This is a genomic window from Kribbella sp. NPDC059898 (assembly GCF_042730855.1).
GTDB lineage: Bacteria > Actinomycetota > Actinomycetes > Propionibacteriales > Kribbellaceae > Kribbella.
This window is the reverse complement of the sequence record NZ_JBHWKR010000005.1, coordinates 1-53,711: the sequence shown is the minus strand read 5'-3', so window position 1 is coordinate 53,711 and position 53,711 is coordinate 1. Positions and strand designations below refer to the sequence as shown.

The 53,711-nt window shown below is 69.2% G+C and carries 63 protein-coding genes (1 of these 63 running past the window's edge); 31 read left to right on the top strand and 32 right to left on the bottom strand.

All coding sequences use genetic code 11. The features are described 5' to 3' along the window. Window positions 1-576 carry the 3' portion of a siderophore-interacting protein gene (locus ACFV9C_RS17305; protein ID WP_380194693.1) on the top strand. Its footprint begins 231 nt before the window's first position, so only the last 576 of its 807 coding nucleotides appear in the window; its start codon lies beyond the left edge, outside the window; its stop codon occupies window positions 574-576. Here ACFV9C_RS17305 and ACFV9C_RS17300 read toward each other — a convergent pair. The 3 genes from ACFV9C_RS17300 to ACFV9C_RS17290 all read right to left on the bottom strand — a co-directional run bounded on the left by ACFV9C_RS17300 (window position 573) and on the right by ACFV9C_RS17290 (window position 2,894). Next, entirely contained in the window at window positions 573-1,742 is a 1,170-nt protein-coding gene (locus ACFV9C_RS17300; protein WP_380194691.1) for an alginate lyase family protein, read from the bottom strand. The two genes, ACFV9C_RS17305 and ACFV9C_RS17300, sit on opposite strands and share 4 nt — an antisense overlap. 126 nt (window positions 1,743-1,868) lie before the next feature. After that, window positions 1,869-2,264 (bottom strand): PPOX class F420-dependent oxidoreductase, encoded by a 396-nt coding sequence (locus ACFV9C_RS17295; protein WP_380194690.1) that lies wholly within the window; start codon window positions 2,262-2,264, stop codon window positions 1,869-1,871. Window positions 2,265-2,309: 45 nt separating this feature from the next. Then, entirely contained in the window at window positions 2,310-2,894 is a 585-nt protein-coding gene (locus ACFV9C_RS17290) for a TetR/AcrR family transcriptional regulator (protein ID WP_380194688.1), read from the bottom strand. Window positions 2,895-2,982: 88 nt separating this feature from the next. Between ACFV9C_RS17290 and ACFV9C_RS17285 the strand changes: the two genes are divergently transcribed. Then, window positions 2,983-3,684, top strand: a complete 702-nt coding sequence (locus ACFV9C_RS17285; protein WP_380194687.1) for an SDR family oxidoreductase — start codon at window positions 2,983-2,985, stop codon at window positions 3,682-3,684. On the opposite strand, the gene ACFV9C_RS17280 is transcribed toward ACFV9C_RS17285, so the two are convergent. After that, window positions 3,673-4,128, bottom strand: a complete 456-nt coding sequence (locus ACFV9C_RS17280) for a DJ-1/PfpI family protein (protein WP_380194685.1) — start codon at window positions 4,126-4,128, stop codon at window positions 3,673-3,675. The two genes, ACFV9C_RS17285 and ACFV9C_RS17280, sit on opposite strands and share 12 nt — an antisense overlap. A 100-nt stretch (window positions 4,129-4,228) precedes the next feature. On the opposite strand from ACFV9C_RS17280, the gene ACFV9C_RS17275 reads away from it, so the two are divergent. Next, entirely contained in the window at window positions 4,229-6,106 is a 1,878-nt protein-coding gene (locus tag ACFV9C_RS17275; protein WP_380194683.1) for a protein kinase, read from the top strand. Window positions 6,107-6,126: 20 nt separating this feature from the next. On the opposite strand, the gene ACFV9C_RS17270 is transcribed toward ACFV9C_RS17275, so the two are convergent. Continuing rightward, a complete protein-coding gene (locus ACFV9C_RS17270) occupies window positions 6,127-7,407 on the bottom strand; it encodes an adenylosuccinate synthase (RefSeq protein WP_380194682.1) in 1,281 nt (426 codons plus the stop codon). A 301-nt stretch (window positions 7,408-7,708) separates the two neighbouring features. Continuing rightward, window positions 7,709-8,194: a VOC family protein gene (locus ACFV9C_RS17265; RefSeq protein ID WP_380194680.1), complete on the bottom strand. Its 486-nt coding sequence runs from the start codon at window positions 8,192-8,194 to the stop codon at window positions 7,709-7,711. 57 nt (window positions 8,195-8,251) lie between these two features. Between ACFV9C_RS17265 and ACFV9C_RS17260 the strand changes: the two genes are divergently transcribed. Next, the gene (locus ACFV9C_RS17260) at window positions 8,252-9,070 is read left to right on the top strand and encodes a DUF6597 domain-containing transcriptional factor (protein WP_380194679.1); all 819 of its coding nucleotides are present in this window, start codon (window positions 8,252-8,254) and stop codon (window positions 9,068-9,070) included. Between the two features lie 27 nt (window positions 9,071-9,097). On the opposite strand, the gene ACFV9C_RS17255 is transcribed toward ACFV9C_RS17260, so the two are convergent. The 5 genes from ACFV9C_RS17255 to ACFV9C_RS17235 all read right to left on the bottom strand — a co-directional run bounded on the left by ACFV9C_RS17255 (window position 9,098) and on the right by ACFV9C_RS17235 (window position 12,751). Continuing rightward, window positions 9,098-9,493, bottom strand: a complete 396-nt coding sequence (locus tag ACFV9C_RS17255) for a hypothetical protein (protein ID WP_380194678.1) — start codon at window positions 9,491-9,493, stop codon at window positions 9,098-9,100. After that, window positions 9,471-10,109: a DUF433 domain-containing protein gene (locus tag ACFV9C_RS17250; protein ID WP_380194677.1), complete on the bottom strand. Its 639-nt coding sequence runs from the start codon at window positions 10,107-10,109 to the stop codon at window positions 9,471-9,473. Before ACFV9C_RS17250 ends, ACFV9C_RS17255 begins: the two co-directional genes overlap by 23 nt. Before the next feature lie 101 nt (window positions 10,110-10,210). Further along, window positions 10,211-11,410, bottom strand: coding sequence for an MFS transporter (locus ACFV9C_RS17245; protein ID WP_380194676.1), 1,200 nt, complete (start codon window positions 11,408-11,410; stop codon window positions 10,211-10,213). A gap of 155 nt (window positions 11,411-11,565) precedes the next feature. Next, on the bottom strand, window positions 11,566-12,300 hold the full coding sequence (locus ACFV9C_RS17240) for a 2-phosphosulfolactate phosphatase (RefSeq protein ID WP_380194675.1): 735 nt from the start codon (window positions 12,298-12,300) through the stop codon (window positions 11,566-11,568). Window positions 12,301-12,343: 43 nt separating this feature from the next. Then, a complete protein-coding gene (locus tag ACFV9C_RS17235) occupies window positions 12,344-12,751 on the bottom strand; it encodes a DUF3151 domain-containing protein (protein WP_325041652.1) in 408 nt (135 codons plus the stop codon). A gap of 145 nt (window positions 12,752-12,896) precedes the next feature. Here ACFV9C_RS17235 and ACFV9C_RS17230 point away from each other — a divergent pair, with 145 nt between their 5' ends. The 3 genes from ACFV9C_RS17230 to ACFV9C_RS17220 are packed head-to-tail and all read left to right on the top strand — an operon-like array spanning window position 12,897 to window position 15,131. Beyond that, window positions 12,897-13,346 carry an HNH endonuclease gene (locus ACFV9C_RS17230; protein WP_355695284.1) on the top strand — a complete coding sequence of 150 codons (450 nt, stop codon included), beginning with the start codon at window positions 12,897-12,899 and terminating at the stop codon, window positions 13,344-13,346. 12 nt (window positions 13,347-13,358) lie between these two features. Further along, a complete protein-coding gene (locus tag ACFV9C_RS17225) occupies window positions 13,359-14,123 on the top strand; it encodes an N-acetyltransferase (protein ID WP_380194673.1) in 765 nt (254 codons plus the stop codon). A gap of 45 nt (window positions 14,124-14,168) precedes the next feature. Further along, window positions 14,169-15,131, top strand: coding sequence for a type IV toxin-antitoxin system AbiEi family antitoxin domain-containing protein (locus tag ACFV9C_RS17220; protein WP_380194672.1), 963 nt, complete (start codon window positions 14,169-14,171; stop codon window positions 15,129-15,131). A 98-nt stretch (window positions 15,132-15,229) separates the two neighbouring features. On the opposite strand, the gene fbaA is transcribed toward ACFV9C_RS17220, so the two are convergent. Together fbaA and ACFV9C_RS17210 are read right to left on the bottom strand one after the other, a co-directional pair. Continuing rightward, a complete protein-coding gene (gene fbaA, locus ACFV9C_RS17215) occupies window positions 15,230-16,255 on the bottom strand; it encodes a class II fructose-bisphosphate aldolase (protein WP_380194670.1) in 1,026 nt (341 codons plus the stop codon). Window positions 16,256-16,462: 207 nt separating this feature from the next. Continuing rightward, window positions 16,463-17,182, bottom strand: coding sequence for a GntR family transcriptional regulator (locus tag ACFV9C_RS17210; protein ID WP_130388014.1), 720 nt, complete (start codon window positions 17,180-17,182; stop codon window positions 16,463-16,465). A gap of 139 nt (window positions 17,183-17,321) precedes the next feature. Here ACFV9C_RS17210 and ACFV9C_RS17205 point away from each other — a divergent pair, with 139 nt between their 5' ends. Beyond that, window positions 17,322-18,341 carry an SIS domain-containing protein gene (locus ACFV9C_RS17205; protein ID WP_380194668.1) on the top strand — a complete coding sequence of 340 codons (1,020 nt, stop codon included), beginning with the start codon at window positions 17,322-17,324 and terminating at the stop codon, window positions 18,339-18,341. An 80-nt stretch (window positions 18,342-18,421) separates the two neighbouring features. Further along, window positions 18,422-18,847 (top strand): VOC family protein, encoded by a 426-nt coding sequence (locus ACFV9C_RS17200; RefSeq protein ID WP_380194666.1) that lies wholly within the window; start codon window positions 18,422-18,424, stop codon window positions 18,845-18,847. On the opposite strand, the gene ACFV9C_RS17195 is transcribed toward ACFV9C_RS17200, so the two are convergent. Continuing rightward, window positions 18,828-20,021 carry a DUF1905 domain-containing protein gene (locus ACFV9C_RS17195; protein ID WP_380194665.1) on the bottom strand — a complete coding sequence of 398 codons (1,194 nt, stop codon included), beginning with the start codon at window positions 20,019-20,021 and terminating at the stop codon, window positions 18,828-18,830. The genes ACFV9C_RS17200 and ACFV9C_RS17195 overlap by 20 nt on opposite strands. 46 nt (window positions 20,022-20,067) lie before the next feature. Next, a complete protein-coding gene (locus ACFV9C_RS17190) occupies window positions 20,068-20,850 on the bottom strand; it encodes an IclR family transcriptional regulator C-terminal domain-containing protein (protein ID WP_380194663.1) in 783 nt (260 codons plus the stop codon). Window positions 20,851-20,914: 64 nt separating this feature from the next. Between ACFV9C_RS17190 and ACFV9C_RS17185 the strand changes: the two genes are divergently transcribed. From ACFV9C_RS17185 to ACFV9C_RS17175, 3 genes are read left to right on the top strand one after another with little or no spacing between them, the layout of a single operon-like run. Next, window positions 20,915-22,054: a maleylacetate reductase gene (locus ACFV9C_RS17185; protein WP_380194662.1), complete on the top strand. Its 1,140-nt coding sequence runs from the start codon at window positions 20,915-20,917 to the stop codon at window positions 22,052-22,054. Between the two features lie 9 nt (window positions 22,055-22,063). Beyond that, window positions 22,064-22,909 (top strand): intradiol ring-cleavage dioxygenase, encoded by an 846-nt coding sequence (locus tag ACFV9C_RS17180; protein WP_380194661.1) that lies wholly within the window; start codon window positions 22,064-22,066, stop codon window positions 22,907-22,909. Beyond that, a complete protein-coding gene (locus ACFV9C_RS17175; protein ID WP_380194660.1) occupies window positions 22,906-24,636 on the top strand; it encodes an FAD-dependent monooxygenase in 1,731 nt (576 codons plus the stop codon). The genes ACFV9C_RS17180 and ACFV9C_RS17175 overlap by 4 nt, the downstream gene beginning before the upstream one ends. Here ACFV9C_RS17175 and ACFV9C_RS17170 read toward each other — a convergent pair. The 3 genes from ACFV9C_RS17170 to ACFV9C_RS17160 form a co-directional block, all read right to left on the bottom strand. Further along, window positions 24,625-24,810: a hypothetical protein gene (locus tag ACFV9C_RS17170; RefSeq protein WP_380194658.1), complete on the bottom strand. Its 186-nt coding sequence runs from the start codon at window positions 24,808-24,810 to the stop codon at window positions 24,625-24,627. The two genes, ACFV9C_RS17175 and ACFV9C_RS17170, sit on opposite strands and share 12 nt — an antisense overlap. Before the next feature lie 92 nt (window positions 24,811-24,902). Further along, window positions 24,903-26,072, bottom strand: coding sequence for an alpha-amylase family protein (locus tag ACFV9C_RS17165; RefSeq protein ID WP_380194657.1), 1,170 nt, complete (start codon window positions 26,070-26,072; stop codon window positions 24,903-24,905). Beyond that, a complete protein-coding gene (locus ACFV9C_RS17160) occupies window positions 26,062-26,727 on the bottom strand; it encodes an FUSC family protein (RefSeq protein WP_380194655.1) in 666 nt (221 codons plus the stop codon). The genes ACFV9C_RS17165 and ACFV9C_RS17160 overlap by 11 nt, the downstream gene beginning before the upstream one ends. A 217-nt stretch (window positions 26,728-26,944) precedes the next feature. Between ACFV9C_RS17160 and ACFV9C_RS17155 the strand changes: the two genes are divergently transcribed. Continuing rightward, window positions 26,945-27,367, top strand: coding sequence for a MarR family winged helix-turn-helix transcriptional regulator (locus ACFV9C_RS17155; protein WP_380194654.1), 423 nt, complete (start codon window positions 26,945-26,947; stop codon window positions 27,365-27,367). On the opposite strand, the gene ACFV9C_RS17150 is transcribed toward ACFV9C_RS17155, so the two are convergent. Then, window positions 27,349-27,975 carry a TrmH family RNA methyltransferase gene (locus tag ACFV9C_RS17150; protein ID WP_380194653.1) on the bottom strand — a complete coding sequence of 209 codons (627 nt, stop codon included), beginning with the start codon at window positions 27,973-27,975 and terminating at the stop codon, window positions 27,349-27,351. The two genes, ACFV9C_RS17155 and ACFV9C_RS17150, sit on opposite strands and share 19 nt — an antisense overlap. Window positions 27,976-28,035: 60 nt before the next feature. On the opposite strand from ACFV9C_RS17150, the gene ACFV9C_RS17145 reads away from it, so the two are divergent. After that, the gene (locus ACFV9C_RS17145; protein WP_380194652.1) at window positions 28,036-28,716 is read left to right on the top strand and encodes a DedA family protein; all 681 of its coding nucleotides are present in this window, start codon (window positions 28,036-28,038) and stop codon (window positions 28,714-28,716) included. A 5-nt stretch (window positions 28,717-28,721) separates the two neighbouring features. Here ACFV9C_RS17145 and ACFV9C_RS17140 read toward each other — a convergent pair whose 3' ends face one another. The 6 genes from ACFV9C_RS17140 to ACFV9C_RS17115 form a co-directional block, all read right to left on the bottom strand. Beyond that, the gene (locus ACFV9C_RS17140) at window positions 28,722-29,132 is read right to left on the bottom strand and encodes a hypothetical protein (protein WP_380194651.1); all 411 of its coding nucleotides are present in this window, start codon (window positions 29,130-29,132) and stop codon (window positions 28,722-28,724) included. 89 nt (window positions 29,133-29,221) lie between these two features. Next, window positions 29,222-32,203, bottom strand: a complete 2,982-nt coding sequence (locus ACFV9C_RS17135; protein ID WP_380194650.1) for a BTAD domain-containing putative transcriptional regulator — start codon at window positions 32,201-32,203, stop codon at window positions 29,222-29,224. Window positions 32,204-32,420: 217 nt separating this feature from the next. Next, entirely contained in the window at window positions 32,421-33,293 is an 873-nt protein-coding gene (locus ACFV9C_RS17130) for a LemA family protein (protein WP_380194649.1), read from the bottom strand. Between the two features lie 39 nt (window positions 33,294-33,332). Next, window positions 33,333-34,061 carry a hypothetical protein gene (locus ACFV9C_RS17125; RefSeq protein WP_380194648.1) on the bottom strand — a complete coding sequence of 243 codons (729 nt, stop codon included), beginning with the start codon at window positions 34,059-34,061 and terminating at the stop codon, window positions 33,333-33,335. Continuing rightward, window positions 34,061-34,606: an orotate phosphoribosyltransferase gene (gene pyrE, locus ACFV9C_RS17120; protein WP_380194647.1), complete on the bottom strand. Its 546-nt coding sequence runs from the start codon at window positions 34,604-34,606 to the stop codon at window positions 34,061-34,063. Before pyrE ends, ACFV9C_RS17125 begins: the two co-directional genes overlap by 1 nt. Before the next feature lie 30 nt (window positions 34,607-34,636). After that, window positions 34,637-35,254 carry a class E sortase gene (locus ACFV9C_RS17115; protein WP_380194646.1) on the bottom strand — a complete coding sequence of 206 codons (618 nt, stop codon included), beginning with the start codon at window positions 35,252-35,254 and terminating at the stop codon, window positions 34,637-34,639. A gap of 84 nt (window positions 35,255-35,338) precedes the next feature. On the opposite strand from ACFV9C_RS17115, the gene tdh reads away from it, so the two are divergent. The 8 genes from tdh (at window position 35,339) to ACFV9C_RS17075 (ending at window position 40,945) form a co-directional block, all read left to right on the top strand. Next, window positions 35,339-36,388 carry an L-threonine 3-dehydrogenase gene (tdh, locus tag ACFV9C_RS17110; RefSeq protein WP_380194645.1) on the top strand — a complete coding sequence of 350 codons (1,050 nt, stop codon included), beginning with the start codon at window positions 35,339-35,341 and terminating at the stop codon, window positions 36,386-36,388. Continuing rightward, complete coding sequence (locus tag ACFV9C_RS17105; protein ID WP_380194643.1) at window positions 36,388-37,572, top strand: glycine C-acetyltransferase; 1,185 nt, start codon at window positions 36,388-36,390, stop codon at window positions 37,570-37,572. Before tdh ends, ACFV9C_RS17105 begins: the two co-directional genes overlap by 1 nt. 50 nt (window positions 37,573-37,622) lie before the next feature. Continuing rightward, window positions 37,623-38,201: a hypothetical protein gene (locus ACFV9C_RS17100; protein ID WP_380194641.1), complete on the top strand. Its 579-nt coding sequence runs from the start codon at window positions 37,623-37,625 to the stop codon at window positions 38,199-38,201. A 42-nt stretch (window positions 38,202-38,243) separates the two neighbouring features. Further along, complete coding sequence (locus ACFV9C_RS17095) at window positions 38,244-38,531, top strand: ribbon-helix-helix protein, CopG family (protein ID WP_380194640.1); 288 nt, start codon at window positions 38,244-38,246, stop codon at window positions 38,529-38,531. Next, window positions 38,531-38,941, top strand: a complete 411-nt coding sequence (locus ACFV9C_RS17090; protein ID WP_380194639.1) for a type II toxin-antitoxin system VapC family toxin — start codon at window positions 38,531-38,533, stop codon at window positions 38,939-38,941. The genes ACFV9C_RS17095 and ACFV9C_RS17090 overlap by 1 nt, the downstream gene beginning before the upstream one ends. A 31-nt stretch (window positions 38,942-38,972) precedes the next feature. Next, window positions 38,973-39,902, top strand: a complete 930-nt coding sequence (locus ACFV9C_RS17085; RefSeq protein WP_380194637.1) for a winged helix DNA-binding domain-containing protein — start codon at window positions 38,973-38,975, stop codon at window positions 39,900-39,902. 21 nt (window positions 39,903-39,923) lie between these two features. Next, on the top strand, window positions 39,924-40,058 hold the full coding sequence (locus tag ACFV9C_RS17080; protein WP_380194636.1) for a hypothetical protein: 135 nt from the start codon (window positions 39,924-39,926) through the stop codon (window positions 40,056-40,058). A gap of 62 nt (window positions 40,059-40,120) precedes the next feature. Then, complete coding sequence (locus ACFV9C_RS17075) at window positions 40,121-40,945, top strand: aldo/keto reductase (RefSeq protein ID WP_380194634.1); 825 nt, start codon at window positions 40,121-40,123, stop codon at window positions 40,943-40,945. A 13-nt stretch (window positions 40,946-40,958) separates the two neighbouring features. Here the strand turns inward: ACFV9C_RS17075 and ACFV9C_RS17070 are convergent, their stop codons facing one another. After that, window positions 40,959-41,852: a LysR family transcriptional regulator gene (locus ACFV9C_RS17070; protein WP_380194632.1), complete on the bottom strand. Its 894-nt coding sequence runs from the start codon at window positions 41,850-41,852 to the stop codon at window positions 40,959-40,961. An 84-nt stretch (window positions 41,853-41,936) separates the two neighbouring features. On the opposite strand from ACFV9C_RS17070, the gene ACFV9C_RS17065 reads away from it, so the two are divergent. After that, complete coding sequence (locus tag ACFV9C_RS17065) at window positions 41,937-42,164, top strand: hypothetical protein (protein WP_380194630.1); 228 nt, start codon at window positions 41,937-41,939, stop codon at window positions 42,162-42,164. Then, a complete protein-coding gene (locus tag ACFV9C_RS17060; RefSeq protein WP_380194628.1) occupies window positions 42,121-43,023 on the top strand; it encodes a LysR family transcriptional regulator in 903 nt (300 codons plus the stop codon). The genes ACFV9C_RS17065 and ACFV9C_RS17060 overlap by 44 nt, the downstream gene beginning before the upstream one ends. On the opposite strand, the gene ACFV9C_RS17055 is transcribed toward ACFV9C_RS17060, so the two are convergent. Beyond that, window positions 43,020-43,598, bottom strand: coding sequence for an NAD(P)-dependent oxidoreductase (locus tag ACFV9C_RS17055; protein ID WP_380194627.1), 579 nt, complete (start codon window positions 43,596-43,598; stop codon window positions 43,020-43,022). The two genes, ACFV9C_RS17060 and ACFV9C_RS17055, sit on opposite strands and share 4 nt — an antisense overlap. 12 nt (window positions 43,599-43,610) lie before the next feature. Here ACFV9C_RS17055 and ACFV9C_RS17050 point away from each other — a divergent pair, with 12 nt between their 5' ends. Continuing rightward, window positions 43,611-44,201: a TetR/AcrR family transcriptional regulator gene (locus ACFV9C_RS17050; protein ID WP_380194625.1), complete on the top strand. Its 591-nt coding sequence runs from the start codon at window positions 43,611-43,613 to the stop codon at window positions 44,199-44,201. On the opposite strand, the gene ACFV9C_RS17045 is transcribed toward ACFV9C_RS17050, so the two are convergent. Further along, a complete protein-coding gene (locus ACFV9C_RS17045; RefSeq protein WP_380194624.1) occupies window positions 44,166-44,933 on the bottom strand; it encodes an SDR family NAD(P)-dependent oxidoreductase in 768 nt (255 codons plus the stop codon). The two genes, ACFV9C_RS17050 and ACFV9C_RS17045, sit on opposite strands and share 36 nt — an antisense overlap. Before the next feature lie 51 nt (window positions 44,934-44,984). Between ACFV9C_RS17045 and ACFV9C_RS17040 the strand changes: the two genes are divergently transcribed. The 4 genes from ACFV9C_RS17040 (at window position 44,985) to ACFV9C_RS17025 (ending at window position 48,864) form a co-directional block, all read left to right on the top strand. Then, entirely contained in the window at window positions 44,985-45,623 is a 639-nt protein-coding gene (locus ACFV9C_RS17040; protein ID WP_380194622.1) for a pyrimidine 5'-nucleotidase, read from the top strand. A 94-nt stretch (window positions 45,624-45,717) separates the two neighbouring features. Further along, window positions 45,718-46,410: a FadR/GntR family transcriptional regulator gene (locus ACFV9C_RS17035; RefSeq protein WP_380194620.1), complete on the top strand. Its 693-nt coding sequence runs from the start codon at window positions 45,718-45,720 to the stop codon at window positions 46,408-46,410. A 33-nt stretch (window positions 46,411-46,443) separates the two neighbouring features. Beyond that, window positions 46,444-46,887, top strand: coding sequence for a GNAT family N-acetyltransferase (locus ACFV9C_RS17030; protein ID WP_380194618.1), 444 nt, complete (start codon window positions 46,444-46,446; stop codon window positions 46,885-46,887). A 51-nt stretch (window positions 46,888-46,938) separates the two neighbouring features. Continuing rightward, window positions 46,939-48,864, top strand: coding sequence for a glycosyl hydrolase family 28-related protein (locus ACFV9C_RS17025; protein ID WP_380194616.1), 1,926 nt, complete (start codon window positions 46,939-46,941; stop codon window positions 48,862-48,864). A gap of 18 nt (window positions 48,865-48,882) precedes the next feature. Here ACFV9C_RS17025 and ACFV9C_RS17020 read toward each other — a convergent pair whose 3' ends face one another. Continuing rightward, window positions 48,883-50,442 (bottom strand): MFS transporter, encoded by a 1,560-nt coding sequence (locus ACFV9C_RS17020; RefSeq protein ID WP_380194615.1) that lies wholly within the window; start codon window positions 50,440-50,442, stop codon window positions 48,883-48,885. Window positions 50,443-50,535: 93 nt separating this feature from the next. Between ACFV9C_RS17020 and ACFV9C_RS17015 the strand changes: the two genes are divergently transcribed. Further along, a complete protein-coding gene (locus ACFV9C_RS17015; protein ID WP_380194613.1) occupies window positions 50,536-50,967 on the top strand; it encodes a MarR family winged helix-turn-helix transcriptional regulator in 432 nt (143 codons plus the stop codon). Between the two features lie 3 nt (window positions 50,968-50,970). After that, window positions 50,971-52,119: a pyridoxal phosphate-dependent aminotransferase gene (locus ACFV9C_RS17010; RefSeq protein ID WP_380194611.1), complete on the top strand. Its 1,149-nt coding sequence runs from the start codon at window positions 50,971-50,973 to the stop codon at window positions 52,117-52,119. Here ACFV9C_RS17010 and ACFV9C_RS17005 read toward each other — a convergent pair. From ACFV9C_RS17005 to ACFV9C_RS16995, 3 genes are read right to left on the bottom strand one after another with little or no spacing between them, the layout of a single operon-like run. Further along, window positions 52,116-52,466 (bottom strand): ArsC/Spx/MgsR family protein, encoded by a 351-nt coding sequence (locus ACFV9C_RS17005; RefSeq protein WP_380194609.1) that lies wholly within the window; start codon window positions 52,464-52,466, stop codon window positions 52,116-52,118. The genes ACFV9C_RS17010 and ACFV9C_RS17005 overlap by 4 nt on opposite strands. A 17-nt stretch (window positions 52,467-52,483) precedes the next feature. Continuing rightward, on the bottom strand, window positions 52,484-52,936 hold the full coding sequence (locus tag ACFV9C_RS17000; RefSeq protein ID WP_380194607.1) for a hypothetical protein: 453 nt from the start codon (window positions 52,934-52,936) through the stop codon (window positions 52,484-52,486). Continuing rightward, on the bottom strand, window positions 52,917-53,564 hold the full coding sequence (locus ACFV9C_RS16995; RefSeq protein ID WP_380194606.1) for a hypothetical protein: 648 nt from the start codon (window positions 53,562-53,564) through the stop codon (window positions 52,917-52,919). The genes ACFV9C_RS17000 and ACFV9C_RS16995 overlap by 20 nt, the downstream gene beginning before the upstream one ends. Between the last annotated feature and the right edge of the window lie 147 nt (window positions 53,565-53,711).

Genomic DNA, 53,711 nt, shown 5'->3' with positions numbered 1-53,711 from the left:
CCCGTCGACGAGCGTTTCATCATGCGGACGTACACCGTGCGCGCACTGCGTCCCGAGGTGGCCGAGCTGGACGTGGAGTTCGTTCTGCACGGTGTGAACGGCCCTGCCTCGGCCTGGGTCAGCTCCGCGCAGCTAGGGGACCAGGTGGGGCTGCTGGTGCCGTTCGCGGTCGACACGACCAGTCCGAAGGGCCTACTGCACTCCGGCGTCGACTACATCCCACCGGCGACCAGTGTCCGTCGGGTGCTTGTAGCGGACGAGACCGCGCTCCCGGCTCTCGCCGGAATCCTCGAGGAGCTTCCGGCCGGCGTACATGCCTCCGTTTTCGTCGCCGTACCTTCCAAGGCCGACGTACGGCCATTGGCAGGTGCTGCTGACGTCACGTGGGTCACTGAGGGATCCCTGGTGGACGCAGTGAAGTCAGCAGCGCTGCCGTTCGACCTGGACTACGCATGGGTCGCCGGTGAGTCGTCGATGATCAAACAGGTACGCCGTCACCTCGTGAACGCTGTCGGGATGCCGAAGTCGGCCATCTCGTTCCAGGGCTACTGGAAGCGCGGCGAAGCGCACTGCTAGGACGGGTTCTCCGCATGGGTGAGGGTCTCCCAGGCAACGAACAGGTTGTTGGAACCAGCCGGACGACGTGACTCGGTCAGGGCCTGCGTGTTCGTCATCGCAATGCCCAGGCGTGTGTGCAATGCGTTGTAGCCCACCTCGGTGATCGGACCGAGGCCCCTGTTGAGCGTGCCATTGCAGAGCCAGGACGGCACGGGCTCCAGGTTGCGTTCCCACTTGGACTGGAAACCGAGCGCCTGCCGCAACCGCTCACCGAACTCGGGGTACATGTCGACGCCCTGGATGCGGGCCGTCTCCAGCACGTGCGAGATCGAGGAGATGCCGTAGCCGGTGTGCGTGAAGTCGCGGCACGTCTCCTGCGTCAGCCCGGTGACGAACGTTCCCTGGCCCTGCCAGTAGCTGACGATCTTGTCGCGGGTGTTGAGGTTCTGACTCGGTACGGTCTTCGGCAGCGCACCGTCCGACTCCAGATACACGTACGCCGGCACCCGCAGCCGGTAGAGCGCGATCGCCTTGTCGTAGATCGCCTTGTCCTCCAGGAACACGCCAATACCCTGCAGGGCCTCGGTCATGCTCAACTCCCAGTTCCCGTTGGAGTTCGAGCCGTTGATGATCTTCGGTACGTAGACGTTCCTGAGCATGGTGGCGAAGCGTCCCGCGTTCGGCCAGTTGCCGTACTCGTACTTGATGATCTCCGCGGCCTTCGGCCACGACGACGCGGCCCAGGCGGTCTGCAACGGTGCATTGCTGTTCGTGTGGTCCTGGATGGTCGCCGACCACGCGTCCATCAACTGGATCGACTTCTGCGCGTAACGGTCGTCCCTGGTGAGGTACCAGAGCAGGGCGTCGGTGTACGCCGCGATCGCGTCCTCACGCTCGTCGGTGCAGCCGTAGTTCGGGTTGGAGTACGGACCGCACTCCACGACCGCGCGCGGTTTCGGCGTACGCGAGAGGGACGCGTAGGAGCTGCTCTTGGCCTGGTTGAAGGCGTCGGTCCACGGTTGGGCGCCGGTCTGCACCTTGGCGCGGACAAAGTCGAGCTGGGCCTGGCTGACGCCGACACCGGGATGGGTGAACGTCGCGGGTGCGTCCGCGGCCTGTGCGGCCGGACTGGTGAGGGTCCCGGCCAGCAACGCTGCGGCCAGGACGAGGGAGAGCTTTCGCATGGGCGGTGTCCTGTCTTCGGGGGCGGTAGGACAGCGGTTTCCACGGCAGTTTCACGACGTACGACGACCAGGGTCAAGACCCCGCCGGTACCGGAACTCACTGGAACAAAAGGCGGTTTTGTCCCATCAGTGCCCGCGCTGGCTGGTGATCCGCTCGACGATCACGCTGGTCGCGTACCGCGTCGTGCCCGGCGGCTCGACGTCGGTCCACTCGCCGACGTACTTCCGGGCGACGGCCTGCTCCAGGGCCAGCTCGGGATCCGCCACCAGGTCGTCGATCCGGCCGCGCAGCTCGAGGTAGTACGTCGGCCTGGCCGGGTCGACGACCACCACCGAGATCGCCGGATTGCGCCGCAGGTTGCGGAGCTTCTGCCGCCCCTCGACCAGGCTGAAGCGCACCCGCTCGCCGTCCCACAGGAACCACAACGGCGTCACCTGCGGCTCGCCACGCCTGCCGATCGTCCCCACCATCGCGACCGCCGTCGAAGACAACAGGTCATGGAAGTCACCCGGAATCTCCACGCCGCCAGACCTTAGCCCCATCCAGGACCAGCCCGCCGCATGGGATCAGTGCAGGGCGAGTTCTGGGGTGCGGATGCCGGCGGCGTCCAGGAGGGCGGCGGCGGTCGCGGCGCCGATGCCGCCGAGTGGCTGCGCCCGGACGACCGCGCGGGCGCTCGCGCCGTCGAAGATCATCGTCAGCTGGATCGCCAGCGTGGCCGGATCCTCAGCACCGGCCTTCGCCAGCTCGCGGTGGAAGAAGTCGGTGAGCTGCTGCTTGAAGTACCGCGCGACCACGGACCCCGGGTGCTCCGGGTTCTTCAGCTCCACCGCCGTACTCACGTACGGACAGCCAAGGTAGTTGCCCTCAGCCACCATCGCGTCCTGGCGCTCGAACACGGTGAGGATCCGCTCCCGCGGCGACCGCTCGTCCTCCGCCCCCGGACGCACCATCGTCTGATACCCCGGCCCCCGGCTCGCCAGGCTCTCCGCGATCAGCTCGTCCTTCGACCGGAACAGCTGGTACATCGACTTCTTCGACACCCCGGCCGCCTTGCAGAGCGCGTCCACTCCGATGTTGACGCCGTCGCGGTAGAAGAGTTCGCCCGCGGCGTCCAGCAGCCGTTCACGGGGAGTCGCGGAAGTGCTCATGCCTTCGAGGGTACCGGCTGGATTTGAAATCAGAAACCGATCGGTTTACGGTAGCGGAAACAGATCAGTTTCCTCTGAGGAGTTCCCGATGACATCACTCGAAGGCGCCGTCGTCCTGGTCACCGGCGGGCAGCGCGGGATCGGCCGCGCGATCGTCGACGACCTGCTGACCCGCGGCGTCGCGAAGGTGTACGCGACCGCCCGCGACCCGAAGCCGAGCAGCGACCCACGGGTCGTCCCGCTGTCGCTCGAGGTCACCGACCAGGCGTCGATCGACGCGCTCGCCGCGGCTGCGCCGGACGTCACGGTGCTGATCAACAACGCCGGCGCCAGTTCGCCGGACAGCTACCTGGACAGCTCGATCGACGAAGTCCGCGCGGTCTTCGACGCGAACTTCTTCGGCCCGCTGCAGCTCACCCGCGCGTTCGTCCCGATCATCGAGCGGAACGGCGGCGGCCACATCCTGAACGCGCACTCGGCACTGTCCTGGGTCGCCCGGCACGGCGCGTACTCCGCCACCAAGGCCGCGTTCTGGCTGCAGACCAACGCCATCCGCCTGGAGCTGCTGGACCGCAACATCGGTGTCACCGGCCTGCACATGGGGTACGTCGACACCGAGATGGTGACGGCCGTGACCGCCCCGAAGTCCCGCCCACAGGACATCGCGAAGGCCGCCCTGGACGGCATCGAGAGCGGCGCGTACGAGGTCCTCGCCGACGACACCGCCCGCACCGCGAAGGCCGCGATCTCCGGCGACCTGACGGCCGTCTATCCGGAGCTAGTTCGCTGACACGTAGACGTCCCGGTCGCGGGTGTACTCCATGGCACCCGCGATCCCGTCGGCGATGTCGGCGCCAAGTTCGCGCTCCACGACGTACAGCGCCATGTCGATCCCGGATGTCACGCCACCCGCGGTGATCAGCGTGCCGTCGTCGACGACGCGATTGGTCTTCAGCTCGGCACCGAACTCCTCCAGCTCCGCCCACGCACCGCGGTTTGTCGTGGCCGGCCTGCCTTTCACGAGGCCGGCCTCGGCGAGCAGCATCGACCCGGTACACACCGAGCCGATCCAGCGCAACGACGGCGCCAGCGCCGCGATCCGCGCCGTCATCACCCCACGCCGCGCCTCGGCCCAACTGCCCTTCTCCGCACGATTCATCCACCCACCACCAGGAACGAACAACGCATCCGGCTCCCCCAGCCCCTCCGGCGCCTTGAACTGCAGCCCAATCACCTCACCCGGCCCGTCCACCTTCGGGCACAGACTGGAGCCGGGCGGTTACCTCTGCGGTCATCAGGACTGTCTGGTCTGCCGGGGACGTACCGTAGATGCCATGTCAGTCTCAGGGGGACCGCCTTCCACCCGTGAAGAGGAGGTGGAGGAGCGGGTCGGGCCGTACCGGCTGATCCGGCGGCTCGGACAGGGCGGCATGGGCGTCGTGTACCTGGCCGAGGGGCCGGAGCGCCAAGAGGTGGCGCTGAAGGTGCTACGGCCGCACGTGGCGCACGACCCGATCGCACGGGCCCGGTTGCAGCGTGAAGCGACCACACTGCAGAAGGTCAACCACCCTGGCGTGGCTGGCATCCTCGATCACGACCTCGAGGGTGAACAGCCCTACCTGGTGACCCGCTTCGTGCCTGGGCGTCCGTTGGACGAGCAGGTGGACGACCGTGGCCCGCTGACACCGCGTAAGTGGCTCCCGCTCGCCGGTTGTCTGGCTGAGTCGCTACAGGCGATCCACGCGGCCGGTGTGATCCACCGCGACCTCAAGCCCGGCAACGTGATGATGTGCAACGGCAAGCCGGTGATGATCGACTTCGGCATCGCCCAGGCCGCCGACGACCTGCGGCTCACCCAGACGGGTCTTGTGATCGGTACGCCGGGTTACCTGGCGCCTGAGCTCATCGAGGGTGAGATGGTGTCGCAGTCCGCCGACTGGTGGGGCTGGGCGGCCACCGTGGCGTTCGCCGCTACCGGACGTCGTCCGTTCGGCAAGGGCCCGTTCGAGGCCGTGCTGGCGCGCGTGCACTCCGGACAGGCCGACCTGGATGGCCTGGACCCGCGGTTGAAGTCCCTGCTCGCTGCAGCACTCTGCCCCGACAAGGCCGACCGTCCGACGCAGGACGAGATCATGACAGGCCTCAGCCGGTACGCCGAGGGCCGCGACGCGCTCCCGCCCCGGGTGGAGGGCGATGCCGATCCGACCGTGGCCGCCGTACCGCCGACCAGGCTGGTCACGAAACTCATGCCGACCGTGGCGCCACCGGCCGAGGAGCCAACGCCGACGCAGGTGGCCGAGCTGGTGCCGTCGGTGATACCGCCGCTGTCGGCGTTCGCCCCGCTCCGGGACAAGCTGTCCTCCAAGCCTCCGGTGGCCGAGCCGGCACCGTACGCGGCCGCGCCGTACGCCCAACAGCCTTACGGGCCTTACGGTCCTGGGCCCTACGCGCCCGCGCCGTACCAGAGCGGTCCGCCGGTCCCGTACCAGCAGCCGTCTCAGCCCATGCCCGTGCAGCCGTCGCAGCCGGCGCCGATGCAGCCCGAGAAGCCGGTCAAGTCGCCGCCAACGGGTCGCCGTACGGCGGTCATCATCGGCTTCATGGTCGCGCTGAGCGGGCTGATCGCGTTGACGCCCGGCTTCGGCGCGGCCGTCGCGATCATCCTGCTGGTGCTGGCGCGAACCGTCGACCGGTCGAGTACCGCGCTCATGCGACGCCGTCAGGTCCGCGGCCGGTCCGGCAAGTCCGACGGTGTCGTCGCGGCCGCGGCCAGCCCGCTGCAGTTCGCCACCGCCGTACTGATCACACTGCCCTGCCTGATCCTGCCGCTGCTGACTGCGGTCGTCGTGGGCGGCATCGTCACCGGCATCGCCGCCTCGGCGCACGGCCTCGACTGGCAGCCGCTGTCCGCGATCGGCTTCGGTACGGCGGCCCTGACCGCGCTGTTCTGCTCCTGGTGGGGCCCCGGCGGCAGCTCGCTGCGCCGCGGCGCGCACATCACAGCGCGCAACACGTTCCGGGCGCACTGGGTCTCCGGGCTGATGGCCGTCGTACTGCTGGCGATCGGCGCGTTCACGTTCTACCAGGCCACGCAGGGCAAGGGCGCCGCGTGGGCACGGAAGCCGATCGAGACCCCGAACATCCAGCGCCCGACGCTCGGCGACCTCCGCAACGCACCGTTCATCCGCGACCTCCCCGTCATCGGCAACTGACAACGGGGAGGCCGGCGGCGTTACAGCTGGACGATCTGGCTGCGCTCCGGGCCGACACCGATCGCGGAGATCCGGGCCCCGCTCAGCGACTCGACCGCGCGCACGTAGGTCTGCGCCTCCTTCGGCAGGTCGTCGAACGAACGGCAGCCGGTGATGTCGTCCGACCAGCCGTCGAACTCCTCGTAGACCGGGACCGCGTGGTGGAACTCGGTCTGGGTCATCGGCATCTCGTCGTGCCGGACGCCGTTCACGTCGTAGGCGACGCAGACCGGGATCCGCCCGCGGCCGGTCAACGTGTCGAGCTTGGTCAGCACGAAGTCCGAGACGCCGTTCACGCGGGCGGCGTACCGGGCGATCACCGAGTCGTACCAGCCGCAGCGCCGCGGGCGGCCGGTGGTGACGCCGAACTCGGCGCCCTGGGTACGCAGCCACTCGCCGTCCGCGTCCAGCAGCTCGGTCGGGAACGGGCCTTCGCCGACGCGCGTGGTGTACGCCTTCACGACCGCCATCACGCGGTCGATCCGGGTCGGCGGGATACCGGTCCCGGTGCAGGCGCCCGCGGAGATCGCGTTCGACGAGGTGACGAACGGGTACGTGCCGTGGTCGACGTCCAGCAGGGTCGCCTGGCCGGCCTCCATCAGCACGGTCTTGCCGTCGTCGAGCGCCTGGTTCAGCAGCAGGCCCGTGTCCGCGACCATCGGCCTCAGGCGGTCCGCATACCCGAGCAACTCGTCGAGGACCTCGCGGATCTCGACCGCGCGCCGGTTGTACACCTTCACCAGCAGCTGGTTCTTCTGCTCCAGCGCACCGGTGACCTTCTGCTCGAGGATCTTCTCGTCGTAGAGGTCCTGGATCCGGATCCCGATCCGGTTCATCTTGTCGGCGTACGTCGGGCCGATCCCGCGCCCCGTCGTACCGATCTTGCGGCTGCCGAGGAACCGCTCGGTGACCTTGTCGAGGGTCCGGTTGTACGGCGGGATCACGTGCGCGCTCGCGCTGACCAGCAGCCGTGACGTGTCCACCCCGCGCGCCTGCAGCGCGTCGAGCTCCTCGAACAGCACGCTGAGGTCGACCACGACCCCGTTGCCGATCACCGGCGTGACGCCCGGTGTGAGGATGCCGCTCGGGAGCAGGTGCAGCGCGTACTTCTCGGACCCGATCACGACCGTGTGGCCGGCGTTGTTGCCGCCGTTGAACTTCACCACGTAGTCGATGACCTCGCCCGTGTTGCCGAGCAGATCGGTCGCCTTGCCTTTGCCCTCATCGCCCCACTGGGCGCCGACGAGCACGATTGCGGGCATCTCAGCCCTCCTCATCACGCACCAGCCTCACACCCCGTGGCGGCCGGTACTGGAAACGGTGAAGCCCGGAGACGTTCACCGGACGTTCATCCGGCAACGCATCCAGGCTCTTGCGACCAAAGCCTACCGGAACGGGGCTGCTGGGTTTCGGGCCTGTCCACAACCTCCGAACTCATTGTTCACTCAGCTGATGGGTTGCCAATTTCCGTGATCACGTGCACACTCTTAGTCAGCGGCCCGCCGAAACTGCCGCAGGGGACGGTTCCGGCGGGCCGCTTCCTCGTTCTCGAGGAAGACAGGCTCATTCGCTGAGCTCTTCGGGGTTACTGGCGAGCCACTCCTTCACCCGCCGGTCGGCTTCCTCGGGTGTGACGTCCTCCACCTTCGTGAGGATCGCCCAGCGGTGCCCGAACGGGTCGATCACCGTCCCGAACCGGTCCCCGGTCATGAACGTCTGCACCTCGGCCACCGACGTCGCCCCGGCCTCGATCGCCTTCGCGTACGTGGCGTCCACGTCCGGCACGTAGTGCACCAGCGACGAGTGCACCCACTCGCCGTTCGGCGCCCGCAGCCCGATCTGCGGCATCTCGTCGCTGAGCTGCAGCATCGAGTCGCCGAACCGCAGCTCGGCCTGCCCGACCCGCCCGTCCGGCATGTCCTGCCGGCTGACCACCTCGGCGCCGAACACCTGCTGGTAGAACTCGATCGCCTTCGCACCGTCCGCGACCGCCAGGTACGGGGCCAGCGAGTGATAACCGTCGGGGATGGGGTTTACCGTGTTCGTCATGCCCCCAGTCAACAAGCTGGGTGCCTTGCCGGTCTTGTAAGAAAGCGACAGGGAGCCTTGACCCACCCAGCCGACAGTGAGAAGGGCATCCTGCACCCCCGCGAGCAGGCTCGGCATCGTTCACTCAGCAGGCTCGCACCAGGGCCGGACGCCGGGCGGTTCGTGGAGTGGTACTGGATCGTCGAATGGGACCTGGATGCGCCTTACACGGCTGAGGTGCTGCCGTTCCCGGCCGTGAACGTGACGTTCGAGCAGCCGGGCGGGGCGTTCGTGAACGGGGTCTGCACGCGGAAGTTCGAGCGTGAGCTGTCCGGGCGCGGGCTGGCGTTCGGGGTGAAGTTCTGGGCCGGCGGGTTCGGGGCGATCACCGGGCTGGACGTGGGCTCGTTCCGCGACGAGGTGCTGCCGTTGACCGCGGTCTTCCCGGACGGCGACCGGCTCGCGGACCTGGTGTTCGAGGCCGAGTCCGACGTACGGCGGCGCGCGGTGTTCGAGGCGTTCCTGCGCGACCACCTGGCTCCGCCGGATCCGTCGTACGAGCTGGTCCGGGAGATCGTGTCGGCGATGGCCGCCGACCGCTCGGTGGCCCGCGTGGACGAGATCACCGAGCGCTTCGACGTACCGATCCGCACCCTGCAACGGCTGTTCCGGCGGTACGTCGGCGTCGGCCCCAAGTGGGTGCTCCGCCGGTACCGGCTGCACGACGGCGCGGAACTGCTGGCCAAGGGCGAGGTCGCCGAGCTGGCGGACCTGTCCGCGTCACTCGGCTACTTCGACCAGGCGCACTTCTCCAAGGAGTTCAAGCAGCAGATCGGCCTCACCCCAGCAGAGTACGCGGCCCGAGCCGCCGCCGAACGCCAGGTCACCTACCGCTGAGCTTCACGGTCTCCTTGACTGAAGCGGTCACGGCCACATCTTTGTAATCCGACCTCCGGCGTGCACATGCCAGAAGCCGACGGAAACGCGGCGTGTCGCAGCGAGCATCGCGCGCTCCGCATCGACAAAGCGTTGGGCCATCTCATCCAGACCCGAGTTCCCCGAAGCCAAGCAGAAAAGGTGGCCGGCATCCAGGGCGCTCAGCTCGTGCTCTCGGTAGCGGATCCGTTTGTCTTTCGTGAGTAGCAGCCAGCCGCGCGAACAGCCCTCTGCGATCCACTCCTCGTCGGGGATCCGCGTCGCGTCGTCCTGATAGAAGTCCGCGATCAGGTGAATAGTCCAGCCCCGCTCGCGGAGCCGCGCGGCGGACGCTTTCCCAAGGCTGCGATCGAAGAAGAACTCAGGCTGCTTGGCGGAGCACATCTTCGACTACATCCGCAGGAAGGTCATACTCCTCCGCAACGACGCTGATAGGTTCCCCGGTCCGCCACAGAGAGACCAGCGCCTCGACCGGAACCTTGCTCTTCGCAAGCACGGGCGCACCCCAGCCGAAACTCGGGTCGATGACCACTTCAGCCCCGGCGGGGTACTGAGGCAGTCGCAGACGCGCGGGGTTCCCCTCCGCGTCCCAACTGATGTATGTCAGGTACTCGGCGATGACCTCGGGGAACGCGATTTGATCGTCCCGGGCGTGGATGACTGACTGATCGGCAACCCGAACGAAGAGACCCACACCATCGGTCGCGATCCGCTCACGTGCCAGCGCGTACGGATCCTGGAACTCGGAACGCACCAGATCGGCCGCCCGCCGGATGTCAGGCATCGAGAAACCCAGCTCACGAAGAGTCCGTAGGACGTACGCCTCGACGACGCCCACGAACGGTACGCGTGGCCATCCGCGTCGCTCAGGACGAACGGCATGCACCAGCGACGGCCGCGACCCATCGGCGAGCCATGAGTCCAGAGTCGACTCAGGCATCTTGAGCGTCCTGGCCGCCTCCCTTGCGGTGAGGAGCGGCGCCTCGTAGATATCCGTCATTCACTTTCCCTCCCCGGTGGTTGGCATCACATTTGAGAACGATCTGTGATGAAGTCTCCCAGACCTCACCGACAAAACCGTCGCGGCTCGTCGCAGCGAAGTCATCTACTGCTGAGCTTCACGGTCAGGGCCATGACGAGCGCGGTTGCTGCGGCGGCGAGGGAGACCAGGAACCCGTACTGCGCGCTGTGTCCGTCGACGATCCACCCGGCGAACGCGGACCCGAGGGCGATGCCTGCCGCGCCACCCGAGTTGATCCAGGTGAAGGCCTGCGTGAGGATCGACGGCTCGACCGCCGACTCGGTCAGGACGGCAGACAGGGTCTGGAACGGCGCGATAGCCAGGCCCGGCAGAGCCAACGCGAGCGCGGTGGCCAGTGGCGTGTGCACTGTCAGCAAGGGCACGCAGCTGATCGCAAGCCAGACGAACGCAAGCACGAACTGCGTCTCCGGAGCAGTGCGCCAACGCCTTGCGCCGTAGGCGAGTCCGGCGACCAGACTGACCAGGCTGGTGATGCTGTAGAGAGGTCCTGCTAGCCCGGGCACTCCTCGAGAAACCGCGAAGGCCGTCACCGACACCTGCATGCTGCCGAAGAACAGGCCGATGCCGATATTCGTACCGACCAACCCGACGAACCGCTTGTGCAGCAGGCGCTTCGGGCCTTCGTGCTGACCTGCCACGGTCGGCGGCGGCGCCGTGCCTCGTTGCATCGCCAGCAGGAAGCCACCGGCCAGCAGGAGGCCCGTGGCGAGCATTGAACCGGCGGCCGGCGTTGTCGACGAGCTCACGATGCCGACGAGCCCGGGGCCGACCATGAACGCCACACCGACGCCCAACGCTTCCAGCGCGAATGCCGACGACAGCAATGGCGTCTCGCGCAGCGCATAGGCCCAGCGGGCGCCCGTCTGCGCGCTCACCTGCGGCAACGATCCGCCGGCGAGGACGCCTGTCAGGACCAGCGACCACAAGGGCGCGCCGGTGGCTGTGAGGGTGATGAGCAGCGCCATCATCGTCGCGTGCGCGAGGAGGGTGAACGGCAGCATCCGGGTCTGACCGAACCGGTCGATCAGCCGGGCGACCTGCGGTCCGGCGACCGCCTCGGCGACGGCGAAGCCGCCGGTGACGCTGCCGGCCGCGGCGTACGAGCCGGTCGATCCGTGCACCAGCCAGACGATGCCGAGGCCTGTCATCGCGATCCCGATCCGGGCCGGGGCCGCCGCGAAATAGAACTTCCAGGCGCCAGGAGTACGCAGTACCGCCGCGTAAGTGGGCGCGCCGATCCGTCCGGTGAGAGCCGGCACGGTGTGACCTTCCGCTGCCCGATGGGGCGGGGACCCGACCGTGGGCGTCCAGCTTCGCCGGTCTGTCCGTCCGCCTAGAACCGTCCATGTTCGGCAAGAAGCGGGGACGCTCGCCGCCTGCCGGCACTGTCAACGGGCAGAAAACCTCGAGTGGTTCAGGTTGACCGGAACAGTCTACCGTCCACGAGCACCGGCACGACATCGCTCGTGTCGACCTCGGCCGCGACTGCGACGTCCGCTGCGAAGCCGTACTGCATGAGCTCCCGCCCGCCGGCGCACTCGTGCAGGCTCTTGGGCAGCTCGTCCTTCGTCGCCTCGTAGGCCGCCACGGCCGCCCTCGCCTCCGGGGACAGGTCGTCGCTGCCCAGCGCGCTGAGGAACCCGCCGGCGCCCCACAGATCCTCGACAGCCGGCCGCAGCGAACCGTCCCGCCACCGCTCCCCCGCAGCGATTGCGACTACCTTGCCCTTCGGCTGCTGTCTGGCCCACTGAGCGGCAGCCATCCCGTTACGCAGCGACACCGCGATCACCGTCGCGCCGCTCTCGCTCAACTGCTTCGCGATCGTCGACCCGTTCGGCGACGGCAGGACCAGCTTGGTGATTCCGGTCACTCGCCGGATCGATGCCGGCGACAGACTCACCTCGCCCGGTCCGGCCGCGGAACGTCCGACCGCGAGCGTCGCGCCGTACTGCTCGGCGTACGCGACGGCGGTGTCGTCGCGCCACTGGTACGGGTACACGTCGATGCCGCGTTCGACCGCGACCGTCACCGCGGTCGTGAACGACAGCACGTCGACGACCGCGACGATGTCACCGGCAACGACCTCGGCGCCGACCGGCCCCCAGTCGAACCCGGCAGCGAATCCGTCCTGCGCGTAAGGGCTGGTCACCCGGCAGATCATCCCGCCGGGAAACCAACCCCACAAGCAGGTTTCAGCTCAGCTCGTCGGCGGCCGTCGGCGACGAGTCGCGCAGGAACGTGACGCACCGCTCGGCCTCGTCCTTCTCGTCGATCAGCGCCGCCGCCTTGCCCAGCGCCGCCAGCGCGCGGAGGAAGCCGCGGTTCGGCTCGTGCTCCCACGGGACCGGGCCGTGGCCCTTCCAGCCGTTCCGCCGGAGCAGGTCCAGCGCCCGGTGGTAGCCGGTCCGCGCGTACGCGTACCCCTCGATGGTCCGGCCGTCGGCGAGCGCGCCCTCGGCGAGCACCGCCCAGGCCAGGGAGGACGTAGGGTGCTTGGCGGCGACGTCCGCCGGAGCGGCCCCGTCGGCGAGTTCCGCCGCGGCCGGGTCGACCGGTAGTAGTGTCTCGGGTGGACCGGACAGCAGATTGTTCAATTCCATAAGCACATCTTCGCCGATCACGCAGCCGTACCGGCACGTGACCGTCTGACGAAATCCGTTGACCGTTCACCCGACGGCCACGGATGCTTGAGACCCTCGCGTCAAACCGCCGTGGTTCCCAGCTACGGCCGGAAGGAGGCACCGGATGAGCGTCATAGTCCTGAACGCGTCGTACGAACCGCTGCACACCGTCTCGATCCAGCACGCCATCCGGATGCTGGTTCGCGAGGTCGCTGTGGTCGAAGAGGCGCACGGAGAGCGAACTATCGGCCCTTTTCCGGTCCCCCGCGTCCTCCGGCTGGTCCGGTACGTCGTGACGCACTGGCGCTACGCGGCCGGCCGGATGAAGTACAGCAAGCACGGCGTCCTGCGGCGCGACAAGTTCCGCTGCGCGTACTGCGGCCTGGAGAACGCCGACACCATGGACCACGTCCAACCCAGGTCCAGGGGCGGCCGCACCGAGTGGCTGAACGCGGTCGCCGCCCATGCCTCCTGCAACGAGCGCAAGGGCAACCGGACCCCGTCCGAAGCCGGCATGCCCCTCCTCTGGCAACCCTGGGTACCAACCCGCGCCGAGCTCGTCATAGACACATGACGAGCATTTTTTATGCCCATTTCCCTCCCCTCGGGCCGCTCTCTCGAGATCTTCCCGGTCGCTGACCGTCCGGATCTCGCCAACGCCGACATCGACGCCGGCCCCTGGCCTGCCTTCATGCGGCACAACCGCGTGTCCGAGGCGTACTTCCCGCAGACGCTCACCACCTTCCCGTCGACCTGCCTGATCGCGACGTCCGACGGCCGGCCGATCGGTGACGCCCAGGCGGTCCAGCTCTCGACCGCCGGCCGCGATCCGTTCCCGCCCGGTGGTTGGGAGCAAGCCGTCGTGTGGGCGTTCGCCGATGCCCGGAACGACGTTCGTCCGGACGTCGCCTGTGCGTTGAACATCAGCGTCGCCCGCGACTTCCAGGGTGAAGGCGTCGCCGCGCTCCTCCTTGCCGCCCTGCGCTCAGCAGCAGCCGGCCTCGGTCTCCTGGCGTTGGACGCCCCGGTCCGGCCGACCCGCAAGCAGCTCGAGCCCGCCGTCGCGATGCACGAGTACGTCGCCCGCACCCGGCCCGACGGGCTACCGGCCGATCCCTGGCTCCGCACTCACGTTCGCGCCGGCGGCCGGATCGTCGGTGTCGCGCCCGCCTCATGGGTGGTCGCCGGGTCGTTGCGCGAATGGCGTGCCTGGACCGGCCTGCCGTTCGACCGCAGCGGACCGGTCGACGTCGAGGGCGGGCTGGTGCCGGTGGACTGCGATGTGCGGGCCGATCGCGCCGTGTACGTCGAGCCGAACGTGTGGGTCCGGCACGAGTTCTCCACAGCTTGAAAGTCGGCGGTCGGCGAGGGGGTGAAACGCGGCAAGTTCTTGGGCATGAATCCTCAACTTGCCGTGATGGCGTCGATCCGGGGCGGTGTCTTCACCCGGGCGGACGCGCGTGCTTGCGGATATGCCGACACCGACATCGACGCCCTGCTGCGATCCGGCCAGTGGCGGCGGATCCGCCGCGGGACGTATGCCGCCCGACGGTCCCTCATGCTCGTCACCGACGAGATCCTGCACCTCCGCCGTGCCTACCGCGTCCTGCGCGCCAGCGGCCCCGACGTCTTCGCCAGTCACCAGTCGGCCGCAGCCCTGCACGCCTTGCCTGTCTGGGGTCTCGACCTCGCCCGTGTACACGTCACCGCACCTGACGGCTGCTCCGGCCGGCTACGCGGCGTCCACCGCCACATCCGCGACCCCGTCGGCCCCGGCCTCCAACTGTGGAACACACTGCGGATGGTCTCGCCCGCCCGGGCGATCGTCGAGGTCGCTGCGACCGCGCCGGCCCTCCCTGCCGTCGTGCTCGCCGACGCCGCCGTCCACACCGGCATGGTCGATCGCCGCGCGCTGCGCCAGGCGAGCACGTTCCTTGACCATGGCAACAAGCGTGCGCTCAAGGTCCTGGACCAGCTCACCGGTGCCGCCTCGATCGCCGAGTCACGCCTGCGCCACATCCTCGCCGACGCCGGCCTCCCCGCACCCAGCCCGACGCCACCGCCCGACACCGGGCAACCGGACCCCGACGACCCCGCCGCCGAAGCGCTGTGGTTCCCCGACGAACGCACCGTCGTCGAGTTCGAGCCGCGATTCCCCTTCTACAGCGAGGATTCCGGCCCCGAAGACCCACCCACCGAGCCGGCGGACGACGACGGGCCGCAACCCGTCGAGCACTGCTGGATCTCCTGGACCGATCTCGACGATCCCACGACCGTGGCCGACCGCATCCGAACCACGTTCACCCGAGCAGCCCGCCGTACCGGCATCCGGCATTTCGACCTGGCCCGGGTGCGATGACGAGAGGAGTCACCCCCGTGCTGTTCACTCAGATCATGGGACAGGCCCGCCCCGGGAAACTCCCCCGGACGGGCCTGCTCGCAACAACTGCCGGAACGTCAGGCGTTCAGCGACGTACCGGTGGAGCGCAGGTTCTCGCACGCCTCGCCGACGCGCTTCGCCATGCCCTCTTCGGCCGCCTTGCCCCACGCCCGCGGGTCGTAGGCCTTCTTGTTGCCGACCTCGCCGTCGACCTTCAGCACACCGTCGTAGTTCAGGAACATGTGCGCCGCCGCCGGCCGGGTGAACGCGTACTGCGTGTCGGTGTCGACGTTCATCTTGATGACGCCGTTGTCGACCGCGGCCCGGATCTCCTCGAGCGTCGAGCCGGAGCCACCGTGGAACACCAGGTCGAACGGGCGCTCCTTGCCGACCTTGGCGCCGACCTGCTCCTGGATCTCGGCCAGGATCTCCGGGCGCAGCTTGACCGCACCCGGCTTGTAGACGCCGTGCACGTTGCCGAAGGTGAGCGCCGTCAGGTAGCGGCCGTTCTCGCCGGTGCCGAGCGCCTCGACCGTGACCAGGCCGTCCTCGACGGTGGTGTAGAGCTTCTCGTTGATCTCGTTGGCGACACCGTCCTCCTCGCCGCCGACGACACCGACCTCGATCTCCAGGACGATCTTCGCCGCGGCGGCCTTGGCCAGCAGCTCCTTCGCGATCTCCAGGTTCTCGGTCAGCGGCACCGCCGAGCCGTCCCACATATGCGACTGGAACAGCGGGTTCTCACCGCGGGCGACGCGCTCGGCGGAGATCTCCAGCAGCGGCCGGACGAAGCCGTCCAGCTTGTCCTTCGGGCAGTGGTCGGTGTGCAGCGCGATGTTCACCGGGTAGTTCTTGGCGACCTCGTGCGCGTAGGCGGCCAGCGCCACGGAGCCGGACACCATGTTCTTCACGGTCGGGCCGGACAGGTAGTCCGCACCACCGGTGGAGACCTGGATGATGCCGTCCGAGCCCGCCTCGGCGAAACCGCGGATCGCGGCGTTCAGCGTCTGCGAGGAGCTGACATTGATGGCCGGGTAGGCGAAGCGGTTCTGCTTGGCCTTGTCCAGCATCTCGGCGTAGACCTCAGGGGTTGCAATGGGCATGTCTCGCGGTACTCCTCACAACACAGTTCTTGTGGGTTCGGCTCCAGTATTGCTGCCGGGCACTTCGTCGGATCCGGCGGCCCACCTGACGAACCGGCCCGGTGGCCGGGGAGCGATCGGCAGGGATGCAGACCAGTTGGTGAACAGGATCGATCCAGTTCGTTGCGTCCGGATGTCCTCCGGGAGCGGAGGGCGCTCCGGGGCCGGTCAGGCGGACCCGGTTCGCGGGCCGCGCGGGGTCAGGGCCATGTGCAGCCGGTAGCGGTCGGCGCGGTACGCCGACCAGGACAGCTCGACGACCTTGCGGCCGGCGAAGGTGGTGCGCTCGAGGACCAGCAGGGGTGCCCGCCGGGCCACGCCGAGCACCCGGGCGACATGACCGTCGGCGTTGTCCGCCCGGACGGTCTGCTCACCGGAGGTGACGACGACGTCGTACTCGCTCGCGAAGACGTCGTACAGGGTGCCGAGCTCGCGGCCGAGCAAGCCGGGGAAGAGCGCGGACGGGTAGTAACCGACCTCGTACGCCATCGGCGACGCGTCGGCGGTCCGGAGCCGCTCGACCCGGATCACCTTCGTGCCCTTGGCGACCCGCAGGCCCTTCGCGGTCTCGTCGGAGGCCTCGATCTCGCTCGCCGACAGCACCACGGTCCCGGGCTCGAGCCCGCGGGCCCGCATCTCCCGGGAGAACGAGGTGAGGTGCAGCTGGGAGTCGACCTGAGGACCGGTGACGAAGGTCCCCTTGCCGTGCACCCGTTCCAGGGCGCCGGACTCGACCAGGTCGCTGATCGCCTGCCGGACGGTCACCCGGGAGACGTTCAGCTTGTCCACCAGCGCGCGCTCGGAAGGGATCGGGTCCCCGGGATGCAGCTCGACGTCGATCAGCCGTTCCAGCACCGATCGGACCTGGGCCCGCTTGGTCGCCACCATGGAATCTCGATCCTCCAGACCTGGACGGACCTCGGGGGTGCCCCGGGGCGCCGCTCACTGCTATCGTGCGCAGCATACCTGTTAAGACCAGATAGGACCAGTGATCGCAGTGGTGTCTGTCCCCTCCCAGGAAACCCGGATGGCGGCCGAGATCGCCGAACAGCCGGCCGCGCTCGCGGCGACGTTCGAGCATGTTCTCCCGCTGCGGCACGACATCACCCGGCTGGCCGCCGGGCGCCGGAACGTGATCTTCGTGGCCCGCGGCTCCTCGGACAACGCGGGCGTGTACGGCCGCTACCTGACCGAGATCCACGCCGGCCGGCAGGCGTCGCTGGCAGCCCCGTCGGTGGCGACGCTGTACGGCGCGAACCTCGACCTCTCGAACTCGCTGGTCGTCGCGGTCAGCCAGTCGGGCGCGACTCAGGAAATCGTCGACACGGCCGAGTGGGCGAAGCGCAACGGTGCCGCGATCGTCGGCATCACGAACGACGGCAACAGCCCGCTGGCGTCGACGGCCGACGTCGCGCTGATCACCCAGGCCGGCAAGGAACTCGCCGTACCGGCTACCAAGACGTACACGACCCAGCTGGCCGCGATCACCGTCGCCGTGGACGCGCTGGCGCCGCGGCCGGGGATGCTGGACGCGGACATCGCCCGGGTTCCGGACGCGGCGACCAAGATGCTGTCTGGTTCGGTCGAGGCGGCGGCGGACCTGCTGGCGGGTGCACACGACGTGCTCGCGAGCGGGCGCGGGCTGACCTTCGGTACGACGCTCGAGGTGGCGCTGAAGCTCGAGGAGACCTGCCTGCAGCCGGTCCGCGGACTCTCGTACGCCGACCTCAAGCACGGCCCGATCGCGGTCGTCGACTCCGACCTGGTGACGATCCTGGTCGCGGCCGGCGAAGGCCCCGCGCTGCCCGGCATGACCGAGCTGGCCGGCCTGGTCCGCGAGAAGGGCAGCAAGATCCTCGGCATCGGCGGCGACCCGACGTTCGCGTCCCGCTGCGACGTGAACCTGGCGGGCCCGGACCTCCCCGAGACGCTCGCGCCGCTCGCCCTGGTCATCCCGGCCCAGCGCGCCATCGAACTCCTGGCCCGCAAGCTCGGCCTGGACCCGGACGCGCCCCGCGGCCTCCGCAAGGTCACCCAGACCGACTGAACAAAGTGCTCACTGGATGAGCACTTTGGCTGGAATCGTGGTGGTCGTCAACCAGGAAGACCTGCGAGAGGACCACCACGATGTTGCGAGGACTAGCGACCGTCAGCTTCTACGCCGCCGATGTGAAGGCGGCGCGGGACTGGTACGAGAAGCTGCTGGGCGTCGACGCGTACTACGCGGTGCCCAGCGCGGCGGACCCGGCGTACGTGGAGTTCCGGCTCGGGGACCTGCAGGCGGAGCTCGGGATCATCGACGCCAAGTACGCAACGCATCAGGTCGGGGCGGCGGCGGGCGCGATCATGTACTGGCATGTCGACGACCTGGAGGAAACGCTCGCTCGGCTGGTCGAGCTGGGTGCGACCGTCAACGAGGACATCGTTGAGCGAGGCAACAACACCGGGTTCCGGACAGCGTCGGTCGTCGACCCGTTCGGCAACCTGCTCGGCATCATGACCAACCCGCACTACGTCGAGATCCTCGAGGACCTCAGAAGTCGATCCGCATAACGGCGCGCCGGTTGCCGGGCCGGCTCACCTCGACGAACCCGGCGTCGGCAAGCGTGGCGAGACTCCCGACGTATCCGCCGTCCACCAGATCCGGATACCCCTCGATCGCCCGCGCCCCACCCTCGCGAGCAAACCCAACCGCAGCCGCCGCCAGCAGCCGACTGATCCCCCGCCGCCGATACCCAAGCCGAGTCACGAAACAAGTCACCGCCCACACGGACTCATCCGCCCTGTCCTCATCGCGCCCCACCCAAGGAACCCGAAAGTCCCGCACCAGCCGCCCATACCCCGCCCGCGGCCCCACCGCACACCACCCCACCGCACACCACCCCACCGCCACCCCCAAGCCGCCACCACCCGAGCCCACGCCACCCACGCCCACGCGCCCACCACGCAAGTCGGCGCCACGCAAACCCACGCCACCCGCACCAGCCGCACCAGCCGCACCAGCCGCACCAGCTAAGTCCGCGCCACTCGCGCCCACGCCAGCCACGCCCACGCCAGCCGACGAGTCGGTGCCGTGCGACCCCACTCGTGCCAAGTCGGTGCCGTGCGAGGGCGCGCCAGTCGGGCGTGCCTCGGTGAGGTAGGCGATCAGGCCTGTGGTTGTTGTGGTGTTCGGGTTGTCGCAGGCGGTCTGGTCTCGGAGGCGGGCGGCGAGTTCGTCCGGGCCTTCTGAGCCCCACGACTCCTTCGGGAGCATCCGGAAGCGCTGACACCAGCAGCGGGAGGTGTCGCCGGTCTCGCCGAAGACCGCCTGCAGATCGATCCACTTCGCCTGGTTGGCCGGGACGACGACGAGTTGTTCAGGGCGGACAGGTTCGCGCGAGCCCACCGCCCGTACCGCCGGCTTCCGCGTCTGCGTCGGCCGCGGCTGCCTTCGTTTGCGCGGCTCGAAGCTGACGTGGAGATCCACCGTGTCGCCGGCACCCAGACCGGCGGGCTTACGTACTGCGTCCTTCAACGGAAGGAGATACGCACCATCCCTCGACCACAGCGAGGTCGTCCACTCGGCGCCGTCGAGCGAAGCGCGGACCGGGACCGCACCCCACGACGGGCCGTACTCCGCGGCAGCAGCTCGCAAGGCCGCGCCCGTTTCGGGTGGGACGGTCACGAAGTAGTACGGCGCCGGGCCGCGCCATTCGATGATCTCGCCGGCGAACGTGTGGTCCATGGTTCGAACGCTAGACCAGATTCCGGAAGGGTGGCTTCCGGAAACCTCAGAGCTGACCGCGGTGGGTCAGCGCGGTGGTGATCTGATCCGCGGCCTCCCGGAGGTGCGGCAGGAACTCTTCGCAGAGTGAGGTCGCGGTCGAGCGGGACGCGTGTGCGGACACGTTCAGGGCGGCGATGATCCGGCCGCGGGAGTTCCGGATCGGGACGGCGATCGAGAGGAGGCCGAGCTCGAGTTCCTGGTCGACCAGGGCGTACCCGTCAGCGCCCGCCTTCGTGATCGTGGCGCGGAGCTTGTCGGCCGCGGTGACGGTGCGGTCGGTGAGCGACTCCGCGTGCAGGGAGTCGAGGTACGGCGTCAGTTCGTCGTCGGGGAGGCCCGAGAGGAGGACGCGGCCCATCGACGTCGGGTACGCCGGGAGCCGGGCGCCGACGCCCAGCGCGACGGTCATGATCCGGGTGGTGGGGACGCGGGCGACGTACACGATGTCGGGGAGGTCGAGGGTCGCGATCGAGCACGACTCCCGGGTCTTGAGGCTGAGCTCCTCCATGAACGGGCCGGCGAGTTCGCCGAGGTCCAGGGAGGACAGGTACGCCCAGCCGAGGGCGAGGACGCGCGGAGTGAGCGAGAAGCGGCGGTTGTCGCTGCGGACATAGCCGAGATCTTCCAGCGTGAGCAGGATCCGACGCGCGGTCGCGGGGGTGATGCCGACGGCGCGGGCGACTTCGCTGAGGGTCAATGCGGGGGCGGCCGCCGAGAACGCCCGGATCACCGCCAAGCCGCGCTCCAGGCCTTGGAGGAACGTACCTGTAGACGCGTCATCCGGCATCAGCTAGCCTACTTTTCGTTGAAAGAAGAAGTATTCGCTGAGCGAAATCCTAGCGGAGCAGCCGATGCCTCGTCCAGATGAGTTCGTGCCGGGCTCGTTCGTGCACACGTTCTGGCCGGGCCGGGTGGTGTTTGGGCCGGGCACGCTCGCGCGAGTGGGCGACGAGGTGGCGGCTCTCGGCGTGCGCCGGGTCCTCGTCGTCGCCACCAACTCCGCCCGGGCCGCGGCCGACGCCGTCCAACAACAGCTCGGCGATCGCTTCGCCGGCCGGATCGACGGGGTCGCCCAGCACGTCCCCACCCAACTCGCGGACGCCGCCCGCACCACGGCCCGAGACGTGAACGCCGACGCGGCCGTCGCCATCGGCGGCGGCTCAGCCATAGGCCTGGCAAAAGCAGTAGCCCTCACCAGCACCGATGGGGTGGTGGTTGTGGCGGTGCCTACTACCTATGCAGGGTCGGAGATGACGCCGGTGTGGGGGGAGACGGCTGGGGGGAGTAAGGCGACGGGGGTGGATTCTCGGGTTTTGCCGCGGGTGGTGGTTTATGACGCGGAGTTGAGTCGAGGGTTGCCGGTGCAGGTCACGGCGGCGAGTGTGGCCAATGCGATGGCGCACTGTGTGGAGGCGGTGTGGACGCCTAAGGCTGATCCGATCACCGAGGTGATCGCGGTCGAGGGTGTTCGGGCGTTGAGTTCAGGGCTGCGCCAGGTGCTGATGGAGCCTGACGATCTGGAGGGTCGAGGCCGGCTTGTGTACGGGGCTTGTCTGGCGGGTTCGGCGCTGGCGACGGCGGGGACGGGACTGCATCACAAGCTGTGTCATTTGCTTGGTGGGACCTACAACTTGCCGCATGCGGAGACGCACGCCGCTGTTCTTCCACAGGTGGCCCGTATAGAGGCGGCCACGGTCCCCGCCAGCGCTTCGCGCCTGGCAGCCGCGCTGCGCGGGGAGGATGCAGCGGTGGGGGCGAGCACCGCCAGCGGAGGTCGCGCGGACGGCGAGAGCGCGGTGGATGGCGAGAGTACTGCGGCTGAGGGGTTGGCGCGGGGGTTGTTCGACTTGTTTCGGGGGGCGGGGGTGGCGGTGAGTTTGCGGGAGTTGGGGTTGGGGCGGGAGCAGGTTGATGAGGCGGTTGCGGCGTTCGGGGATGACGACTTGGTGCGGGAGATCTTGGTACGGGCTTGGGATGGTGTGCGGCCTTGAGGAGGGTGGATGGATCTGCAGGGTGGTGAGCTGACCGATGCGGTCGTGGGCAGTTTCGCGGGTAGTGGGAGTGAGCGCTACAAGGAGGTGATGGGCGCACTGGTCCGGCACCTGCATGCGTTCGCGCGGGAGGTGGATCTCACCGAGGACGAGTACTTCACGGCGATCGACTTCCTGACCAGAACGGGCCAGATCTCGACCGGTACCAGGCAGGAGTTCGTCCTGCTGGCGGACGTGCTCGGCCTGTCGATGCTCACCGTCGGCCTGGGCGACCGGAAGCCCGAGGAGGCCACGCAATCGACCGTGTTCGGCCCGTTCTTCGTCGAGGGGTCACCTGAGGTGCAACTAGGTGACGACATCTCGAACGGCGCCCCGGGACAGCCGTGCCTGGTGAGCGGGCGGGTCCTGAACACGAAGGGCGAGCCGATCGCGGGCGCACTGGTCGAGACCTGGCAGGCCGACGAGGACGGGTTCTACGACGTACAGAAGGACCTCGACGGTCCGCAGAACCGCGCCCACCTGACAACTGATGCCGACGGCAACTACAAGTTCTGGGCGGTGAAGCCGGTCGCGTACCCGATCCCGGACGACGGCCCGGTCGGCGAGCTGCTGCGGGCCGGCGGCCGCGGTCCGATGCGCCCGGCCCACATCCACTTCATGGTCACCGCCCCCGGCTATGCGCGGCTCATCACCCACGTGTTCGCCAACGGCGACGAGTATCTCGACACGGACGCGGTGTTCGGCGTGAAGCAGTCCCTGATCGCGGACTTCGTCGAGCATCAGGAAGACGGCAAGACCTTCTACACCGTCCATTACGACCTCGTACTCGCGACCATCGAGGAGACTCGGCAATGATCACCACCGATGTGCTGATCGTCGGCAGCGGTCCGGCCGGCGGCGCCGCCTCGCTCTTCCTCTCGACGTACGGCGTCGAGAACATCGTGCTCGCCCGGTACGGCTGGACCGCCAACACGCCCCGCGCCCACATCACCAACCAGCGTACGGTCGAACTGATGCGCGACATGGGCATCGAGGACGAGGTCACCGGCAAGGGCACCGCCCACCATCTGATGGGCCAGACCGCGTTCTGCACCAGCCTCGCGGGCGAGGAGATCGGCCGGATCCGTACCTGGGGCACGCATCCACGCCGGCTCGCCGACTACACCGAAGCGAGTCCGTGCCTGCCGATGGACCTCCCGCAGACCCTGTTCGAGCCGATCCTCGTCAGTACGGCGGCCGCCCGCGGCGCGCGGCTCCGGTTCAACACGGAGTACGAGAAGCTGGAGCAGGACGCGGACGGCGTGACCGCGACGGTGCGCGATCGGCTGAGCGGTACGACGTACCAGATCCGGGCGAAGTACCTGATCGGCGCGGACGGCGGGCGGAGCAAGGTGGCGCAGGATCTCGGGCTGCCGATGGCCGGGGCGATGGACATCGAGGGGTCGATGAACATCGTGTTCGAGGCGGACCTGAGCCGGTACGTCGCGCATCGCCCGAGCGTCCTGTACTGGGTCCTGCAGCCGGGCGCGCAGATCGGCGGTATCGGCGCCGGCCTGGTCCGGATGGTGCGCCCGTGGAACGAGTGGCTGATCGTCTGGGGCTACGACATCACCCAGCCGGCCCCGGTCGTCGACGAGGCGATGGCGACCGAGATCGTTCACAACCTGGTCGGCGACGACACGATCGACGTGAAGCTGAAAGGTACGTCGGTGTGGAGCGTCAACCACATGTACGCCGAGAAGGCCTCCAATGGCCGGGTGTTCTGTATGGGTGACGCGATCCATCGCCATCCGCCGAGCAACGGTCTCGGCTCGAACACCTCGATCCAGGACGCGTACAACCTGGCCTGGAAGCTCGCGCTGGTCGTCAAAGGCCAGGCCTCACCCCAGCTGCTCGAGAGCTACGACGCCGAGCGCGTCCCGATCGCGAAGCAGATCGTTGACCGCGCCAACAAGAGCCGCAGCCAGTTCGGCCAGATCTTCCGGGCGCTCGGTATGACGCCGGACGCCCCGCCCGGGTGGACGATCGAGTCGCGCAAGGACGACACCGCGGACGGCGCCGCGCAGCGCGAAGAGCTACGCAAGGCCATCGAGCTCAAGGACTACGAGTTCAACGCGCACGGTGTCGAGCTCGGGCAGCGTTACCGTTCCTCGGCCGTCATCGCAGACGGCACGCCGGAGCCGTCGTACGCGCGGGATCCCGAGCTGTATTACCACCCGACGACCTGGCCGGGCGCGCGCATCCCGCACTGCTGGCTGACCCGCGGGTCCGAGACCGTCAGCACGCTGGACGTGGTCGGCAAGGGCCGCTTCACGCTGCTCACCGGGATCGGCGGCGACGCCTGGGTGAAAGCGGCCCGGTCTGTGTCCGAGCACCTCGGCGTACCGATCGAACCGCTGGTGATCGGTCCCGGCCGTGAGTTGGACGACCTGTACGGCGACTGGGCCCGCACCAGGGAGATCCCGGACACGGGCTGCCTGCTCGTCCGCCCGGACGCGCACATTGCCTACCGTGCGTTCGACCAGCCGGACGACCCGACCGAAACGCTCAGCCAAGCACTCCACAAACTCCTAGGCCGCTGACGAGGCCTCCGCGTGCAGGATCTTGTCCAGGATCACCGAGATCTCCGCGGTCTCGGCGTCCAACAGCGTGATCAGCGCGACCCGCGACGTCTCGGAGCGCGCCTCCAGGGCGGCCGCGCTCAGCGCGCGCACGGTGCCCAGCTCGTGTATCAGTTCGTCCCACAATGCGTTCATCGACAAAACCCCCATGTTCCCCGTCGCCAACGCAGGGCGACGAGAAGGCCTCACTTCTGTCGTCAATAACAACGGGACGGCGCGGCCGAAGGTTACGAACTCGTCAAGAATTTCCATCCGTTCGCCGGGACCACCGGCGTGTCGGCGAGCGGAAACTGCTGATCCTGGTCCGACACGTTGAGCAGCACCAGCACCCACTCGTCACCGTGCGTACTCCGCAGCGCGATCGTCGTGTTGGTCAGATGGATCACCTCAGGACGGGCCCGCACCAGCCACGGATGACGCCGCCGTACGCCGATCAGCTCCTGATGCAGGCGGTACGTCGGCCACCCGTACGGTGCCAGCTCGTCCGGACCGGCGGGGAACGCCGGCCGGATCGCGTCGTCCCCGCCGGCCCGCTCCTCCTTCACACCGCGGAACGCCTGCTCGTCCCCCGCATACACGCTCGGTACGCCGCCGACCGCGAACAGGATCGCCAACGCATGCCCCAGGTGACGCTCGTCCTCCAGGCGGGAAGCCAGCCGCGTCACATCGTGGTTCCCCACGAACGTCTGCGGCACAAAGGTGTCCAGCAGCGCGTTGTGCCGCCCGAGCGCATACGACAGCTCGTAGAAGTTGCGGTCGTTCAACGAACTCCAGATCGCCTTCCACAGCTCGTACTGCGTGACGGAATCGAGCCCGCTCTTCTCCACGTACGCTGCGTAGTCGCCGTGGATGACCTCGCCGAAGTACCAGACGTCCTTGTCCCGCGGCAGCGCGGAACGCCAGAACTCGGGCGGTACGGCGTACGCCGCGTCCAGGCGCCACGCGTCGACGCCGCGCTCGTTCCAGTACCGGACGACATCGCCGACATAGTCAGCGACCGCCGGGTCGCTGTGGTCCAAGGCCGGCAGATGCTCATGTCCCTCGAAGACGTCACCGCGGAACCACTCCGGATGCGTGAACGACCGCGCCACGTGGTTGAAGACGCCGTCGAGCGCGATCCGGAGACCCCGGGCGTGCGCGGCGGCGACCAGCCGGTCGAAGTCGGCGTCGTCGCCGAGGCGCGGGTCGATCCGGAAGTGGTCGACCGTGTCGTACCCGTGGGTCTCCGAGGCGAAGATCGGCCCCAGGAGGAGCCCCGAGCAGCCGAGGTTGACCGCGTACTCGAGCCAGTTCTCCACCTGGGGCAGGCGATGCACGACGCCGGGCACCGCGGCCGGCTCGGCCCCGGTGAAGCCGAGCGGGTACAGGTGCCACCAGATCGCGTGGTCAGGCCACATAACGCCTCCTCAGCATCAGCGTAGGGATGATCGCGAGCAGGCAGCCGATCACGGTGTCGGCCAGGCGGTACCCGACCGTCGAGAGTTCCGGCGTACGGCCGAGATCCATCAGGAGGACGACCAACGGGGTCATGATCGTCGCGTACGCGGCGTAGTTCCGCTCCTTCAGCAACGGCCGCAGACCGGCGAGTACGCCGACCACGGCGAGCGCGATCCAGTACGACTTCTGCTGGTGCCAGAACACGCCGATCGTCAGCGCGACCGCCAGCGGCGGGACGAGCCGTACGGCGTACTGCCAGCCGTCGAAGGTCCGCAGGTTCCGCCGCCAGCGCCGCCACAACTGTGGGTACGTCGGCGCGCCCGCCTCGGGCGTCCGCGGCTGGACGAGTGACAACACGATCGCCCAGAGGACACCGACCGCGAACCACCGCGTGACCTGCCACGCGTCCGCGCCGCCGAGGCCGGTCGCCATCACGAGGAACGTGAGGAACCGCGCCGCCCCGTCCGCCGTCCCCCGGCTGAACCCACCGCCGACGGCCGCAACCACGGCAAGCCCGCCGACCACCACCACAGCAAGCCAGCCACGCCCGCCGACGAAGGCTCCGAGCGTAGCGGCACCGATCAGCAGCACCCCCAACCGAGACCACTGCACCATGGAGAGCCGACCGGGCGGAACAGCGAGAGCACCTAGAGCGGCAAACGACGCTTGGACGAGCTGGCCGGTGGCAACGCCGTAGCTAACCGGCCCAGCCATGGCGAGGGCGGCGGTGACCAAGCGGACCGGAGGGACAGGTGTCTCTCGCGACCAAGCGTAGACGCTCATAGTAAGCTGAGCTTAGCATTCACCAGCATCCCTACACGGAGAATGATAAGTGGAAGCGTATGAAACGGCAGTCGCCTTAAGGCGTGCCAGCACGCGGTTGGCGCTGCGCCTACGCGCCGAGCGGACCGGCGACGGGCTGGGCAGTACGGGCGTCGCCGTACTCGGCCAACTGCACCGCCACGGCAGCCTGACGGCGAGCGAGATCGCCAAGGCGGAGCGGGTCCAGCCGCAATCGCTGACGCGCGTGCTGACCAGCCTGGAAGAACAGGACCTGATCAACCGCCGGCAGGATCCGCAAGATAGGCGCCGGCAGACGATCGAGCTCACCGCGACCGGACGGGCGTTGCTCAAAGAGCACATGAAGAGCTCGGACGACTGGCTGGCGGACGCGATCGCCGAGCGGCTCAACCCGACGGAACAGGCCGTCCTTCAGCTGGCTACCCGCCTCCTGGATCAGCTGCTCGACGGCTGACCGAAGGTGTGCCGGCGGATCCAGGCGTGCATGGCGATCGCGGCGGCGGCGCTCGCGTTGATGGAGCGGGTCGAGCCGAACTGGGCTATGGAGAGGACGGATGTGCAGATCTGGTGGGCCTCGTCCGTCAGCCCAGGACCCTCCTGGCCGAAGAGCAGGACGCAAGCGGCAGGTAGTTCGTAGGTCTCCAGGGGCACTGAGCCCGGCAGGTTGTCGATGCCGATCACCGGCAACGCCTGCTCCGCGGCAAACCCGGCCAGGTCGGCCAGGGTCGGGTGGTGGCGGACGTGCTGGTAGCGGTCGGTGACCATCGCGCCACGGCGGTTCCACTTGCGGTTGCCGACGATGTGGACCTCGGCGGCCAGGAAGGCGTTCGCGGTCCGGACCACCGAGCCGATGTTCAGGTCGTGCTGCCAGTTCTCGATCGCGACGTGGAACGGGTTCCGCTGCCGGTCCAGGTCGGCGACGATCGCCTCCAGCTTCCAGTAGCGGTACTTGTCCACCACGTTCCGCCGGTCACCGTGCGCGAGCAGCTCGGGATCGAGCCGCGGGTCGTCCGGCAGGTCGCCCGTCCAGGGGCCCACGCCGACCTCGTTCGGGCCCACCATGTCCGCTCCACGTACCTCACTGCTCAGCTCGTGCACAGGTGGGGACGCTACCCTGTCCGCGTGCTTCCTCTTGTCGCGATGCTGATGCCCTCCTGGATGAACCCGGAGTACCTGCTGAACTGGCTGGGTGACTGGGCCCTCTGGGGCACGCTGGTCGTGGTGTTCATCGAATGCGGGGTGCTGTTCCCGATCCTGCCCGGTGACTCGCTGCTGTTCGCGGTCGGCCTGTTCATCGCCCAGGGCTCGATCCACGTGCCGCTCTGGCTGGCCTGCGTCCTGCTCACGGTGGCCGCGTTCCTCGGCAACGTGTCCGGCTACTACATCGGCCGGTTCCTCGGTACGTCGCTGTTCAAGAATCCGGACGCCCGGTTCCTGAAACCGAAGTACATCGAGCAGACGCACGAGTTCTTCGACCGGTACGGCCCGCGGGCGCTGGTGCTGGCCCGGTTCGTACCGATCGTCCGGACGTTCATCACGATCGTCGCCGGCGCCGGGCGGATGGACCCGAAGAAGTTCTTCCTGTGGACCGGGGTTGGCGCGGTGATCTGGGCGCCGGGCATCACGCTGCTCGGGCACGCGCTCGGCAACGTCGAGTTCATCCACAAGAACCTCGAGGCCGCACTGGTGCTGCTGGTGCTGATCTCGCTGATCCCGATGTTCGTCGAGTACTTCCTCGCCCGGCGGCGCAACCGCAACAAGAACGCCACCACCGGCGACGCACCGAAGCACGCCGCCCGCTGACCTGGCTAGTGCCCGAACGGGAAGTGTGGCTCCGACCAGACCCAGTCGGTGCTGAGCAGCCGCAGTTCGGCGATCTCCACCGGTCCGGTCGGTAGCGGGCCGACCACCTGACCGGAGCCGAGCGAACAGGCCACCCGGATCCGGTCAGCCGCCTGGTACCAGACCAGCGCCCCCCGTGGCGCGGCCCCTTCACGGAGCAGGGCGTGGTGGTCGAGCCAACTCACCGCATCGGCCGCGTCGTGCCAGCCGCTGTCGTGCGCGTAGCCGAAGGCCATCCGCTGGAACTTCAGCGTCCAGTCCAGCCACGCCGCCGAACCGACACGTTCGAGCTGCCAGTTCAGCGCCGCCTCGGTGTCCCGCGGGTTCGCCACCCGCGGGACGTTCCGGCGCTCCACGGCAACCTCCCCCCAGGCCATAGGTATCCTCCCCGATCCCCCGTCCTCGGCCGGTCGTGCCGTGGCATGCCACGGATCCTGCCGGGCAGGCATACAGCGGCCGTACATTGCTAGCCGGCCGCGACGCCCGCCTCGGAGCCCACCAGCAGCCGGCGGCAGTCCGCGGCGGCCGCGTCGTTGCCGGCCTGGAGCCACACGCGCGCGGCGCGTTCGAGAGTACGGCGGGCGTTGTCCACGCTGCCGGTCGACAGGTAGAGCTCACCGAGGTACTGCGCCGCTTGGCCTTCCACGCTGCGGTCGCCCAGCCGGTGGCCGACGTCGATCGCGTCCAGCAGCGTCTTCCGGGACGTCGCCACCTCGCCGCGCTCCATCAGCGCCCGCCCGAGCAGCGCCCGGGTGTACGCCGCGCAGTGGTCGTCACCCATCCCGTCGAAGATCGCCAGCGCCTTGCGCAACTGCCGGACCGCCTCGTCGTGCCGCCCCTGGTGGACCCGGAGCGCCGCGATTCGCCGCCGTACCTTGGCCTCCCGGTGCGCGTCCGCGCGCCGTACGGCGATCAGGAACGCCTGCGCCAGGTACATCCGGGCACTGGCAACGTCGCCGCGGGCCAGGTACACGCCGGCGGCCGCGGTCCGCGCCAGCGCCTCGGCGTTCGCGTTGCCGTCCTCGACGAACGCCTCGATCGCCTTCTCGTACTGCGCCAGCCCGGCATCCCGCTCGCCGCGTTCCCGCAGCCAGGTACCGAGGCCGACCGCCGCGACGCCTTCGCCGAGCCGGTCGCCGACCTCGGCGAACGCCTGCGCGGCCGCGTCGAAGTGCCGTCGGGCGGTGTCCCAGTCGTCCTGGTAGACGGCGAGCTGGCCGAGGTTCCGGTGCATGATCGCCTCGCCGTGCCGGTCGCCGCACGCGATCGCGCTCCGCAAACCCTGCTGGTGCGAGCCGTTCCAGTCGTCGAAGCCGGCCCGCAGGTCCAGGTACGGCCCCCAGGCGGCGGCGATCCGCCAGGCGTGCTCGTGCAGCCCGTTCTGCGCCGCGGCCCGGATCGCCGGCACGAACGTGCTGCGCTCACTGTCGAACCAGGCGATCGCATCCGTCTCGGTGAACGGCGAAGGGTCCGGCGCTGTCAGCGGACCGGTGTGCTCGAGGACCCCGAAGTACTCGAATGACAAGGCGTTGTTGGCGCGGCGGATCTTGTTCAGGATCGCGTCGACGACCGTCTCCACGTCCCGGACCGCCTGCGCGCGCTGCTCGTCCGTACCGACCCCGAGCGCGTGCAGCCGCAACAGGTCGTGCACCCGGTAGCGCGCCGTACCGCGGTGGTCGACCGAGCTGATCCGGACCAGGTTGACCTCGATCAGCCGGTCCAGACTGCGCCGTACGGCGGCCGGCGGCGCCACGGCCTCCAGCGCCCGCGCCGAGAAGACACCGACCGCGAAGTGCCCGATCAACCGGTACAACCGCGCTTCCTCAGGGCTCAGCGCGTCGTAACTCAGATCGGCACTCGTCCGTACGGCGAGCTCGCCGATGCTGAGCTCGTCCAGCCGGGACGTCTCGTCCCGCAGCCGCCGCGCCAGCTCCCGGGCGCTCAGATCGGGCCGTTGCGCCAGGCGGCTGCCGACGATCCGGATCGCCAGCGGCAGGTTCGCGCAGGCGGCGAGGATCTCCTCGGCCTCCGGCGACGACGGGTCGATCCGGCCGGCGCCGGCCACCGACGCGAGCAGCCGGGCCGCCTCGCGGTCGTCGAACGTGTCGAGCGGCGTACTGTCCGCTCCCGCCAGGTCCATCAGCCGGTTGCGGCTCGTCACGACCACGGCCGACGCACCGGTACCGGGCATCAGCGGGGTGACCTGGCCGGCGGTGGCCACGTCGTCCAGGATGATCAGCACCCGGCGGCTGGCCAGCTCGGACCGCAGCATCGCCGACCGCCGCTCCGGGTCGGTCGGGATCGCGAAGTCCGGCAGGTTCAGGCTGAGCAGCAGGTCGGTGAGCGCACCGGCGGGGTCGCGCGGGTGGGTCGCGCCGTGCATGTCCAGGTAGATCTGGCCGTCCGGGAAGTACTCCCGGACCAGATGCCCGAGCCGCACGGCCAGCGAGGTCTTGCCGGTGCCAGGTGCACCGGAGATGACAGCTACAGGCGGTCGTACGGGGTCGCGGCCGCACACCAGGTCCCGCAGTTGTTCCAGGAGCTCCTGGCGTCCGCTGAAGTCAGCCAGGTCCAGGGGCAGCTGGCTGGGCGGCCTGACCGGGTCTTTGAGCTCAGGCGCGGCCATGGGTCCTGGCTGCGCCGCCGGGCTCGGACGGTCCGCCGTACGGTCGGCTGGGATGCCCGGGTTGGGCCAGTTGGCCGAGCGACCGTTCTCGGCGCGAGCACCCGCAGCCTCCAGTTCAGGGCCTGGCTTGATGTCCAGCTCGTCGGCAAGCGTCTGCACAGCCTTCGCGTACGCCGCCCGTGCCTCACCCACCCGGCCGGCGGCAACCAGCGCGTCGACCAGGCGCCGCCAGAGCTGCTCGTCGTACGGGTCCTCGGTGAGCCGTGCACTCAGCAGTACGGCGGCACCGCTCGCGTCGCCGTACTCCAGTCGGAGGTCCAGCAGGCTGTCGACGAGGCCGCGGTGCTGCGCCTCCAGGCGGGCGATCGAGCCCTCCCAGGCCGCCGGCATCGGCAGGTCCTCGAGCGGACGGCCGCGCCACAGCGAATACGCCCGGGACAGCACCTGCATCGCCTGGCGGCCGTCACCGGCGTCCCGCAGGTGCCCGCCCTCGGCGAGCAGCGACTCGAACAGGCTGGCGTCGAGCTCGTCGACACCCACCTCGATGCTGTAGCCGGCCGCCGAGGTGTCGATCGGCGCGGGCAGCCCGGCGTCCTGCAGCACTCCGCGGAGCGCCCGGACGTACGTCCGGATGTTGGCCGTGGCCGACCGCGGCGGGGTGTTCTCCCAGAGCGCGTCGGCGATCAGGTCGGTGGAGACGAACCGGTTGGGGTGCAGCAGCAGCGTGGCCAGCAGCTGCCGCGGTTTCGCGGCCTTCAGCGGCTGCCCCTGGGCGTGGACGAGCCGCAGAGGTCCGAGGATCCCGTACCTCAGACTGTCCACACGCTCGACCTCTCCACTCTTGAACCGACCTATCGTGGCATCCCGCCCCGCCCGGCGTGAAGTCCGATGTACGCCGGATGTATGTCAGTGCGACAGGGTTCTCACAGGTACCGGGGGGAGGGCAGGCCCGGCGGTGGCGACTTGACCGCCGTCACACCGGGCCTGGCACTGGGAGCGAGTCCGGGATCGGGGGACCTGGACCACGGGGAACCGGTGCCTACTGGCCACCGGTGAATGGCGGCTGACCGTCCTGTGGCGCGGGGGAACCCGCAGGCGGCCCGCCCACCGGTGGCTCTCCCTGGTACCCCTGCTGCGGCGCCGGGTAGCCGCCCTGCCCCGGCTGGCCCTGGTACGGCGCCTGCTGCGGCTGCTGCTGGTACGGCTGCTGCTGCGGGATCTGCTGCTGTGGGTAGCCCTGCTGGTAGTTGCCCTGGTCACCCGGCATCTGCGGGTGGATCTGGCCTGACGACGGGGCGCCCGGCTGCATCTGCGGCGGCGCCTGCTCGCCCGCGACCGAACCGATCGTGCCGAACGAGACCTGCGGGACGGCGCGCACCGACTCGTCCTTGACCTCGAAGTACCCGGCCTTCTCGAACTTGAAGCCGTTCGCGATCAGGTTCGACGGGAACGCCTCGATCCGGGTGTTGTAGTCGCCCACGTTCGCGTTGTAGAACCGGCGGCCGGCCGCGATCCGGTCCTCGGTGTCGGTCAGCTCGCGCTGCAGACCGAGGAAGTTCTGGTTCGACTGCAGCTGCGGGTACTGCTCGACCGAGATCATCATCTGACGCAGCGCGCCGGACAGCTCACCCTCCGCGGCGGCCCGCTGCTCCGGGTTCGCGCCCTGCGTGTTCACCGCCTGGGTACGCAGCCGCGCGACCTCCTCGAACACGTGCCGCTCGTGCGCGGCGTACGCCCGGACGGTCTCGACCAGGTTCGGGATCAGGTCGTACCGGCGGTGCAGCTCGACGTCGATCTGCCGCCACGACTCCTGGATCAGGTTCCGCTGCTTGACGAACCGGTTGTACGACGTGATCAGCAAGATCGCCACGATGACGACGACCGCGACGATCGCGATGATGACCCATAGCATGACAAGAGCTCCCGAGAGTTGGCAGTGCTGTACGCGACTCTACGGGTAGGTGGGTCCGCCGGGTGGTTGCTGCGCACGGGGGTCGACGCCCGCGTAGTCGCGCCAGACGTACGGCGGGACCTGCTGCACGACCTGCTCCAGCAGCGACAGCCGGTTCAGCACCTCGTTCGGGTCGTGTGCGCCCTTGTCCCAGCCGACCAGCGAGTTGCCCTCGATCCGCCAGCCGATCTCGCCGCGGGCCAGCAGCAGTTCCATCATCCGCGGCGTCACCACCGCGTGCCCGAACCGCTCGTCGTCGGCCTTCACCCGGAACGCCCGGTTGAACTGGTCGCTCTCGAACTGCAGGTCCCGGAACCCGAGCGCGTTCGCCACCGCGCCGCCGAAGATGCCCTCGTGCGTGACCTCCAGGTGCGGCAGCGCCCCCGGCAACTGCAGCACGACCACGCCGAACTTGTGCGTGGTCGTCGTACGGCGGCCCTTCGAGTCGGTCGAATGCGTCTGGTAGCTGTAGTCGAAGGCAACCATCTGGTGCCCGTTGAAAGGCCCGGACAGCACGTTCTTGACGCGCCAGTTGTCGCCGGTCTGGAACGGCGTTCCGCCCCACTGACCGGCCAGCGACGGGTTGGCCTCCACGTACTGCCAGCCGTGCTGGGCGGCGAACCCGGCGAACAACTCGCGGCGCTTCTTCGCGCGGTAGTAGTTGAAGTAGAAGACGCCGCCGCAGACGACGAGCGCGACCAGGAAGATCAGGATCGTGCTCGACTGCATCAGCTCAGCCCCAGGTCCTCGAGGCCGAACACGGAGCGGTACTCCAGCCCTTCCGCCTCGACCCGTTCCTGGGCGCCGGTCGCGCGGTCCACGATCACCGCGACCGCGACCACCTCCGCGCCCGCCTCGCGGAGCGCCTCGACCGCGGTCAGCACCGACCCGCCGGTCGTCGACGTGTCCTCGACGGCGAGCACCCGGCGGCCCTTCACGTCCGGTCCCTCGATCCGCCGCTGCAGGCCATGGGTCTTCTCGGCCTTCCGGACGACGAACGCGTCGAGTGTCCGGCCCTGCTGGGCGGCCGCGTGCAGCATCGACATCGCGACCGGGTCCGCGCCGAGCGTCAGGCCGCCGACCGCGTCGTACTCCAGGTCCTTGGTCAGCTCGAGCATCGCCGGGCCGATCAGCGGCGCCGCGGCCGCGTCGAGCGTGATCCGCCGCAGGTCGACGTAGTAGTCGGCCTCCTTACCGGACGCCAGCGTCACCTTCCCGTGCACGATGGCCTTGCTCTTGACCTGCTCCAGCAGTCCGTCCCGGTCGTAGCTCATGAGCCTTGAGCTTAGATGACGGCCGGTCCGCTACTTCTTGCTGACCTTCACCAGGTGGCCGAAGGCGACCGAGCGGTCCGGGGAGTGGAACAGGTCCTGGCAGGTCGTGAGCGTGATGATCGAGCGGGTCGGGGCGGTACGCCGGCCCGGGACCGGGTCGAGGACCCAGCCGTCGGACGGCTTCACGGTCAGGTCGCGGGGCGAGCCGTCCAGTTCGTACGTGTAGACGGCGCCGGCGGTCTCGACCACGACCTGGTCGCCGCGCCGCAGTTCGAGCAGCTTCCGGAACGGCGACCCGTGCGTGACCCGGTGCCCGGCGATCGCGAAGTTCCCCGGCTGGCCGGGCAGCTGGGTCTGTGGATAGTGCCCGATCCCGCGCGCCAGGTCGTCGGCGCCGACGCCCTCCACGATCGGCTTCTCCCAATCGGCCCCGAACCGCGGGATCCGCAGCAGCGCGAGCGGCTGCCCCGCGTCGGCCGTCACCGGGGCGGACGGCTTCCGCCACTCCTCCCGGAGCGTCTCCTCGGCCTTCCCCATCTGCTGGTTCGCCGCGATCCCGGTCCCGAAGTACTGCCACCCGATCCACCCCAGCAGCCCGAGCCCACCCAGCAGGAACACAATTCCGAGTCCCCTGATCACTCCCCGCACACGGCTAAGTATGCAGCTCTCCTGCAAAGGCTGTGTACGACGTGTCGATGGACGCCGATGGTTGCCCCGGACGACGATGTGGGCATGAAGGCGCTGGTGAAGGCTGAGGCGAAGCCCGGCCTGTGGCTGCAGGACGTTCCCGAGCCGAAGATCGAGGCCGACGAGGTCCTGATCAAGGTCCTCCGCACCGGGTTGTGCGGCACCGACCTGCACATCCAGAACTGGGACCCGTGGGCGCAGAAGAACGTGCCGGTGCCGATGGTGACCGGGCACGAGTTCTGCGGCGAGGTGGTCGAGGTCGGCGTCGGTGTCCGCGACGTCGCGGTCGGTGACCTGGTCAGCGGCGAGGGCCACCTGGTCTGCGGCCGCTGCCGGAACTGCCGCGCGGGCCGCCGGCACCTCTGCATCAAGACCCGCGGCCTCGGCGTCCACGTACCGGGCGCGTTCGCGGAGTACGTCGCACTGCCCGCCACGAACGCGTGGGTCCACAAGGACCCGGTGGACCTCGATGTCGCCGCGGTGTTCGACCCGTTCGGGAACGCCGTACACACCGCACTGTCGTTCCCGCTGGTCGGCGAGGACGTGCTGATCACCGGCGCCGGACCGATCGGCGTGATGGCCGCCGCGGTCGCGCTGCACGCCGGTGCGCGGAACGTGGTGATCACCGACCTGTCGGAGTACCGGCTGGACCTGGCCCGGAAGATCGGCGTCACCCGTGCGGTGAACGTTGCCGAGGAAACGATCGCGCAGGCCCAGCAGAGTCTCGGGATGCGCGAGGGGTTCGACGTCGGGATGGAGATGTCCGGACAGCCGGCCGCGCTCCGGGACATGCTCGCGAACATGACCCACGGCGGCAAGGTCGCGATGCTCGGACTGCCGTCCGACGAGATCGCGATCGACTGGAGCACCGTGGTGCTCAACATGCTGACGATCAAGGGCATCTACGGCCGGGAGATGTTCGAGACCTGGTACTCGATGTCGGTGATGCTGGAACGTGGACTGGACCTGACGCCGGTGATCACCCACCGGTTCGGGTACGGCGACTTCGAGCGCGCGTTCGACGTCGCGCGGCAGGGGCAGTGCGGCAAGGTGATCATGGACTGGACGACGGAATCCCTGGAGGAGAAGCACTGATGCTCGGGCGGATGCGGGACGACCTGACGACCACCATCGGCGAGATCCGGGACGCCGGGCTGTACAAGTCCGAGCGGGTGATCACCTCACCGCAGCAGGCGCTGATCTCGGTTGCCAGCGGCAACGAGGTGCTGAACTTCTGCGCGAACAACTACCTCGGACTGTCCGACCACCCCGACGTCGTCGCGGCGGCGAAGGAAGCCCTTGACCGGTGGGGGTTCGGGCTCTCCTCGGTGCGCTTCATCTGCGGCACGCAGCAGATCCACAAGGACCTGGAAGGTGCCCTGAGCAACTTCCTCGGCACCGAGGACACCATCCTCTACAGCTCGTGCTTCGACGCGAACGGCGGCCTGTTCGAGACCCTGCTGGGCGCCGAGGACGCGATCATCTCCGACGAGCTGAACCACGCCAGCATCATCGACGGCGTCCGGCTCTCGAAGGCTCGTCGTTACCGCTACAAGAACCGGGACATGGCCGATCTGGAGGCGCAGCTCAAGGACGCCGCCGACGCGCGGTACCGGCTGATCGCCACCGACGGCGTGTTCTCGATGGACGGGTACGTCGCCCCGCTGGACGAGATCTGCGACCTGGCCGAGCGGTACGACGCGCTGGTGATGGTCGACGACTCGCACGCGGTCGGCTTCGTCGGCCCGGACGGTGCCGGTACGCCGTCGTTGTTCGGCGTGAAGGACCGCGTCGACATCGTCACCGGCACCCTCGGCAAGGCCCTGGGCGGCGCGTCCGGCGGTTACGTCTCCGCCCGCCGCGAGATCGTCGAGCTGCTCCGCCAGCGTTCCCGCCCGTACCTCTTCTCGAACTCGCTGGCCCCGGCCGTCACGGCCGCGTCGCTGAAGGCCCTCGAACTGATCGGCACCTCCAGCACGCTCCGCGACAAGCTCGCCGCCAACACCGCCCTGTTCCGCACCAAGATGACCGAGGCCGGCTTCGACATCCTGCCCGGCGACCACCCGATCTCCCCGGTGATGATCGGTGACGCCGCGGCCGCCGGACGGCTCGCGGACAAGCTGCTCGACCTCGGGATCTACGTGATCGGCTTCTCGTATCCCGTCGTACCGCAGGGCAAGGCACGCATCCGGGTGCAGCTGTCCGCGGCGCACTCGACCGAGGACGTGGAGCGCGCGATCGCGGCGTTCGTCGAGGCTCGGAATGCGTTAGCCGAATAGGCGTCCAGGCCCGCTAGAGTTGCCCGGTCCGTCCCCGGGTGAGGAGCCTCATGCGCCAGTTGCTGGCCGTTGCCGGAGTAGTCAGTGCAGTGTTCGTCGCGGGATGCGGCGCCGACGAAGGGCCGGCCACCACAGCGCCGTCGCCCGCCATGGCGAGCAGCGCGCCGACGACCAGGCCGCCCGACGAGGCGAGGTACCAGCCGCCGACGCCCGCACCCGTCGTACGGACGGCCCCGACGGCGCCGACCCTCGCCGCCGCGGGAGCGAAGTACCTGCAGATCACCCGGCCGTACAACGTCGCGCTGGAAAGCTTCGAGAAGGCCGCGAACGAGAACATGTCGGTCACCACCCTGCAGAACCGCGCGAAGGCCGTCGCCGCCGCGAGCCTCGCCGAGTCCAGCGCCCTGCTGAAGGTCACTTGGCCGACCTCGGTCTCGAAGCAGATCCGCCTCCTCGCGAACGCCGACGCCGCCGCCCGCCCACACTGGCTCAAGGTCGCCGCCGCCGGCACCAAGTCCGAAATGGCCGCCCACCTGAAGGAAGCCACGGCGGCCGGTAACAAGGCCCCGTCCGCCCAGATCCGCCAACTCCTCCACCTCCCGAAATACAACGAGAAGGACTACAGCTGACATTGGTACCACCTGGCGGTACCAGCGTGGTACCGTTGATGCATGGCCATGAACCTGAGGCTTCCCGACGCGACCGCGGCGGCGCTGCAGGCCGAGGCAGAGCGCACCGGTCAGTCTCAGCAGCAGATCGTCCGGGATGCTGTCGACCGGCGCCTGCACCTGCCGATCGACCATGAAGCAATGGAGGCTCAGATGACCGATCGGCAGCGCGCCTGGAGCACTCTCACGGTGCAGCCCGCGCGAATTCCGTACCGCAAGGTCCGGCCCCGGCTTCGGCTCCGGAAGGGCGAGACCAGCCTCGAACTGCTCGATCGCGACGACCGCTTCTGATGCGGGTGTACTTCGACAGCAGCGCCCTGATCAAGCGGGTCGTCGCCGAACCGGAGTCCGACGTACTGATCGACTATCTCGACACGTGCTACCAAGCGGGCGACGTCCTGGCCTCGTCGTCGTTGGCGTGGGTCGAGGTCTCGCGCGCCGTTCTCGCCCGAGTGAAGTCACCGGCCGATGCCGGCGAGCTGATCGACGACGCGATGTCAGGTATCGACGAACGCCCGATGACCGGCGAGATCGTCAGCGTCGCCCGCCGGATCGAGCCGACGATCCTGCGCAGCCTGGACGCCCTGCACCTGGCGACCGCGGTGGTGATCGACGCCGATCTCGTCGTCACCTACGACGAACGCCTGGCCGACGCCTGTCGCCGCAACGCGCTCGCCGTCGCGGCGCCGGGGATCCGCTGACTTTGTCGGTGGGGCCGGGGAGGATGCGGGCATGGTGGTGATGAGTGGGCGGGCGGTCAACCGGGCGATGTCGGCGCGGCAGTTGTTGCTGGGGCGGGAGGCGGTGCCGGTGGTCGAGGTGGTGGCGCGGCTCGCGGGGATGCAGGGGCAGGAGCCGAAGCATCCGTACGTCGGGTTGTGGTCGCGGATCGACGGGTTCGAGGAGGGCGAGCTCGATCGGGCCGTGGCCGGGCGGGACGTCGTACGGGCGACCTTCCTGCGCGGGACGTTGCACCTGGTGACGGCGGCGGACTACGCGCGGTTCAGGGTGACGGTGGCGCCGGTGCTCGAAGCGGGGTTGCGGATTCTGGGGGATCGCGCGGCGGGGCTGGAGCCGGAGAAAGTTGTCGCGGCGGCGGAGAAGTTGCTGGCGAAGGAGCCGTTGACGTTCACCGAGGTACGGGATGCCTTGCAGCAGCAGTTCCCGGAGGTGAACGAGCGGGCGCTCGGGTTCTGCACGCGGATGCTGGTGCCGCTGGTGATGTATCCGGCCGACGTCCGCTGGTCCTGGACGGCGAACTCGAAGTTCACCCCGGCCGAGGAGTGGATGGGCAGGAAGCTCCACAAGACGGCCGAGCCGGCGGAGCTCGTCACCCGGTACCTCGCCGCGTTCGGCCCGGCGACGCCGGCGGACTTCCAGACCTGGTCCGGCCTGCAGAAGGCCAAGCCGCTGTTCGACGAGCTCGACCTGGAGACCTTCCAGGACGAGAACGGCAAGACGCTGTACGACGTACCGGACGCGCCCCGGCCGGACGCGGACACGCCCGCACCGGTGCGGTTCCTGCCGGAGTTCGACAACGTGCTGCTGTCGCACGCGAAGCGGGAGCGGATCATCGCCGACGAGCACAAGCCGGCCGTGTTCACGAAGAACCTCCGGGTCAAGGCGACGTACACCGTCGACGGCTTCGTCGCCGGGCTGTAGACGAGCGAGCTGAAGCGTGGTGTGGCCACTCTCACGCTCACGCCGTTCGGCAGGACGCTCAAGAAAACCCAGGCCGAGCTGGAGCGTGAGGGCAGCGGGCTGATCCGCTTCCTCGAACCCAACGCCAAGACCTACGCGGTGGTTACTGCCGGTTAATGAGGTTGTTGTCACACGTCAGATGACTGGGCCGGAAACCTTTTGCCGGGTGGAATGGGCAGATGAGTACAGTCCCCTCCATCACTCTGGACAACGGCGTCGAGATCCCGCAGCTGGGCCTGGGGGTCTGGCAGGTCGAGGACTCGATCGTCACCGACGTGGTGACGACGGCCTTCGAGACCGGCTACCGGCACATCGACACCGCCGCGATCTACGGCAACGAGGCCGGCGTCGGCCGGGCGATCGCCGCGTCCGGCATCCCGCGTGACGAACTGTTCATCACCACCAAGGTGTGGAACTCCGACCAGGGCTACGACAGCACGCTGAAGGCCTTCGACAGCAGCCTCGGGAAGCTCGGCCTGGAGACCGTCGACCTGTACCTGATCCACTGGCAGTCGCTGCAGCGGGACCTGTACGTCGACACCTGGAAGGCGCTCGAGCAGCTGTACGCCGACAAGCGCGTCCGCGCGATCGGCGTCTCGAACTTCCACGAGCCGGCGCTCCGGCGGATCTTCGAGGAGACCACGATCCGCCCGGCGGTGAACCAGATCGAGCTGCACCCGGCGCTGCCGCAGGACGAGCTGCGCGCGTTCAACGCCGAGAACGACATCGTCACCGAGGCGTGGAGCCCGCTGGCCTCCGGCGAGCTGCTCGGCAACGCAGGCCTGGCCGCGATCGGGGCGAAGTACGGCAAGTCGCCGGCTCAGGTGATGATCCGCTGGCACCTGCAGCTCGGCAACGTGGTGATCCCGAAGACCGTGACCGCGAGCCGGATCAAGGAGAACTTCGAGGTCTTCGACTTCGCGCTGGACAACGACGACATGGCCGCGATCGCGGACCTGGAGACCGGCGTCCGCACCGGCGGCGACCCGGACGTCTTCGGCTGAGCAGTCCCTTCGCTCACAGCAGTTCGAGGAAGCGCGCCAGTACGGGCGAACGGTTGTCCGGCGACCAGGCTACGGAGAGTTGCCACGGTGGCAGGTCGTCGGACAACTCGCGGTACACCACCGCGTCCGGGTTCGACGGCGGCGTCGGCCCGATCAGCAGCGAGACGCCGAGCCCGGCCGCGACCAGCGACACGATCGTCTGGACATCGGCCGCTTCCTGCTCGATCCGCGGCGTGAACCCGGCCGCGCGGCAGAACCCGACGATCGTGTCGTACACGGCCGGCCCGCTCGTCCGCGTGTAGAACACGAACGGCTCGTCCGCGAGGTCCGCCAGCCGCAGCCGCTTCCGCCGTACCAGCCGATGTTTGGCCGGAAGCGCCACGACGACCCGGTCCTCGGCGACCACCCGCGAGGTCAGCGTCGGCGCGAGCTGTACGACGGCGCTCCCGCCGGCCGGTGTACTCGGCCGCATCAGGCCGACGTCGATCCGCCCGTCGCGCAACGCCTCCGTCTGGCGCAGCGTCGTCCACGCTTCGAGGTCCAGTACGACCTCGGGGTACGCCTGGCGGAACGCGCCGAGCAACCGCGGCAGCACCTCGAACGTCGCCGACTGCACGAACCGCAGCCGCAGCGTCCCGACCGCACCGCGCTGGGTCCGCTGCGCCGCCCGCACAGCCTCGTCCGACCGGCGGAGCAGGTCGCGCGCCTCGGCGAGGAACGTCTCCCCCGCGGCCGTCAGCACGAACCGGCGCTTCACCCGGGCGAACAGCTCGACGCCCAGATCGTGTTCCAGGGCGGCGATCTGCCGACTGAGCGACGGCTGGGTCAGGTGCAGCCGGACGGCCGCGCGCCCGACGTTCATCTCCTCGGCCACCGTCACGAACGACCTGAGCTGACGTAGTTCCATGCGGTACATCATGCATCAGAGGCATCAACTCTGCGCACAACTTTCATTGGACGTATCAACGGTCCGATTCCTACTGTCGAAGACATGCACTACGTACCGTTCACCGTCATCAAGTCGATCCACGAACAGACCCACTCCGCGATGCCGAACGCCCCGCTGCGCCCGCATGTCCCGAAACGCCACCCGATCCGCGACGCCGTCGCCCGCTGGCGCGAACGCCGTACGCCGCCGAAGGTCGAGCTCACACTGGTGTGCCAAGCTGAGGACCGTGATCGAGGTACGACGCCTGAAGGTGTTGCGCGCGCTTGCTGACCACGGCACCGTGACCGCGGCCGCCGAGGTGCTGCACCTGACGCCCTCGGCGGTCTCCCAGCAACTGGCGGCCCTGGAGACCGAGGTCGGCCAGGAACTGCTCGAACGCCGCGGCCGCCGGGTGTCGATCACGTCGGCCGGGCGGCTGCTGCTCGCGCACGCGGACACGATCCTCGCCGAGGTCGAACGCGCCGAGGACGCGATGCGGCTGCACGCGAACGGCGCGAACGGCGAGGTCCGCGTGACGGCGTTCGCGACCGCGATCAGCTTGCTGGTCGCGCCGGCGCTGACCCGGCTGTACGAGACCAGCCCCGGCCTCAGCCTCGTCGTCCGGGACGCCGAAGGCCACCAGGGCATCACCCACCTCCTCGACGGCGACGCCGACCTCGCGATCGCCGTCGAACACCGCGGCTCCCCCCGCCCCGACGACCGCCGCCTGACCCGAATCCCGCTGTACGCCGAACCTTTCGTCGCCGTCCTCCCCCCAGCCCATCCAGCCGCCGCAGGTGGTGGCGCGATCGAACTCGGGGAACTGGCGAACGACGACTGGGTGATGCCGGCGCCGGGTAATCCGATTCGGGATGTGGTGTTGCTCGCCTGCGAACAAGCCGGTTTCCAGCCGCGGATCGTGCACCAGTCCGACGACTTCCGCGCGGTCGCCGCCCTGGTCGCGGCCGGCGGTGGCGTCTCGCTCGTCCCCCGTCTCGCCGTACCCGAGCCGACCCTCGCGCTGATCCGCCCACTCCCCGACCCGGCGCCCACCCGCCGCGTCTACGCCGCCGTCCGCACCAGCCGCGCCGACCACCCACTGATCAAGTCCACCCTCGCAATCCTCACCGAGGTCGCCGAGAAGCTCTAGTTGGAGATCACCACGGTCTTCCGGATGACGGAGCGGTCGTCGATCGCGTTGAGCATGTAGGCGGCGACGTCGGCGCGGGTCATGGTGAAGCCGCCGCGGATGCTGCCATCGGTGTTGCTTCGGAAGGTGCCCTTCGCCGGCTTGTCGGACAGGCGGGGTGGGCAGCAGATCGTCCAGTCGACGGTACTCGCGCCGACCAGCTCCTCCATCCGCCGGGCGTCCGCGAATCCCTCGCGGAGCAGGCGTTGCAGGATCGGCTTCACGACGTACTGCGTGAACGGGTCGTCGTTGCCCCCGTGGATGCCGGCCACGCTGACGACCAGGTACCGGCGTACGTCGCCGAGCGCCTGCAGGACGCCGCTCGCGCCGGTGGTCAGGATGTCGCTCGGGCCCTTCGGGCGTGGGCCGAGGGCGGACAGTACGGCGTCGTGGCCGGCGATCACCGGGGCGATCGACTTCGGGTCCATCACGTCGGCGGTCACTACCTCGGCCCCGCCGCCGGGGGTGCCGGCGCGGGCTGCGACCAGCCGGAGCTCGGGTAGCTCCAGCTGCAGACGCGAGCCCTCGCGGACCACGGCGGTGACCTCGTGCCCGGCCGCGACGCCCTGCGGACGCAGGGGTACGCGCGGGCCACCACCCGCTCGATCGCGCAGGCCGCCGGGTACTCCGAGGCCGCGCTCTACAAGCACTTCGCGGACAAGTCGGCGATCCTGCTCGCGGTCATCCACGAACGGATGCCTGAGCTGCCCGGTTCGCTCAAGGAACTGATCGGCAACCCCGGCAGCGGTACCGTGCGCGGCAACCTGACCCGGCTGGCGCGGATCGCGATCGACTTCTACGTCAAGGGCTTCCCGATCCTGGTGTCGCTGTTCTCGTCCCGCGAGTTGCTGACCGCGCACCGGCTCCGCCTGCAGGAGCTGAACGCCGGTCCGCACCGGGCACAGGAGGGCCTGATCCGCTACCTGCGCGAGGAGCAGAAGCTCGGGCGGATCCGGCGTACCGCCGACGTGACGGCCGCGGCGGCGTTGCTGTTCGGGGCGTGCTTCCAGCGCGGGTTCGAGGTCAACTTCACCGGCGCGTCGCCGTCGGACGCGGAGACCGACAAGTACGCCGCGGCGCTCGGCAAGACGCTCTACGAATCGCTACGACCGGCGGCGCGGGTCCAGGCCGACGGTTGACACCCGGGCGATCAGCGCCCGCGGGGTGAACCGGGCGGCGGCCGCGATCAGCTTGTAGCGGCGGCTCGGGATCGAGATCGCCTTGCCGCGCGCCAGGTCCTTCCAGGCCGCGTCCACCAGGTCGGTCGCGTCCAGCCACAGGAACGACGGGATGACCGACTTGTCCATCTGCATCCGCTCGTGGAACTCGGTGTGCACGAACCCCGGGCACAACGCCATCACCGCGACGCCCTGGGCATGCAGCCCGGTCGCCAGCCCGGCGGAGAAGCTCGTCACCCACGCCTTGTGCGCGCTGTAGATGTTCCGCTGCAGGAACCCGGCGACCGACGACACGTTGACCACCGCACCCGAACCGCGCTCGATCATCGGCTGTACGGCGGCGTGCGTGAGCCGCAGTACGACGCGAACCAGCAGATCGAGCTGCTTCTCCTCGACGTCGACCGGGTTCTCCCAGAACGGCTTCTTCTGCCCGAAGCCGGCGTTGTTCACGAGTACTTCGATCGGCCCGGTCCGGAAGCGTTCCTCGACCCGGGCCAGCTCGTCCCGGTCGGTCAGGTCCGCGGCCAGCACCTCGCACTCGACGCCGTGCCGCCGCGCGATCTCGGCCGCGACGTCCTTCAGCCGCGCCTCGTCCCGGGAAACCAGCACGAGGTCGTACCCCTCGCTCGCCAGCTTCTCCGCGAACGCCCGACCGATCCCGGTCGCCGGCCCGGTCACGAGCGCAGTCGGCATCTTCCAACCCTCCGTCGATGACGCCCCCAGTCTGTCACCTACATTGGCAGGGTGCTGGCGGACATCGACACCTGGGTTCTCGATCTCGACAACACGCTGTACCCGGCCGGATCGGCGCTCGCCGCGCAGCTCACGCACGGCATCCTCTCGACGATCGCCGAGTACTACGACACCGACCTCGCCGGTGCTCGCCGGATCCAGTCCGAGCTGGTCGCGGAGTATGGGACGTCGCTGCGCGGCGCGATGCTCACCGGCACGATCGACCCGCACGAGTTCCTCGGCTTCGAGCGCCGGATGGACTACTCGGTGATCGCGCCGGACCCGGCGTTGGCCGGCGTACTGGAGGAGCTGCCGGGGCGGCGGTACGTGTACACGAACGGGTCGGCGTACCACGCGGAGCAGGTGCTCGCCAGGCTCGGGCTGAGCGAGCACATCGACGGCGTCTTCGACATCCTCGCGGGCGAGCTGGTGCCGAAGCCGTACGCCGAGAGCCTGGACGCGTTCCTCGACCGGTTCGGGATCGACCCGGCGCGGGCGGTGATGTTCGACGACCTCGAGGTGAACCTCGCGTTGCCGCACGAGCGCGGGATGGCGACCGTGTGGGTGGCCGGCGGTACGGCGTCCGAGCGGCTGGGCGAGCGTCGATGGCGGGCTGCGGACGTGGCGGGGTTCCTTCGAGCAAACGTCTGATGAATCGCTCGGAACCGGCGCGCTGGTAGGCGGAGAGTGGGCGGATGTGACCAGGAGTGGTCTGAGGACTTACGCTTCGGGGGGAGGTGAGGGGATGGCTGCTACGGACAAGGCGCTGGCCGGGTTGCGGCAGATGATCGCGTCCGGGGAGCTCGGGCCGGGGGCGAAGTTCCCGCCGGAGCCGGAGTTGTGCGACCACCTGGGCGTGTCCCGGAGCTCGCTGCGCGAGGCGGTCCGGTCGCTCGGCGCGCTCGGGGTGATCGAGTCCCGGCACGGCTCGGGGACGTACGTCTCGGCGCTCGACCCGGCGGCGATCATCAGCCGGTTCTCGCTGTCGGTCGAACTGATCCCGCTCGAGGGCGTGCTCGAACTGCTCGAGGTACGCCGGGTGCTCGAGTCGCACGCCACCGCCGCCGCGGCGGCCCGGCAGGACCCGGAGCTGGCGGCGAAGCTCGGCCAGGTGCTCGACCGGCTGGAGTCGACCACGGACGCGACCGAGATCCAGCACCTGGACGCGGAGTTCCACGGGCTGATCTGCGTCGCCGGCGGGAACCCGACCGTCACCGCGCTTACCGAGGTGATCCGCGGCCGCGGCGGGCACTACCGGATCTTCGAGCCGGGCGCCGACTTCGACGCGATCAAGCAGACCAGCGACCGCGGCCACCGCGCGATCCTGTCCGCCCTCGAAACCCGCGACCCGGCCGCCGCCGCCACCGCCGCCTCCGCCCACATAGCCCAAACCGAGCTCTGGCTCCGAGCCCTCCGCCCCGAACCCCGCCCCGCCTGACCCAACCTCCACCCCGCCACGAATAATGCCGACGTGAACTGGACCCTGCGCCCCGCGACGGCTGCTGATCTCGACGGACTCGTCGAGCTGCGCGCCGTCGTCATGCGCCCCGACCTGGAGCGCCTCGGCCGGTACGACGAGCACCGTGTCCGCCAGCGCCTCCGGGACGCGTACGCCCCGGAGTACACCCGGATCATCGAGGTCGACGGCGCGTTCGCCGGATCCGTCACGCTCCGCCCGGCCGACCGCCTGTGGCTGGAGCACTTCTACCTGGCCCCGGAGTACCAAGGCCGCGGCATCGGCTCCGGCGTACTGCGCTCCGTCCTGGACCGCGACGAAGACATCTGGCTGAACGTCCTCCAAGGCAGCCCAGCTCGCAGCCTCTACGAACGCCACGGCTTCGTCCTGGACAGCGAGGACCCGGTGGACCTCTTCATGGTTCGGAAATTTCCGCAACCTGTCGAGATCTTGCGCTAGTCGCGTCAGCTGCATAACCTCCAGACACTTCGTCCGGGAGGGGATCCGCCGATGTCCCGTTCACACCTGCTCGCGGTCGCACTGACGACCGCACTCGTCGTCGCCACCGCCCAGCCGGCGACCGCCACCCCACCGCCGCGGATCACCCGCGCCGGCCTGGATCCGGCACTCGTCACCGGCCGCGGCGCCGACGTCCCGTTCGTCGAACAGGAGGCGGAGAACGCCGTCTTCACCGGCGAGCGGATCGGCCCCGGGCGGGACGCGTACACGCTTCCGGCCGAGGCCTCCGGGCGCACCGCCGTACGGCTGCAACCCAAGCAGTACGTCGAGTTCACGCTGACCCGCCCCGCGAACGCGTTCACGCTCCGCTACAGCATCCCGGACGCGCCCACCGGCGGCGGCATCACCGCACCGCTCGACGTCACCGTCGACGGGAAGCACAAGCGCACGATGACGCTGACGTCGCAGTACGCCTGGCTGTACGGCATGTATCCGTTCTCCAACGACCCGAACGTCGACCCGATCCCGGGCTGGTGGAAGCCGGAGCCCGACCCGGTCGCGAAGCCGTTCCGCCCGAACCACTTCTACGATGAGCAGCGAGTGCTGCTGGACCGGACGTACCGGGCCGGCGACCGCGTGCGGTTCGCCGTACCGCGCGACACGCCCGCGGCCTGGACGGTCCTCGACGTCGCGGACTTCGAACTGGTGCAGGCACCGCTCCCGCAGCCGAAGCACTCGCTCGACGTCCGGCTGTTCGGCGCCGACCCGACCGGTCGGCGCGACGCGGCCCCGGCCATCGACCGGACGATCGCGGCCGCAAGGCGAATCGGCTGGTCGGTGTTCATCCCGGCCGGGACCTTCCAGGTGAACCGGCACATCGTCGTCGACCAGGTGACGGTCCGCGGCGCCGGCAACTGGTGGACGATCATCAAGGGCAAGGTGCTGCCGCTCGCACAGCCCGCTCCGGACAAGTCCGTCCACAGTGCACCCGGCTTCTACGGCAAGTACACCGGCAGCACCGGCGTCCACCTGTCCGACTTCGCGATCGAGAGCGATGTCCGCGAACGCATCGACACCGACCAGGTGAACGGGATCGGCGGCGCGATCGGCGGTGGCTCGACGATCGAGAACCTGTACCTGCACCACACCAAGGTCGGCATCTGGCTGGACGGCCCGATGGACGGCCTGCTGATCCGGAACAACGTGATCATCGACTCGATTGCCGACGGCATCAACCTGCACAGGGGTGTGTCCAACGTACGAGCGACCAACAACTTCGTCCGGAACACCGGCGACGACGGGTTGGCCATGTGGTCCGAGAACCTGGCGAACCACGACAACGTGTACGACCACAACACCGTGCAGACACCCGTACTCGCCAACGACATCGCCATCTACGGCGGCCGGGACAACGCGGTCACCGACAACCTGGTCGCGGACCCGATCCGCGAGGGCAGCACGTTGCACGCCGGTTCCCGGTTCGACGCGACGCCGTTCGAGGGGACGCTGACATTCGCCCGGAACACCACGGTCCGCGGCGGTCCGCGGGACCTGAACTGGGACATCGGCCTCGGCGCGATCTGGCTGTACGCGTTGCAGTCCTCAATGTCCGGCCGGATCGAGATCACCGACAGCTCGTTCCTGGACTCGACGTACAACGCGATGATGTTCGTCGTCGACTGGCCGGTGAAGGACCAGTACGGGATCACGAACGTTGCCGTCCGCAACATCCACGTCGACGGTACCGGTACGAACGTGGTGAACGCCCGGGTCGGCGGCTGGGCGACGTTCGAGAACGTCGACGCGCGGAACGTCGGGGCGCCGTTCGTGAACAACTGCGGGACGTTCCACTTCGACGGGCCGCCGGAGTTCGAGGTCCGCGACCTGGGCGGCAACGACGGCGGCTGGACCGGCGCGAGCTGGTGCGAGGACCGCCCTGCCGTCGTACCGCCACCGCCGCCGTCGCCCTGGGGGTGAATCCCCAGGCCATCACAATCAGCCGATCTCGGCGCGCTCCCGCTCAGCGCCGCCCGCGACGCCCGATTGTGATGGCCTGGCGATCCGGAACGCGAGCCCCAGCACGATCGCACCGCTGAGCACGAACCCCGCGGCCACCCCGGCCGCGAGGTGCATCGCGTGGACGAACGTGTCGTTCGCGGTCTGCACCAGGTCCGGACGGTGCAGGATCGCGGCCGCGTGCCGGGTCGCCTCGGCCGAGGTCCCGATCGCCTCGCCGTTCGGCAGACCGGCCAGCGACGGGGCGATCCGGTGCTGGTACGTCGACGACACGACGGTCCCCAGTACGGCGACCCCGAGCACGCTGCCGACCTGCCGCAGCGCGTTGTTGACCGCGGAGCCGGCCCCGATCCGATCCATCGGCAGCGTCGCCATCACGGCCGCGGTCGTCGGCGCGACGGTCATCCCGATCGCGAGCCCGGCCAGCCCGCCGATGATGCCGATGACGATCAGCGAGGTGTTCACGTCGTACAGCAGGTTGGCGGCGAAGCACAGCGCGAGGGTGAGGATCGCCGTACCGGAGACCTTCGCGACGCCGAGGCGGCCGGCCAGGCGGGCGCCGAGCGGGGCGCCGACGATCACGCCCATCGCGCCGGGCAGCGACATCAGGCCGGCGTGCAGCGCGCTCATCCCGCGGGCACCCTGGAGGTAGAACGCGAGGTAGAAGCTCTGCCCGGTGATGGTCAGGAAGACCGCGGCGAGCGCGTAGTTCCCGGCCGCGAACCGCCGGTTGCCGAACAGCCGCGGGTCGAAGCTCGGCTCCTGCTCGCGCCACTCGGAGAACAGGAACCCGGCGAGCAGCACGAGCCCCGCGCCGATGCTCGCCCACACCTGCCAGCGATCCCAGCCACCCTGATGGCCGCCTTCGATCAGGCCGTACGAGAGTCCGAGCAGCCCGAGCGTGGACAGCCCGAGGCCGAGCGGATCGAGCCGGCGGCGTCGCGGGCTGCGCGGGTTCGGGAGTACGACGGCCGCGCCGATCAGGCCGAACACCACGATCGGCAGGTTGATGGTGAAGACCGAGCCCCACCAGAAGTGGTCGATCAGCAGGCCGCCGAGCACCGGGCCGACGGCGACGCCGAGGCCCGCCGACGACGACCAGATCGCGATCGCGCCGGCCCGGCGTTCGGGCGGGAACGTCCAGCCGATGATCGCCATCGACGTCGGCATGATCAGCGCGCCGCCGAGCCCCATCGTGGCGCGGGCCAGGATCAGCCCGACGGGGTCGGTCGCCCAGGCGGCCCAGGCGGATGCGGCGCCGAAGACCACCAGGCCGGTCATCAGCACGGTGCGATGCCCGTACCGGTCACCGAGGGCGCCGGCCAGGAAGAGCGCGGTGGCGAACAGCAGCGAGTAGATCCCGACCGCCCACTGGAGCTGGCCGGGTGTGGCGCCGAGCCCGTGGACCGGGTCGGCGAGGCGTTCGAGAGCGATGCCGAGGACGGTCGAGTCGATCCAGATCAGGACGGCCGAGACGACCAGGACGGCGAGGATGCGGCGTTGCCGGCGTGGATTCGGGGACGGGTCGATGGTGGACACGAAGTCTCCTATAATTGACAGGACCCTGACGAGGTTTCGATCATCCTCGATTGACAGGAACCTGTCAATCTCCTTTTCGGCAGAATGTGGTGCATGGACCCCAACGACGAGACCGGGTGTTTGACCTTTCTGGTGCGGCACGCCTGGCTGAGCATGCGGTCGGCGCTGGCGGCCGCGCTCGCGGAGCACGGGCTGTCCGTGCAGCAGTACGGGACGCTGCTCTGCGTACGGGAGGACCCGGGGCTCACGGTCGCCGAGGTCGGGCGGGTGGTCGGCACGACGCGGCAGTCCGCAAACGAGCTGATCACCGGGATGGAGCGCGCCGGTCTCGTCGAACGGCGCCCGAACCCGAAGGACCGCCGTACCCAGCAGGTGCACCTGACCGCGGGCGGCGAACGCCGGCTGGCCGAGGCCGCGCCCGCGATCCGCAAGGTCGAGAACGAACTCGAGGCCGCCTTCAGCCAGACCGACCGCGCCACCGCGCGCGCCTGGCTTGCGCACATGGTCACTACGATCGAGGGTTGAGGGATGCGCGCACACGCTGAGCGGTTGGACGGTCTCGGTACGACGATCTTCGCGGAGATGTCCGCGCTGGCGGTGGCGACCGGGTCGGTGAACCTCGGTCAGGGGTTCCCGGACCAGGACGGGCCGGACTCGCTGCTGGAGGGCGCGATCGCGGCGATCCGGGCCGGCGCGAACCAGTACCCGCCGGGCCGCGGCATCCCCGCGCTGCGGCAGGCGATCGTCGACCACCAGCAGCGGTTCTACGGGCTCACGTACGACCCCGACGCCCAGGTCCTGGTCACCACCGGCGCCACCGAGGCGATCGCGGCAGCCCTGCTCGCGTACGTCGAACCCGGCGACGAGGTGATCGCCCTGGAGCCGTACTACGACTCGTACGCGGCCGGCATCGCCTTCGCCGGCGGCCGGCGGGTCCCGGTCACGCTGCGCGCCCCGTCGTACCGGCTGGATCTCGACGAGCTGCGCGCCGCGGTCACGCCGCGGACGAAGGTGCTGCTGATCAACTCACCGCACAACCCGACCGGCACGGTCCTCACCGACGAGGAGCTCCGCGGGATCTGCGCGATCGCCCTCGAACACGACCTGGTAGTGATCACCGACGAGGTCTACGAACACCTGGTGTACGACGGCACGCACCGGCCGCTGGCGTCGTACGACGGGATGGCGGAGCGGACCGTGTCGATCAGCAGCGCCGGGAAGACGTTCGCGGTGACCGGGTGGAAGATCGGCTGGGTCACCGGTGCGCCCGAGGTGGTGACCGCGGTGAACACCGCGAAGCAGTTCCTGACCTACACCTCCGGCGCCCCGTTCCAGCCCGCCGTCGCCGATGCGCTTGCCCTCGGCAACGACTACTACGACCGGCTGCGCGCCGATCTGCGGGCCCGCCGCGACCTGCTCGCGAACGGCCTCGGCGACCTCGGCTTCGAGGTGCACCGGCCGGCCGCGACGTACTTCATCACGACCGACATCCGCCCGCTCGGCTACACCGACGGCATCGAGTTCTGCCGGCAGCTCCCGGAGAAGGCGGGCGTGGTGGCGATCCCCCACCAGGTCTTCTACGACAACGTCGAAGCCGGCAAACCCCTTGTCCGCTGGGCGTTCTGCAAACGCCCCGAGGTCCTCCAGGAAGCCCTCACCCGCCTGCAGAAGCTCTAAGGCAGGAACCGAGCGAGCGTCTCCGGGTCGCGGGCGACGGCGGTGGTGTCGTCGTCCGCGGTGATGATCGGGCGCTGGATCAGGATCGGGGCATCGGCGAGGGCCTGGATCCAGTCGGCGCGGTGCGCGGCGTCGCGCGGGAGGTCGCGGAGCGGCTTGGCCTCGGGTTCGTTGGTGCGGACGATGTCCCACGGCTCGAGGTTGAGGCGGGTCAGGACGGCCGCGAGCTCCTCGGTGGTCGGCGGGTCGTCGAGGTAGCGGCGTACGGTGTAGGCGATGCCGGCCTCGTCGAACGCCTTGGTGGCGGCGCGGCATTTCGAGCAGGCGGGGTTGATCCAGATCTCCATGCGGGTCTCCCGGGGCGTCAGCGGTGCTGGAACCAGAGTTTGGTGGGGCGCTGCAGCATCAGGATCAGCAGGGTCACGTGGATGGCCAGGCCGAGCAGGCTGGTGGGGAGCGCCATCAGTCCGCCGGCGATGCCCATCACGGCGACCGCGATCAGCATGTAGCGCGCCCACACGTACCGCTTGCGGACGTAGATCGCCGGGACCAGGTAGATGAACGCGCAGACCAGCGCCGCCGCGACCGCGACGGACGTGTTGCCGCGGGAACCCGTGAGTACTTCGGAGATCTGAGCGCCCGCGGAGGTCAGCGTGAGGACGGCGAGCAGCAGGCACATCGCGCCCAGCCCGGCGGAGACGACCGCGGCGATCGTCACCTGCTTCGGCCGGACGGCCGGGCGGTAGCTGTACGAGTCCGGAACGCTACCGAACAACCCGCTGTACGGCCCCGGTTCGTCACCGCGCTGCCCTGTCATCGACCTTCCTTCCACGACCCCCCGTGTCCCTCGATCCTCCCAGATCACCCAAGCCGGACGACGGAGATGTCGAGGTGCGGGAACGCGTCCAGCGGCGCGAGCCCGCGGTCGGCCGGAAGTGCACAGTGGTCCCGGTGCTCCCGTCGGGCGTGATCGGCTCCAGTCCGGTGGCCGGTACGCCGTACTCGTAGCGCTGGGTCCACGACCCGTTCGTACGGCGGTTCGTGTGGACGAGCCACTCACTCAGCGCCGCGACGACGGACATCCCGCGCCGCGGGCAGCCGTCCGGCAGCAGTGGTGCCTCCGGGGCGTCGAAGAACCGCAGGTCCTTGGTCGCCATGACCGGTTTCTTCACGATGTTCCCGTGCTCGTCGACCCGGGTGTCGGTCCCGCGCCCGTAGTCGGTGACCGCGACCGAGCCGTCGGCGTACAGCTCGACCGTGCAGCGTCCGCGCTCCCCGATCGATTCGGCCTCGTCCTCCGGGTACGCGAGCACCTCGAGCAGCAGATGCCGTACGCCGCCGGGTGCGTACCGCGCCGGGTCCGCGCGGATCGCGTCCAGGTGTGCCCGGTCGACCGAGGCCGCCCAGTCGTGGGTGGTGTTGGTCCAGTCGGCCCGCGAAGTCACCGTCCCATTCTCGCCGATTCCTTTCGCCCGCACCGCCGGTCTACACACCTGACGAGAGACATCCCAGGAGTTGAAATGTCAAGCTGCAGCGTTGTCTGCGTGGTGCGACCAGGCGGTCGTTTCGTCGTAGAGCGTGCCGGTCTTGAG

Bases quoted from the DNA above. Each gene is read 5' to 3' on its own strand.
- ACFV9C_RS17275 (WP_380194683.1), top strand. From the start codon at position 4,229: ATGTCAGTCTCAGGGGGACCGCCTTCCACCCGTGAAGAGGAGGTGGAG.
- ACFV9C_RS17175 (WP_380194660.1), top strand. From the start codon at position 22,906: ATGATCACCACCGATGTGCTGATCGTCGGCAGCGGTCCGGCCGGCGGC.
- tdh (WP_380194645.1), top strand. From the start codon at position 35,339: ATGAAGGCGCTGGTGAAGGCTGAGGCGAAGCCCGGCCTGTGGCTGCAG.
- ACFV9C_RS17300 (WP_380194691.1), bottom strand. From the start codon at position 1,742: ATGCGAAAGCTCTCCCTCGTCCTGGCCGCAGCGTTGCTGGCCGGGACC.
- ACFV9C_RS17220 (WP_380194672.1), top strand. From the start codon at position 14,169: ATGAATCCTCAACTTGCCGTGATGGCGTCGATCCGGGGCGGTGTCTTC.
- ACFV9C_RS17100 (WP_380194641.1), top strand. From the start codon at position 37,623: ATGCGCCAGTTGCTGGCCGTTGCCGGAGTAGTCAGTGCAGTGTTCGTC.
- ACFV9C_RS17190 (WP_380194663.1), bottom strand. From the start codon at position 20,850: ATGCCGGATGACGCGTCTACAGGTACGTTCCTCCAAGGCCTGGAGCGC.
- ACFV9C_RS17290 (WP_380194688.1), bottom strand. From the start codon at position 2,894: ATGAGCACTTCCGCGACTCCCCGTGAACGGCTGCTGGACGCCGCGGGC.
- pyrE (WP_380194647.1), bottom strand. From the start codon at position 34,606: ATGAGCTACGACCGGGACGGACTGCTGGAGCAGGTCAAGAGCAAGGCC.
- ACFV9C_RS17025 (WP_380194616.1), top strand. From the start codon at position 46,939: ATGTCCCGTTCACACCTGCTCGCGGTCGCACTGACGACCGCACTCGTC.
- ACFV9C_RS17005 (WP_380194609.1), bottom strand. From the start codon at position 52,466: ATGGAGATCTGGATCAACCCCGCCTGCTCGAAATGCCGCGCCGCCACC.
- ACFV9C_RS17250 (WP_380194677.1), bottom strand. From the start codon at position 10,109: ATGACGGATATCTACGAGGCGCCGCTCCTCACCGCAAGGGAGGCGGCC.
- ACFV9C_RS17070 (WP_380194632.1), bottom strand. From the start codon at position 41,852: ATGGAACTACGTCAGCTCAGGTCGTTCGTGACGGTGGCCGAGGAGATG.
- ACFV9C_RS17140 (WP_380194651.1), bottom strand. From the start codon at position 29,132: ATGGCCTGGGGGGAGGTTGCCGTGGAGCGCCGGAACGTCCCGCGGGTG.
- ACFV9C_RS17270 (WP_380194682.1), bottom strand. From the start codon at position 7,407: ATGCCCGCAATCGTGCTCGTCGGCGCCCAGTGGGGCGATGAGGGCAAA.
- fbaA (WP_380194670.1), bottom strand. From the start codon at position 16,255: ATGCCCATTGCAACCCCTGAGGTCTACGCCGAGATGCTGGACAAGGCC.
- ACFV9C_RS17230 (WP_355695284.1), top strand. From the start codon at position 12,897: ATGAGCGTCATAGTCCTGAACGCGTCGTACGAACCGCTGCACACCGTC.
- ACFV9C_RS17285 (WP_380194687.1), top strand. From the start codon at position 2,983: ATGACATCACTCGAAGGCGCCGTCGTCCTGGTCACCGGCGGGCAGCGC.
- ACFV9C_RS17160 (WP_380194655.1), bottom strand. From the start codon at position 26,727: ATGGTGCAGTGGTCTCGGTTGGGGGTGCTGCTGATCGGTGCCGCTACG.
- ACFV9C_RS17225 (WP_380194673.1), top strand. From the start codon at position 13,359: ATGCCCATTTCCCTCCCCTCGGGCCGCTCTCTCGAGATCTTCCCGGTC.
- ACFV9C_RS17205 (WP_380194668.1), top strand. From the start codon at position 17,322: ATGGCGGCCGAGATCGCCGAACAGCCGGCCGCGCTCGCGGCGACGTTC.
- ACFV9C_RS17130 (WP_380194649.1), bottom strand. From the start codon at position 33,293: ATGCTATGGGTCATCATCGCGATCGTCGCGGTCGTCGTCATCGTGGCG.
- ACFV9C_RS17185 (WP_380194662.1), top strand. From the start codon at position 20,915: ATGCCTCGTCCAGATGAGTTCGTGCCGGGCTCGTTCGTGCACACGTTC.
- ACFV9C_RS17035 (WP_380194620.1), top strand. From the start codon at position 45,718: ATGGCTGCTACGGACAAGGCGCTGGCCGGGTTGCGGCAGATGATCGCG.
- ACFV9C_RS17180 (WP_380194661.1), top strand. From the start codon at position 22,064: ATGGATCTGCAGGGTGGTGAGCTGACCGATGCGGTCGTGGGCAGTTTC.
- ACFV9C_RS17095 (WP_380194640.1), top strand. From the start codon at position 38,244: ATGGCCATGAACCTGAGGCTTCCCGACGCGACCGCGGCGGCGCTGCAG.
- ACFV9C_RS17200 (WP_380194666.1), top strand. From the start codon at position 18,422: ATGTTGCGAGGACTAGCGACCGTCAGCTTCTACGCCGCCGATGTGAAG.
- ACFV9C_RS17150 (WP_380194653.1), bottom strand. From the start codon at position 27,975: ATGGTGGGCCCGAACGAGGTCGGCGTGGGCCCCTGGACGGGCGACCTG.
- ACFV9C_RS17090 (WP_380194639.1), top strand. From the start codon at position 38,531: ATGCGGGTGTACTTCGACAGCAGCGCCCTGATCAAGCGGGTCGTCGCC.
- ACFV9C_RS17085 (WP_380194637.1), top strand. From the start codon at position 38,973: ATGGTGGTGATGAGTGGGCGGGCGGTCAACCGGGCGATGTCGGCGCGG.
- ACFV9C_RS17045 (WP_380194624.1), bottom strand. From the start codon at position 44,933: ATGCCGACTGCGCTCGTGACCGGGCCGGCGACCGGGATCGGTCGGGCG.
- ACFV9C_RS17125 (WP_380194648.1), bottom strand. From the start codon at position 34,061: ATGCAGTCGAGCACGATCCTGATCTTCCTGGTCGCGCTCGTCGTCTGC.
- ACFV9C_RS17015 (WP_380194613.1), top strand. From the start codon at position 50,536: ATGGACCCCAACGACGAGACCGGGTGTTTGACCTTTCTGGTGCGGCAC.
- ACFV9C_RS17105 (WP_380194643.1), top strand. From the start codon at position 36,388: ATGCTCGGGCGGATGCGGGACGACCTGACGACCACCATCGGCGAGATC.
- ACFV9C_RS17165 (WP_380194657.1), bottom strand. From the start codon at position 26,072: ATGTGGCCTGACCACGCGATCTGGTGGCACCTGTACCCGCTCGGCTTC.
- ACFV9C_RS17210 (WP_130388014.1), bottom strand. From the start codon at position 17,182: ATGGTGGCGACCAAGCGGGCCCAGGTCCGATCGGTGCTGGAACGGCTG.
- ACFV9C_RS17235 (WP_325041652.1), bottom strand. From the start codon at position 12,751: ATGGAATTGAACAATCTGCTGTCCGGTCCACCCGAGACACTACTACCG.
- ACFV9C_RS17065 (WP_380194630.1), top strand. From the start codon at position 41,937: ATGCACTACGTACCGTTCACCGTCATCAAGTCGATCCACGAACAGACC.
- ACFV9C_RS17010 (WP_380194611.1), top strand. From the start codon at position 50,971: ATGCGCGCACACGCTGAGCGGTTGGACGGTCTCGGTACGACGATCTTC.
- ACFV9C_RS17075 (WP_380194634.1), top strand. From the start codon at position 40,121: ATGAGTACAGTCCCCTCCATCACTCTGGACAACGGCGTCGAGATCCCG.
- ACFV9C_RS17000 (WP_380194607.1), bottom strand. From the start codon at position 52,936: ATGACAGGGCAGCGCGGTGACGAACCGGGGCCGTACAGCGGGTTGTTC.
- ACFV9C_RS17255 (WP_380194678.1), bottom strand. From the start codon at position 9,493: ATGTGCTCCGCCAAGCAGCCTGAGTTCTTCTTCGATCGCAGCCTTGGG.
- ACFV9C_RS17265 (WP_380194680.1), bottom strand. From the start codon at position 8,194: ATGACGAACACGGTAAACCCCATCCCCGACGGTTATCACTCGCTGGCC.
- ACFV9C_RS17195 (WP_380194665.1), bottom strand. From the start codon at position 20,021: ATGGACCACACGTTCGCCGGCGAGATCATCGAATGGCGCGGCCCGGCG.
- ACFV9C_RS17170 (WP_380194658.1), bottom strand. From the start codon at position 24,810: ATGAACGCATTGTGGGACGAACTGATACACGAGCTGGGCACCGTGCGC.